This is a genomic window from Veronia pacifica, assembly GCF_001707825.1.
Taxonomy (GTDB): Bacteria; Pseudomonadota; Gammaproteobacteria; order Enterobacterales; family Vibrionaceae; genus Veronia; species Veronia pacifica.
Genome location: NZ_LYBM01000040.1, coordinates 1 through 45,006, shown reverse-complemented (window position 1 = coordinate 45,006; position 45,006 = coordinate 1). Strand labels below are relative to the sequence as shown.

The window sequence follows — 45,006 nt, the reverse complement described above, 5'->3', positions numbered from 1 at the left end:
AAATTTAACTTCCAAATAAGGAAGCGCGAACTGCAAGGAATCTTGCTAAGTTCGAAACGTACAAAATCTGGTGCATACCGGGTAAAAAATGCGACACTAGCTCAGCTGGTAGAGCGCGACCTTGCCAAGGTCGAGGTCACGAGTTCGAACCTCGTGTGTCGCTCCAAATTTTGTTTCCAGATAAGGAAGCGCGGTACGCAAGCAACCTTGTGAATCGTAGCAAGTCTATTTTTCGGTCAGTTATCCGCTCTTTGCGGACACTACCCGTTGCTCTTTCGCAGATTTCTCTGCCAATTACAAACATACATTAAAGTGAAGCTCTTGCTCACTGTGTGTGCTCTTTTAATGCTGTGAAGCATTATCTATGGAGTTATTTCTCGCTCCAAAAAATATGACTCATTTTACTTAGATGTTTTAGCGTATATCGTATTTAAACACCTATTTCCGGCTGTTTCTTAACAGACTTATCCACAATTTTTTACTTGTGGGTAAGGTAGTTGATGAATCTAAAAAATGAATAAGTTACCGCAGTATTTTAGGCTGTATGTTGATCAATAACTTGAAACTGTAAAAAACAAACACTCTTTATAAGTGTCTGTTATATATAAGATATGTGAAGATTGATCTCAGCTTTTAAAGCCTTTATCCCCAGCTTGTTCAACATTAGTGATTTGTTTCTCCTTTCACTCTCTAAATGTGTTTAACTATTTTGAGAGTCTCCTCAGGGTCAAATACTAAAAATGTTTTCCACATCAATACTTATAGTGTTATCGGCCTCTGTACGGCAAGGTAATTAATGCTGTGAGGTATGGTAGGTCGCTTCCTGCTAAGCTCATCAGGCATCTCGCGATAAGCCTTTTTCAACAATCCTTATTAAACGTTTAGTTGACGAGGGTAGAACATTAACTACGGCGTCATTTCGTTTCGAGATCTGCTGCTCGATCGCCCAGCTAATGTGTTCATCAAGCATAGCAGAACTTCCTTTGCTGTCAGTCAAAAGATCCAAAATAGTGGGATCGTAGGGGGCATTTCCCATTGCTACCGCAATGTTTCTCCGCCATTTTTCGTGGCCTATACGACGGATCGGGGATCCTTCTGTTTTTTTCAAAAACTCTTCTTCACTCCACGAAAATAAGGTTGTCAGAGACTGATTAACGAGCTGTGGGCGACCATGAAAGTCACTTTCATCGGTAATTTCAGATTCCCTGTTCCATGGACATACCAGCTGACAATCGTCGCAGCCATAAATTCGATTGCCTATCAACGACCTGAATTCAGTAGGAATGGTACCGTCTAGCTCTATGGTTAGATATGAAATACACTTTCGTGCATCAATGACGCCCTCTGCGACAATGGCGCCTGTCGGGCAGGAAGTCATACAAGCGACACATTTTCCGCATTGATTCTCTTTTGGACTATCCACAGGCAAAGGAAGATCGACCAGAAGTTCACCGAGGAAAAACCACGATCCTGCTTCTTGGTCGAGCAGAAGAGAATGTTTACCCGTCCATCCCAGGCCTGCTTTTTCGGCAAGTGGCCTCTCGAGAACAGGCGCGGAATCAACAAAAGGACGGTAACCATACACACCGACTTCATCTTCTATCCGTTTACCCAGTTGTTTGAGTCGGTTTCGAATCAATTTATGATAGTCACGCCCCAGCGCATAACGGCTTATATAGGCCTGTTCCGGCGCGTTCAATGAAGTGGCAAAACCGGCTTTTGGCGGCAGGTAATTCATTCTTACACTGATCACTCTGATGGTGCCCGGCACTAATTCTGCAGGCCGTGCTCGCATCATTCCATGTCTCTCCATCCAATCCATGTCACCGTGGTATCCGTGGTCCAGCCATTTCTGAAGCTGCGCCTCATGATCTGAAAGATCAATGTCAGTGATCCCAACGTGCTGAAATCCCAATTCCGCTCCCCATTTGCGGATCTTTTCGGCGAGTTGGTTAAAATCAGGAGTTATTTGGTAGTGCTGTAAAGACATGGTATCCAGGAGATGATCGTTGATAAGTCAAAGTTTACCATACTTGCTTTACACTGCGGATCAGGTTCGTTGTGGGGAGCAACAAATTGCTACAGAAAATCAGATTGATCTTTACGATCTGATGGAAAGTGCAGGCAAAGAGACGTTTGATATTCTTCGCCGTGACTGGGCTGATGCAGAAAAGATCGCGATCTTTTGCGGTAGCGGGAACAATGCAGGTGATGGCTATGTGGTTGCACGTCTGGCCCTCGAAGCTGGATTGCAGGTTAACCTCGTTGCAATCGGAGAGACTGACAGACTATCTGGTGATGCTCAACAGGCCTACGCTCAGTTTATTGCTGCTGGTGGTCGTACTGAAGATCGTGCTGATCTGAAAGAGTGCGATGTGATCGTGGATGCCTTGCTCGGTACGGGCAGCAATCGCCCTCTTGTCGATAATTATTTGGATGCAGTGAAGACAATTAATGTCAGTGAGCTTCCTGTGTTATCTATTGATTTGCCTTCTGGACTCAATGCAGACACAGGGAAGCCTCTCAATGAAGCCATTGTCGCAACATCGACAGTCAGCTTTATCGCATTAAAACAGGGAATGTTTACGGGAGATGCTAAGCACTATGTAGGCAAGCTGTATTTCGCAGGGCTTGGCGTGTCTGAGTGCTTTCAGAAAAGGTTTCCTTCATCGGTAATGCGGATTGCGCCCGGCTCAGGCTATCTTCACTATCCTGCCCGTAACGCTAGCGCACACAAAGGAGCATGTGGCCGGGTACTCTGTCTGGGAGGCCAACACGGAATGGGAGGAGCCATCATACTTGCCGGGCAGGCTGCTATTAGATCAGGTGCTGGTCTGGTCGCACTGTGTACGGTGCAGGACAATACTCAACCCGCTTTAATTCGTCAGCCTGAACTGATGGTATGGCCTTGGTCAGAAAACGACAGCATTGATGCTTTGCGCAAGTCCTTTGATTGGGCAACCGTGCTGGCAATTGGTCCTGGACTTGGACGATCCCGATGGGCGAGGGCCCTTTTTCGAGAGGCGCAAACCAGTAACTTACCTATGGTTGTTGATGCAGATGCACTCAATCTCCTCTCTGAACAAGTTTCATATAGAGAAAACTGGGTACTAACACCGCATCCGGGAGAGGCTGCACAATTACTGAATAAAACCGTCTCAGAGGTCGAACAGGATAGGTTTTCGTCGGTCAAAGAGTTACAAAGTCTTTTTGGCGGCGTTGTGGTGCTTAAAGGTGCTGGAACAATCGTTTATGATGGTCGCCAAATGTGTCTCATAGACGCGGGTAACCCGGGTATGGCAACTGCCGGTATGGGGGATGTGCTGACAGGCGTGATTGCTGCTTTCATAGCACAGTCTATGCCTCTCTTTGACGCCACGTGTATGGCAGCATATCTTCATAGTCGGTCGGCTGATTGCGCAGCTGTTAAAGGTGAGAGAGGCCTTGTTGCTAGTGATCTCATGCCATACCTTCGGCAAGATTTATTTGAGTAGTGATAAAACCATGACAGTTACTTTTGAGGCGATGTTGGCTGATGAGCAGGCCACCGTTGCTTTTGGTGCCGCAGTATCCAAAGCGTGCCGTCAACAAACAACATTCTATCTCCACGGCGATCTGGGGGCGGGTAAGACCACGTTTAGTCGAGGTTTTATCCAGTCATTAGGACACGATGGTAAAGTGAAAAGCCCAACCTATACTCTGGTAGAGCCATATGAGTTGCAGCAATGGCAGGTATATCATTTTGATTTATATCGGCTTGCTGACCCTGAAGAACTCGAATTTATGGGGATCCGGGATTATTTTACGCCAGATGCGCTGTGTTTGGTTGAGTGGCCGGAGAAGGGTGAAGGGTTATTACCTGAGCCAGATATCGATATCACGCTAACATATGTGGGTGAAAAACGTACTGTCAGTCTGACAGCGAATACGGACGCCGGAACAACATTGATAAACAGCTTGGAGTGGAACCAATAATAATGAAGTGGCAGGGAATTATCTTAGCCTTGTTGTGCTGGATTGGCGCAGTTTTTCCAGCGCTTGCCAATAAACTGGAAAATATTCGCGCATGGCCAGCACCGACTGAAACCCGAGTGGTCATGGATCTGGCTGATAAACCTGCTTACAGTTTTTTCACGCTAACATCGCCCAATCGGCTTGTCGTCGACCTAAAGCAAACTGGTCTGGGGATCTCCCTGCCGATGGCCGTCGAAAAGAGTAAAATCCTAAAGCGCATCCGAAAAAGTAACCCACCAGAGGCGGGGACTTATCGATTGGTGTTCGAGCTGTCCGGCAAGAGTAAACCGCGTTTGTTTACGCTTGCACCCGGTGGCGAATATGGTCACCGCTTAGTGATTGACCTGCCACATCCGGGAAATGACAACGATGTGGTGAAACCCGTCAAGCGCAGTTCAACCTCAGCGACAACCGCTTTACCCTTCGGCACAGATGATATCGTCATTGCAGTAGATGCCGGACACGGTGGTAATGATCCGGGGGCAATAGGCCCCAAGCGTAACTTTGAGAAACACGTTACTTTGGCGATCGCCAAGCAAGTTGCGGCAAAAATAAACAACGTACCCGGTATGCGGGCGGTACTGACCCGTACCGGAGACTACTTCGTTGATTTGAACAAGCGATCCAGAATTGCCCGTCAACACAAGGCGCATTTGTTGGTTTCGATTCATGCCGATGGTTTCCATAAACCTGATCCGAAAGGGGCATCTGTGTGGCTTCTCTCTCAACGTCGAGCCAATAACGAAATTGGTCGCTGGCTTGAGCAAACAGAAGAGCAATCTAACTTGCTGGGGGGCGGTTCTCTGCTCGGCGATGGAAATGAAGATGAGTATCTGAGTCGCGCCGTTTTGGACCTCCAGTTTGCCAATTCACAAAAAGAGGGATACGACGTAGCGGTGAGAGTGTTGAGTAAACTTGGCCGAATCACGTCGTTACACAAATCTAACCCTGAGCATGCCAGTCTTGCAGTACTGAAATCGCCAGATATTCCTTCCCTTTTGGTTGAAGCCGGGTTTATCACTAATCCCAAAGAAGAAAAACTACTTACGTCTAAAAGGCATCAATCGAGAGTCGCTGATGCGGTATCCGACGGCATTATTTCTTACTTTCAGCAGTTCCCACCTGATGGGACTTTGCTTGCCGTTAAGAAAAATGGTGTGAAACATACAGTAAAATCGGGAGAGTCGTTAAGTGTTATCGCCAAACGCTTTGGTACCACAGTTGCATCTATCCGTGCCGCGAACGGGCTGAAGTCGAGTACGCTGCGAATTGGCCAATTACTCACAGTTCCGGGAGTCAATGTTGATGCTCTGGTCAAAGCTGGAACTGCTGAGAAAAGAAGAACGACCACAGTGAGTGCCTCCAATACACGCACGACAACACTCACGCACACGGTACGTCAGGGAGAGTTTCTTGGCAAAATTGCAGCTAAATATGGAGTCACAGTGTCCAGTATCCGTAAGAACAATGCACTTAAGCGTGATGTTCTGTATGTTGGAAAGAAGCTGAAAATTGTTGGTGCAAAAGTCTCTTCGACAGCCACAAACCGTACCCGGCATAAGGTAAAACGTGGAGAGTATCTGGGCCAGATAGCGGCGAGCTACGGCGTGACCATTCAAAGTATCCGCAAGGCAAATAAGTTGCGTTCTGATGAGCTTGCTATCGGTCAAACGCTGATCATCCCCAGGAGTTAATCATGGCCATTCAAATATTGCCGGCCAGACTGGCTAATCAGATAGCCGCTGGAGAAGTGGTTGAACGTCCGGCATCTGTGGTGAAAGAACTGGTTGAAAACAGTGTTGATGCTGGTGCGACCCGGATTGATATCGACATTGAAAAAGGTGGCGCCAAGCTTATCCGTATTCGTGATAACGGTGCGGGTATTGCCAAAGACGAATTGCAATTGGCCTTAAGTCGACATGCTACCTCTAAAATTGCCTGTTTGGATGATCTGGAGGCGATCGTTAGCCTCGGTTTTCGTGGCGAAGCATTGGCCAGTATTAGCTCCGTATCCCGCCTGACTCTGACCTCACGGACTGTGACTCAGGCAGAGGCTTGGTCTGCGTATGCTGAGGGTCGCGATATGGAAGTCAAAATCAAGCCAGCAGCTCACCCGGTTGGGACAACCGTAGAAGTGGTGGATTTATTTTTCAATACGCCGGCTCGCCGCAAGTTTCTGCGCACAGATAAAACCGAATTTGGTCATATTGATGAGCTGATCAAACGCATTGCACTCAGTCGTTTCGATGTCGCTATTACGCTTCGGCACAATGGCACGATTGTCAGACAGTACCGCGCTGCATCGAACAGTGCTCAACAAGAACGAAGACTGGCTGCTATCTGCGGGTCGGCCTTTGTCCGTCATGCTGCGCAGGTTACGCTTGACCATCAAGGGTTGAAACTCTCTGGATGGATTTGTACGCCGGAGGGAGCGAGGAATCAAAATGATATCCAGCACTGCTTCGTTAATCGGCGGATGATGAAAGATAAGCTGATCAATCATGCTATCCGACAAGGCTATGAGGCCAGTCTGAACCCTGACCAGTTTGCTGCTTATGTACTGTTTATTGAAATTGACCCCTGTCAGGTGGACGTGAATGTCCATCCAGCTAAACACGAGGTTCGCTTTCAGCAGGCGAGGTTAGTTCACGACTTTATTTATCAGGCAGTTTCAGATGCACTGTTTCAGGTTACCAGTGAACAACAGCCCGAGCTGATGGAAAGTGAGCCAGTAAGCCATGTTGCTGAGGAAACGCAGGCGAAATCGTCTTATGACAGTGCTATTGACCGCAGCCCTGATTATCCGAATAAAGCAGAAGCCGCCGATTGGAGGCCCTCTGCTCGTGGCGCAGCCTCTGGCGGTGAATTCAGTGGGTCGAGCCATTCCTCACCACATGAGACAGATGATATGTCTTCTGAATCATCGGGTGAAAGCTTTGGAGACAATAGTAGTAGTGGGAGTCGTGATAGGTATTCTGATACTGCATCGTTTACGTCCAGCCATTCGGGGACGAATCATTCGCCATCTAAAGGCAGTTCCCCTGCAGGTAAAGGCCATTACGGAGCTCCAGCTCCGTCGCGAGCCAGTCAAAAAGCGTATCAAAAACTGATGACAACACCGGTGTTGGATGCTCCGTCTCCACCAGATTTAGCCTCCTCCTCACCGGACTCAGTAGTCCAAGATACTGTTTCTGAGAGAACACACCACCCGGTTTCAGCAGGGCATGCTGATGACGGATTGGGTAAGGCGCTGACGGTCATTAATGACTCGTATCTCTTGGTTGAGCAGAATACCGGGTTGTCTCTGATTGACCTCAAAGCGGCATCTTATCTAGCCACGCTTGGAAAACTTCAGGGTGCTGGAGAAGAGGATGGTCTGTCTGCCCAGCCCTTGCTTATTCCGCAGGCAATTCCGGCATCAATGGAAGAGCAGGCCAGTATCATGGAATATGAAAACCTGCTGACTTCCTTTGGGATCATCATCAGATCAAAATCGAAAACTCAGTTAATGGTCATGGCAGTATGCCAACTGCTTAGAAATCAAAACTTACAGAAGTTTGTTCCGTCGCTACTGGCATTCCTTCGCGACTTACCGCACACTGAACCAGACCAGCAACTTTCTGCAATGGCAGAGTGGCTTGCTGGTGGTGTCAGCGTGCCTGAATCTTTTGGTTTGTCTCAGGCTGTGACATTGCTCACCGATTTAGAATTATGCTGGCAGGGTTCGCTGGCTGAGTATTATCCTATGCTGCTGCGTCCGGTAGATGTCACGGCAGCATTAAAAGCGTTTCAGAATGAGTAACACATTACCTAAAGCCATTTTTCTGATGGGACCGACTGCCTCTGGCAAAACGGCTCTTGCTATTGCACTACGACAACAGTTTCCCGTTGAGATAATCAGCGTCGACTCTGCACTTATTTATCGTGGTATGGATATAGGCACCGCGAAGCCTGATGAACAAGAGTTGTCACTAGCGCCACATAGGTTGATTGACATCCGTGATCCGTCTGAGGCCTATTCTGCCGCTGACTTTCGTGCGGATGCCCTGCGGGAGATGGATGAGATCGTTGCGAGGGGGAATATTCCCTTGCTGGTTGGTGGTACTATGCTGTATTTCAAGGCGTTACTGGAAGGTTTGTCGCCGTTACCACCTGCAGATCCCGTTATTCGGGCTAAAATTGAGCAGGAAGCAGAAGAGCGAGGTTGGCAAGTTCTTCACGAAGAATTATGCCGAATTGATCCTGTCTCGGGCGCAAGGATTCATCCAAATGACCCTCAACGCCTGTCGCGGGCATTGGAAGTTTATAGAATTTCGGGTAAAACTCTGACAGAGTTAACCCAAGTTAAGGGTGAGCCTCTACCCTACGAGGTCCATCAGTATGCAATAGCTCCCAAGGAAAGGGAGGAGCTGCATCGACGTATCGAGCTGCGATTTGAAAAAATGGTGCATGCAGGGTTTAAAGATGAGGTGAAATGCCTTTTTGAGCGTGGAGATCTCAATCCTGATATGCCATCAATCCGCTGTGTCGGTTATCGTCAGATGTGGGACTATTTTTCGGGTGCATGTTCTCTCGACGATGCGATTTATCGTGGAGTTTGTGCGACCCGACAGTTAGCCAAACGTCAGATCACCTGGCTACGTAGCTGGGATCAGCTGACTTGGCTTGATAGTGATAACGTGCCTGGATCTTTGCAGACGGTTGCTAAGCATCTAACCTAAGCATTGGCGAAGGAGCGCAACTTTGATTGTCAGCGTTATCAATTTTTTGATGCTAAATACAAATACAAACCAATAAGGAAAAGAAAAATGGCTAAGGGGCAATCTCTACAAGACCCATTTCTGAACGCACTGCGTCGTGAACGTGTACCCGTCTCAATTTACTTAGTGAACGGTATTAAGCTTCAAGGACAGATTGAATCTTTCGACCAGTTTGTGATTCTGTTGAAAAATACAGTTAACCAAATGGTATACAAACACGCGATCTCTACCGTTGTCCCAGCGCGCCCGGTTAACCATCATCACAATGGTAACGAGCGTTCACAAAATGATTCGCGTTCCCAAGAAAAAACTGAGGAGTAAAATCCATTGGTGAGGAGTTGATCGCTTGTTTGACCGTTATGAAGCCGGTGAACAGGCTGTTTTAGTTCATATCAACTTCGCGCAAGAAAGTGACAGGGATGAATTGAGTGAGTTTGAAATGTTGGTGTCGTCTGCAGGCGTAAACTGCTTGCAGATCGTTACTGGCAGCAGACAGGCTCCCCATCCCAAATACTTTGTTGGTGAAGGTAAAGCGCAAGAAATTGCTGATGTAGTCCGCTCAACACATGCTGAAATTGTAATTTTTAATCATGCGCTCTCTCCAGCTCAGGAGCGAAACCTCGAACACTTGATGAAATGTCGGGTGTTGGATCGTACTGGGCTAATTCTTGATATTTTTGCACAGCGAGCCAGAACCCACGAGGGGAAGTTGCAGGTTGAGCTTGCTCAGTTGCGCCATCTCTCTACACGTCTTGTCCGTGGATGGACTCACCTTGAACGCCAAAAGGGCGGAATAGGTTTGAGAGGACCCGGTGAGACCCAGTTAGAGACAGACCGTCGCTTACTGCGTGATCGGGTGAAAGCTATCCTTCGTAGACTTGAGAAAGTTGCTAAGCAACGAGAACAGGGCCGAAGAGCAAGAAATCGAGCAGAAGTCCCAACCCTCTCTCTTGTTGGATACACCAACGCAGGAAAATCCACACTGTTCAATCGCGTGACAGAGGCGGGTGTTTATGCAGCAGACCAGTTGTTTGCGACGCTCGATCCGACACTTCGCAAGATTGAAGTTGAGGACGTCGGTGACGTTGTCCTTGCAGACACCGTCGGTTTCATCAGGCATCTGCCACACGATTTGGTTGCTGCCTTTAAGGCGACGCTTCAGGAAACACAAGAAGCGACCTTGTTGGTGCACGTTGTTGATGCTGGGGATGACAGGTATCGGGAAAACATTGATGCCGTCAATGAGGTACTTGAGGAGATTGATGCTCATGAAGTGCCGACCCTGCTGGTGATGAATAAAATTGATAGCCTAGATGATGCGACACCACGTATTGAACGTGATGACGAGGGGCAACCTCGCATTGTATGGGTATCTGCACTGGCAGATCTCGGCATGGATCTGCTTTTTGAGGCGCTGACAGAGCGGTTGTCGGGAACTATGGTAAGCTGTCGCTTACGTATTCCCCCTGCGGCAATTGGCAGGATGCACAGCAAGTTTTATCAGTTGCGTTGTATTACCCATGAAGAGTTTGAAGAAGATGGACATCTCTTAATTGATATCCGTTTACCACAAACTGACTGGTTGAGACTTAAAAAACGAGAAGGTAGTGCGTTAGGTGACTTTATCCTTGCCTGACAGACTGTTACAGTATAAAAAACTATCGTCATATCATATTGATGGAGTGCTCTAATGGCGTGGAATGAGCCAGGAAACAATGGCGGCCAGGACAAGGATCCCTGGGGGAACCGAGGCGGCCGCGATCAAGGTCCACCCGATCTTGATGAAATATTCGGCAAACTTGGGCGCAAGCTCAATGGTCTTTTTGGCGGCAGCGGTCCCTCCCTCGGGGGTGGCGGCAGTGCTGCTGGTTTAGGGGTAATAGCAGTAGTTGGTGCAGTTATCTGGGGTATCTCAGGTTTTTACACCATAGGTGAAGCTGAGCGTGGTGTTATTCTGCGTTTTGGTGAGTACAACCGTATCGAGCAGCCTGGTCTTAACTGGAAAGCAAACTTCATTGATGACGTAAGAACCGTTAATGTTGAAGCGATTCGTTCGCTGCGTGGCTCTGGCCTGATGCTGACCAAGGACGAGAACGTGGTCCGTGTTGAGATGGATGTACAGTATCGTGTTGCGGATCCGAAAAAGTATCTGTACGCAGTGACCAGTGCTGATGACAGTCTACGTCAGGCTACAGACTCAGCACTACGTGCTGTAATTGGTGACGCTGTCATGGATGAGATTCTGACCACAGGTCGTCAGGTCATTCGTGAGCGTACTCAGGTTGAAATAAACCGTATTATCGATCGTTACGATATGGGTATTCAGGTTGTTGATGTCAACTTCCAGACTGCACGACCACCTGAACAGGTGAAAGATGCATTCGATGATGCCATCGCGGCGCGAGAGGATGAGGAACGTTTCATCCGTGAAGCCGAGGCTTACCGTAACGACATTTTGCCGAAGGCAACAGGTCGAGCTGAGCGTCTTAAGAAAGAAGCGCTGGGTTACAAAGAGAAAACTGTCAATGAAGCACAGGGTGAAGTGGCACAGTTTGAAAAACTGCTCCCAGAATACGCTGCTGCGCCTGACGTAACCCGAAGCCGTCTATATCTAGAAGCGATGGAAAGCGTGTTTGAGAATACCAGTAAAGTATTGATCGACTCGAAATCTGGCGGCGGTAACTTGCTGTACTTGCCACTGGATAAGTTGATGAGCCAAAGACCACAACAATCTTCAGGCGCTCAGCCAGTGAGTCAGCCAAATGGTATTGAACTCGAGCGGAGCAGCACTGATACCCAGTCGCAGTCAGGACGTTCTAATTCGCGTCAGGGGAGGTTTTAATCATGCGTAAATTATTAATTCCTCTACTTATTGTCGCTATCATTTTACCTTTGATGTCGGTATTCGTTATCGATGAGGGTGATCGCGGTATTGTGATTCGTTTTGGTCGTGTATTAAAAGATGATACTGACATGGCACGTATCTATGAGCCGGGCTTACAATTCAAATGGCCGTTGGTTGACCGTGTTAGAACGCTAGATGCGCGTATCCAGACCATGGATGACCAGTCAGACCGCTTTGTAACGTCTGAGAAAAAAGACGTGATCATTGATTCGTATGTCAAGTGGCGAATCAAAGACTTCGGTCAGTACTACCTCTCTACGGGTGGCGGTAACCGTTTGACGGCAGAAGCCCTTCTGCAACGTAAGGTTGCCGATGGTCTGCGTGCTGAGATTGGTTCAAAGACCATCAAAGAGATCGTGTCTGAGAAACGTGAACAGGTCATGTCTGACGTTCTTGCTGAAGCACAGACCAGTGCTGGTGATATTGGTATTGAAGTGATTGACCTTCGTATCAAGAAAATCAACCTGCCAGAAGAGATCAGTGAGTCGATCTACAAGCGTATGCGTGCAGAGCGTGAAACGGTAGCTCGTCGTCACCGCTCACAAGGTCGTGAGAAAGCGGAGGTTATCCGTGCTCAGGCAGAGCTTGAAGTAGCGACAGTATTGGCTGAAGCAGAGAAAACTGCTCGTGTCACGCGCGGTGAAGCTGATGCAGAAGCGGCCAAAATCTTTGCCGATACCTTCTCTAAAGATCCTGACTTCTACAAGTTCCTTCGTTCGCTGCAGGCGTACAAGAAGAGCTTGAGCAACAAGGGTGATATTTTGGTTGTTGATCCGAACAGTGAGTTCTTCCAGTACATGAAAGAGCCGTCACTGAAACTCAACCAGTAACAGCAAAAATATATAGAAAGAAAGACAAGGCAATGCGCCTTGTCTTTTTTTATGGGACAAGGAAAAGATGATTGAATTGTGGATGGCGATAGGCATTGCTTTAATGTTTGAGGGACTAGGACCCTTGTTATTCCCTGAAAAGTGGCGAAAAATGATGATGGAAATGAGTCAATTACCCACCCCTTTATTGCGGCGAATAGGCGGTTGCTTAGTTGCAGCAGGGATAACTATCGCATATATGATGTGGACGTCTAAGTAAATGGATGCCAGGTGAAAATGTGATGCTATGAGACGTGTATTCTCGACGACGGTCAAAAAATGACTGCATGATTTTTTGTATGGTGCTAGAATCCCGTTTTAACTATCAACTGACTGGTAAAGATGGGTAATAACGTAGTTGTTCTCGGCACCCAATGGGGTGACGAAGGTAAGGGGAAGATCGTTGATCTTCTGACCGAAGACGCAAAATATGTGGTTCGCTACCAGGGCGGTCACAATGCAGGTCATACTCTTGTCATCGACGGTGAAAAAACCGTTCTACATTTGATTCCTTCTGGCATTCTGCGTGACAACGTGAAATGTATCATCGGTAATGGTGTTGTTCTGTCTCCAGACGCACTGATGAAAGAAATGGGTGGGCTGGAACAACGTGGTATCCCGGTTCGTGAACGCCTATTCCTGTCAGAGGCTTGTCCGCTAATTCTTCCTTATCACATCGCACTGGATGCTGCGCGCGAAAAAGCCCGTGGTAAGAAAGCGATTGGTACTACTGGTCGTGGTATCGGTCCTGCATACGAAGATAAAGTTGCCCGTCGTGGTCTTCGCGTGGGTGATCTGTTTGATAAAGAAGCCTTTGCCGAGAAGCTTAAAGAAGTCATGGCATTCCATAACTTCCAGCTTGAGCATTACTACAAGGTTGAGCCAGTAAGCTATGAAGAAACACTGGCAAAAATCATGGAGCAATCTGACATTCTGACCAGCATGGTTATGGATGTAACACAAGAGCTGGACGACGCACGTCAGCGCGGCGATAAGATCATGTTTGAAGGTGCGCAGGGAACACTGCTGGACATCGACCATGGTACTTATCCGTACGTTACCTCGTCTAACACGACTGCTGGTGGCGTAGCTGCAGGTTCTGGTTTTGGTCCTCGTCATCTTGGCTACATCTTGGGTATTGCGAAAGCATACTGTACCCGTGTAGGTGCAGGTCCATTCCCGACTGAGCTTTATGATGGTCAAGACAAGCAAGACCCAGTAGGTAAGCATTTGGGTGATGTTGGCCACGAATTCGGTGCGACAACTGGTCGTCTGCGTCGTACCGGCTGGTTTGATGCTGTCGCCATGCGTCGTGCTATTCAAATCAACTCAATCTCTGGTTTCTGCCTGACGAAACTGGATGTATTGGATGGTCTGAAAGAGATCAAGATTTGTACGGGCTACCAACTGGAGGACGGAACGGTACTAAACGTCTCTCCAATGGCCGCAGAAGCTTACGAAAACGTAACGCCAATTTACGAAACCGTACCTGGTTGGTCTGAAAATACCGTTGGTGCTAAGTCTCTGGACGCGCTGCCGCAAGCTGCTCTGGATTACATCAAACGTATTGAAGAGTTGACTGGTGTGCCAATCGATATCGTATCGACTGGCCCAGATCGTAACGAAACCATCATTAAGGTGCATCCTTTCGCATCGTAATGAGAAGGTCTCCTGAAAAAACCAGCCGATAGGCTGGTTTTTTTTCATTTGTCATTTCTTATGGACTACTATCTTCTCCTGTCGACACCCAATTATCATTTCAAATTGTTTATCTGTTACCAGTTTTTACTGGGCTTGTGGTTACTATGTGATGTGAACTACTCATGCCAATATCTGTCATGATTAGAAGGGTTTCATTGTGTATGGCACGTTATTTACTATGCTGTGTCTAAGCACCCTGACAGTCACTCAAACATAAAGACAACGCATTGGCTGTCGATATAATGAATGTAGCGTCTTTACTTTTGACACCGAGTAAACAGCGAATGAAACACATAACCACACGCTTTCTCTTTCTCTTAACGGTCTATTTTCCAGTAGGAGCCGTTTCTGCCGATATTGGGCCAGCATTGCCTGTCTATACAGAATCAGATCTGATGAAAATGTTTGAGACCAACACACATCTGAAAAAAGTGAAAGCAGATGATTGCCAGCTTTTACAGGATATTATTGCCAGAGCGACCAAAATTGACTTGCCAGCTTACCAGTTTCTCTACGGTGATATGATGGCATGGGGAGTCTGTGTTGATAGGGATGTGGAGTCCGGTATTGTGTATATGAAAAAAGCGGCTAAACAAGGGTTACCCGCTGCGCTAGAACAACTCGGCAGATATTACTCGAAAGGCACGTTAGTTCAGAGAGACGAAGAGAGAGCCGTTCGTTATTTCAAAGAAGCGGCGTCTCTTGGTTTCGTCAAAGCGAAGCTGAATCTTGCTGAATTACTGCTTAACGATCACGGAAGTCCACTTGACTATGAAGATGCCTACCGATGGCTCAGCCAAACTGCCACGGCTGACAAAGCCACGCATCGCAAAGTCGCTGAGCTTATGAAAGGTCTGGAAAACCGAATGCCTCGTAATATTATTGAACGCGCTAAATCAGCAAGTTACTAATTTCACTTACAACACCTTGTGAGGCCCAAAGCACTCGTAATGAATTCGGTCACTGCTCACGCCTGCCTGTGTCAGCTGCTTGGCGACACTTTGCATGAATCCGACAGGACCACACATGTAAAAAATCTGTTCAGGATCCTTGGTGATATGGTCAACACTGCTTAGGTCTATGATGCCTTTGTGATCAAAATGTTCACCCGGTAAGTCTCCCGCTTCGGGTGTCCGGTACCAGATATGACGCTCACCCTTTCTATGCTTTCCAATTAACTCCGTTGACTCTTCCGAGAAGGCATGTGTCCGGCCATTTTCCGCCGCATGCAGCCAGTTTATTCCTGCCTGATGCTTGCCGCTTAGGGTTTCAAGCATCGACATCATAGGCGTTAGACCAACACCTGCTGAAATTAATGTGACGGGGGTTTGGCTGCCTATATCGAGGAAAAAGTCACCACAGGGCGGTGTGAGTTCAACGCTATCACCGACATGAATTTCGTCATGGAGGAAATTAGATACTTTTCCACTGTCTTCCCGTTTTACGGCGATGCGATATTGATTCGCTGAAGGCGCAGCAGCCAGACTATATTGCCGGATTTCCTGATGTTCAAACTGATCCGACTGAATATGAATACCCAAATATTGCCCGGGTTTAAAATTGGCAATAGGCCCTCCATCTACAGGAGCAAACACGAAGCTGGTGATCACATCACTTCGCTTTTCTTTTTCAACAACTTTGAATGTCCGTGTGCCGCGCCAACCACCGACAGAGTCTTGTTGTGCTTGGTAGATCTCTTTCTCCCGATGAATAAAAACATCAGCGAGTACGCCGTAAGCTTCCGCCCAGGCATCTAAAACGGCTTGCCCCGGCGAGAAAAACGCGTCAATTGTGGCAAGAAGATTTTCGCCGACAATGGCATACATATCCGGTGAAATATTAAAACTTGTATGTTTTTGGGCAATTTTTTCAACAACGGGCAGTAATACCTCGAGATTGTCTATATTAGCTGCATAACCATGAACCGCATTGAATAGTGCCTGATGTTGAGCATGATTGAGTTGGTTACTCATATTGAAGATATCTTTCAATTCAGGATGGCGATTTAGCATTCGATCGTAGAAATGAGTTGTGATTTCCGGGCCGGTTTGTGCAAGGAGAGGGGCGGTAGACTTAACAATTTCAATCGTTTGTTGACTTAGCATGACATTACCCTTAAACATGTATCTAAAATGCATGTTATAAGTTGTATCTCAAAGGTATCTTTTAGTCAACGGGAAACTTACAATGACCACAAAGGAGACAAAACGTGCAATTAACCGCTTTCACTGATTTCGCCCTACGAGCATTAATGTTTCTCGCAAACCTTGAGCCTGGCCGGCTTACTAGTATCTCTGAAGTGACTGAAGAATATGGCGTATCGAGAAACCACATGGTGAAAATTATTCATCGTCTGAGCCAGTTAGGGTATGTGGAAACGGTACGCGGAAAAAATGGTGGAATACGTCTTGGAAGGCCTGCCTCTCAAATTATTATTGGTCAGCTAATCAGGGATATAGAGCCCTTACAGCTGGTAAATTGCAGCACTGACTTTTGCCATATATCTCCTGCCTGCAAACTTAAAGGAATTCTTTCAGATGCAATGACGAACTTCCTGCAGGAATTGGACAGATACACACTTCAGGATTTGACGGCTGACAATCAGCCGCTAGTCAACCTATTACATATCAATTATGCCAGCCAGTCAGTGAAATAAGGTGACTGGGGAGAAAATTCCCGCTAAAGCTTGGCCAATAATCATTTTGAACTAATTTCTGGCGATATACTGAAAAGCATATGTCGCCGTTAGAAAAAGAGACATCCATGGATAAACACTTGCATTCGAACGATCCACATTTGGATCGCGAAGCGGAAAAATATGAAAATCCGGTGCCCAGCAGAGAGCACCTTCTTGAGGTCATTAAAGGCTTTTCCACACCAGTAAGCCGCGATCAGTTATTTGAAGTACTGGGATTAAGCACTGAAGACCAATATGAGGGGCTACGTCGCCGACTGCGTGCAATGGAACGCGATGGCCAGCTGGTCTTCACTCGCAGACAATGTTACGCCTTGCCCGAGCGACTCGATCTGGTCAAAGGAACAGTAATTGGTCACCGTGACGGTTTTGGTTTCCTACGCCCAGAGGGTAAGGGCAACCGAGAAGACTGGCTGTTGCCACATCACCAGATGAAGAGTGTGATGCACGGTGACTTCATTCTGGTTCAGCCTGCGGGCACTGACAAGCGTGGTCGTAAAGAAGCCAGAGTGGTCAGGGTTCTGGAAGAGCGTAAAGGACAAATTGTCGGCCGCTATTTCGTTGAAAATGGCCAAGGCTTTGTTGTGCCAGATGATTCCCGACTGGGGCAGGATATTGTGATTCCCGATGATTCACGCAAAGGCGCGCGGATGGGGAACGTCGTTGTCGTAGAGATCTTTCAGCGTCCCACAAGACAGCATAACCCTGTTGGTCGTATCGTCGATGTACTGGGTGAGAACATGGCGCCGGGGATGGAAATTGAAATCGCCATGCGCACTCACAATATTCCGAATGAATGGCCAAAAGAAGTCGGTCAGCAAATCAAGCGCCTGACGGAAGAAGTGCCAGAAGAGGCGAAACAGGGTCGTGTTGACCTGCGTGACTTGCCGCTGGTAACCATCGACGGTGAAGATGCCCGAGACTTCGATGACGCGGTTTACTGTGAGAAAAAACGCTCTGGTGGCTGGCGACTATGGGTTGCGATTGCCGATGTGAGCTACTACGTGCGCCCAGACTCAGCACTCGACAAAGAAGCAATCAATCGCGGTAACTCAGTGTACTTCCCTTCTCAGGTTGTCCCAATGTTACCTGAGGTCCTGTCAAACGGACTGTGTTCACTCAATCCGCAGGTAGACCGCCTGTGTATGGTGTGTGAAATGACCGTATCTGCGGCGGGTAAGCTGTCAGGCTTTAAGCACTACGAAGCAGTCATGAACTCCCATGCTCGTCTGACCTATACCAAAGTGTCACAAATTCTTGATGGCGATAAAGAGCTGCGTGACCGTTACAACAATCTGGTACCGCATCTTGAGCAGCTCAACGCCATGTACAAGGCACTGAAAGGTGCCCGTGAACAGCGTGGTGCCATTGAGTTTGAAACCAGAGAGACTAAGTTCTTGTTTAACGCCATGCGCAAGATTGACCGCATAGTGCCCGTTGAACGCAATGACGCGCACAAGATCATCGAAGAATGCATGATTCTGGCAAACATTGCCTCAGCCCGCTTTGTTGAAAAAAACAAAGAGGCAGCACTTTATCGGGTGCACGAGGCCCCGGGTGAAGAGCGTCTTACAGGGTTTAAAGATTTTCTCAAAGAGCTTGGCCTCAGTCTGCATGGTGGACTCGATCCGTCACCGACTGATTATGCCCAGCTAGCGCATGCGATTCAGAACCGTCCGGATCAGGAGCTTATCCAGACCATGCTGCTGCGCTCAATGAAGCAGGCCGTTTATCAGGCAGATAATGCGGGTCACTTTGGTCTGGCGCTTAAGCAGTACGCGCACTTTACGTCGCCAATTCGCCGATATCCCGATCTGTTGCTGCATCGTGCCATTAAATATTTACTCGCCAAGCAGGAAGGTCACAATACCGACAAGTGGACACCCACTGGCGGCTACCACTACAGCCCGGACGATATGGATGTGATGGGTGAGCAGTGCTCAATGACTGAGCGTCGCGCCGATGACGCTACCCGCGATGTGTCCGATTGGCTCAAATGTGAGTACATGCAAGATCATGTTGGCGATATCATGGACGGGGTGATTGCTAACGTCACCGGATTTGGTTTCTTCGTCCGTCTTAACGAACTGCATATCGATGGTCTGGTTCATATTTCCAACCTTGATAATGATTACTACCGTTTCGATATGGTGGGTCAGAAGCTGGTGGGTGAGAGCTCAGGTCGCATATTCCGTCTTGGCGATGAAGTACAAGTCAAAGTATTATCCGTCAACCTTGATGAAAGGATGATCGATTTTGAGCTGGCTGGTTCAAAACGCCGGGCACGTGGTCAAGGTAAAACGGCTCGTAAGAACGCGCGCAGTCATTCCCGTGATGATAGCCGCAGTAGCAACACCCGCCGTAAAAAGGGCCGGGCCGAGTCAGGGAAAGATGCCGAAGCCAGTCGTGAGCGCATGTCTGTCCGACAGCAGCTTAAGAGTGGTGCAATCCCTCAGGTTGAGGGAGATAAAGCACCTGGTGGGAAAAAGGGCGGCCGTAAAGGTAAGAAAAAAGGCAAAGGTGGCAAACCGGGCGCGAAAAATACGGGTGTAGCGAAAGGTCCAAGCAACGCAAAGCAAAATGGAAACGCGAAGCCGACCGGCAACGCGAACGGAGCCAAGCAAAACGGCGGCGCGGACAAGCCTGCTGCCAGCGGCAATCCGGCAAGAAAGAAAACCAAGGCCGAAAAGGCGCGCAAGAAAAAAGCGCAGAAACGTAAACCTGCCCAGAGCGGCAACAAGAAGAAGTAAGCCATGAGTAATGAAATGATTTACGGCATTCACGCCGTAAAAGCTGTACTGGCAGCGGATCCTGCCCGTTTTATTGAGGTATTTGTCCTCAAAGGTCGCCAGGATGACCGCATGTTACCTGTTCTGAATGAACTGGCCTCTATGGGTGTCACTATTCAAGAGTCAGGTCGTAAAGCACTGGATGACAAAGCCAAGGGGGCTTCCCACCAAGGGATCATTGCGCGGGTAAAACCAGGGCGTCAATACAATGAGAATGACATCGACATCATTCTTGATGGTAAAGAAAACCCGCTGCTGCTCGTGCTTGATGGCGTGACTGACCCACATAACCTCGGCGCTTGCCTGCGTAATGCAGATGCTGCTGGTGCCTGTGCAGTGATTGTGCCGAAAGATAAATCCGCGCAGCTGAACGCTACGGCTCGTAAAGTGGCTGTCGGTGCCGCTGAGGTTGTGCCTTTGGTACGTGTGACCAATCTGGCCCGTACTATGCGCAAACTGCAGGAAAAGGGTGTGTGGTTTGTAGGCACAGCGGGTGAGGCGACCTACGATATTTACCAAAGCAAACTGACCGGGCCGTTAGCCATCGTGATGGGGGCTGAAGGTGACGGTATGCGTCGCCTGACCCGAGAAACCTGTGACGAGCTGATCAGCATTCCCATGTCAGGCAGTGTATCCAGCCTGAATGTGTCCGTCGCGACGGGTATTTGTCTGTTCGAAGCCGTCAGACAGCGTCAGGCCTGATAGACAACAACAAAAGAGCAGCCTGCATCGGCTGCTTTTTTATTTCTGCCCTCACCAACGCCAGTTTTGCTGTCCTTCCATCCAGTAACTTGGTCATCCACAAGAGAAATCCTTTCATTTTCAATTTTTTCTTGCCTGAACTGACGAATCTCTGTACTATTCCGCCTCCAAATTCCCGGTCTTTTAACTCAGTTCCTTGCTTCCGCTGGACGACCGGGCCAAGCGTGGAAGCTGAATAATCCGTAAGGAGCAACCAATGCGTCATTACGAAATCGTATTCATGGTGCACCCTGATCAAAGCGAGCAAGTTGCTGGCATGATCGAGCGTTACACTGGTTCTATCAAAGAGTCAGGTGGTGAGATCCACCGTCTGGAAGACTGGGGCCGTCGTCAACTGGCTTACCCAATCAACAAGCTGCACAAAGCACACTACGTTCTGATGAACGTTGAAGCTGAGCAAGCTGTGATTGATGAGCTGGAAACTGCGTTCCGCTTCAACGACGCTGTGATCCGTAACATGATCATGCGTACCAAAGGCGCTATCACTGAGCCATCTGTGATGATGAAGGCTAAAGAAGAGCGCGCCCCACGCCGTGAAGAGCGTGCAGAAGCTCCTGCAGCTGAAGCTCAACAAGGCGAAGCAGCAGCTGAGTAATTTGTGTTGAAGACCAATCGAATGGCGCTGGCTGGCGTTATCGCCAAAGGCCCGATTCGACGCCAGAGTCCTGCCGGTGTATCTCATTGTCACTTTGTGCTTGAGCATAAATCGGAACAACAGGAAGCTGCACTGCCAAGGCAGGTATATTGCCGGATCCCGGTGGTTATCAGTGGGCAGGGGTCGCAAACTCATACTCAACATTTAGCTTTAGGCAGTAACATTGAGGTCAGCGGGTTTCTCGCTTACCAAACCGGCCGAAACGGCGCAGGTAAATTAGTGTTACATGCCGACAAAATCATAGATATTTAGATCAGGAGATAAGCCCATGGCACGTTTCTTCCGTCGTCGTAAATTCTGCCGTTTCACTGCAGAAGGCGTACAAGAGATCGACTACAAAGATGTAGCGACTCTGAAAAACTACATCACTGAAGCTGGTAAAATCGTACCAAGCCGTATCACCGGTACCCGTGCTAAGTACCAGCGTCAGCTGGCTCGCGCTATCAAGCGTTCACGTTACCTAGCCCTGCTGCCGTACACTGACAAGCATCAGTAATCGGTACTTTTTAGTTAACAGAGGATTAGATAATGCAAGTTATTCTGCTTGATAAAATCGGTAACCTGGGTGGCCTGGGTGATCAGGTAACTGTTAAGTCTGGTTACGCGCGTAACTTCCTTATCCCACAAGGTAAGGCTGTTATGGCAACTAAAGCAAACGTTGAGCACTTTGAAGCTCGTCGTGCTGAGCTGGAAGCAAAAGTTGCTGAAGCTCTGACTGCTGCAGAAGCACGCGCTGAGAAAGTTAACGCTCTGGAAGCGGTTCAAATCGTTTCTAAAGCGGGTGACGAAGGCAAACTGTTCGGTTCTATCGGTACTCGTGACATCGCTGATGCAATTACTGCAGCTGGCGTTGAAGTAGCGAAGAGCGAAGTTCGCCTGCCAGAAGGTGCACTGCGTAACGTTGGTGAATACGAGATCAGCATCCAGCTGCACTCTGAAGTATTCGCAACGGCGAACGTTGCAGTTGTTGCTGAGTAATCAGTTACAACACGCTTCGGAAAAACCGGTCTTAATGGCCGGTTTTTTTGTATCTGGCGTGGGCCTATTTTCATTCCCCAGTCTGATGCTGTCTCACCGCACCGTCTGCGTGACACCTCAAATACAAAACTAAAGCGCTCAATTTATTGCCATTTCCCGTTGCAGGGAAAAAACTTAACTATGCCAGCGAAACACAGCGTTGTAAGCGCTATAATGGCGGGCGCAGTGACAAGGTAAGAACACTATGGCAGAACAACGCAGCAATAAACCGTTTAATTCCAATAACCGATCCAGAGATAAACAGCTCGACGCGCTGAAGGTGCCGCCTCATTCCCTAGAGGCAGAGCAGTCCGTGATTGGTGGCTTGATGTTGGACAATGAACGCTGGGACACAGTGGCTGAAAAAGTCATTGCCGGCGACTTTTACAGCGCCCACACCGTCTGATCTTCGAAAGTACCAAAACCATATTGGATGGCGGCTCGCCGCTGGATCTGATCACCCTATCTGAAAGCCTTGAAAAGCAGGGGCTTCTGGAAGAGGTGGGCGGTTTTGCCTATCTTGCTGAACTTGCCAAAAATACCCCGAGTGCCGCCAACATCTCTGCCTACGCAGAGATTGTGCGTGAGCGTGCAATGGTGCGAAACCTGATTGGTGTTGCTAACGAAATTGCCGACGCAGGTTATGAGCCAGAGGGCCGGACATCTGAAGATCTGTTGGACATGGCAGAGAGTAAAGTCTTTGCGATTGCAGAATCCAGAACCAGCGAAAGCGAAGGTCCACAGCACATCGATTCTGTACTGTCTAAAACCCTTGAGCGGATAGAAGTCCTGTTCAAGAGTCCACAGGATGGTGTTACGGGTGTATCCACCGGATTCTCTGACCTCAATAAGAAAACAGCAGGTCTTCAGGGGTCTGATCTGGTCATCGTTGCCGCCCGTCCATCGATGGGTAAAACCACGTTTGCGATGAACCTGTGTGAAAATGCCGCCATGGATCAGGAAAAGCCTGTCCTCATCTTCTCGCTCGAAATGCCTGCAGAACAGTTAATGATGCGTATGCTGGCCTCATTGTCCCGTGTTGATCAGACCAAGATACGTACTGGTCAGTTGGACGATGAAGACTGGGCAAGGATCTCCTCCACTATGGGGATCCTCATGCAGAAGAAAAACATGTATATTGATGACAGCTCTGGTTTGACGCCAACCGATGTGCGCTCTCGTGCCCGTCGTATTGCCCGTGAACATGGCGGTCTGTCAATGATCATGGTCGATTACCTTCAGCTGATGAGAGTACCTGCGCTGCAGGATAACCGGACACTGGAAATCGCAGAGATCAGTCGCTCGCTCAAAGCATTGGCAAAAGAGCTGAATGTACCTGTTGTCGCCCTGTCGCAGCTTAACCGCTCATTGGAGCAGCGCGCTGATAAACGCCCTGTTAACTCAGATCTTCGTGAATCTGGAGCAATTGAGCAGGATGCCGACCTTATTATGTTTATTTATCGTGATGAGGTGTACAACCCAGAGAGTCCACTGAAAGGGATAGCGGAAATCATCATTGGTAAGCAGCGTAATGGTCCTATCGGTTCCGTCAGGCTCACTTTCCAGGGACATTATTCCCGTTTTGATAACTATGCCGGTCCGGCCTTTGACGAAGAATAACGGGAATACCGCCAGATGATGAAAGCTGCGTACGCGCAAATTGACCTTGATGCATTGAGTCACAACCTCAGAGTCATAAAACAACACGCCCCAGACTCCAAGATGTTGGCAGTGGTCAAAGCCAATGGCTACGGCCATGGCCTGTTGCCCGTTGCGAATACACTGGAGGAGACCGCGGATGGCTTTGGTGTTGCCCGTATTGAAGAGGGGCTGACCCTAAGGGCTGGCGGTATCGTTAAGCCTATCCTGTTACTTGAAGGGTTTGTGGTCGCAGACGATCTTGCCAAGTTGGTGGCTAACAATTTTGAGACGGTCGTGCACTGTAAAGAGCAGTTGGACGCACTGGAAAACGCGCAGCTCGATCGTCCATTAAAAGTGTGGCTCAAGCTGGATACGGGCATGCATCGCCTTGGCGTACGAACCGAAGAGTTCAATGAGTTTGTCGAGCGCCTGTCAGCCTGTAAAAATGTGTCATCGCTGAATTTTATGACCCACTTTGGCTGTGCGGATGAGCTGGACAGCCCCATCACCCCCATGCAAATCAAGTGTTTCAACGATCTTGTGGGTGAACTGCCGGGAGAGCGTTCTTTGGCTGCGTCCTCAGCCTGCCTGTCATGGCCTGATAGCCATGCGGAGTGGGTGAGACCGGGTATTTCTCTCTATGGTGTATCACCGTTTTCTGAGCGGAAAGGCTTGGATTTTGATCTCAAACCAGCCATGACACTCACATCCAGCCTGATCGCGGTACGCAAGGTCACACCGGGCGAGTCAATTGGTTATGGTGGCACTTGGGTTTCAATGAACGAAACACGCGTGGGCGTGATTGCCATCGGCTATGGTGACGGCTATCCCCGCATGGCACCAAACGGCACACCAGTGCTGGTGAACGGCAGAAAAGTCCCGGTTGTTGGCCGTGTATCTATGGATATGTTGATGGTTGATCTGGGTCGCGATGCCGAAGATAAAGTTGGTGATGAAGCTATCTTGTGGGGACAAGGATTACCCGCTGAAGAAGTGGCTGCCCATATAGGTACTATTGCCTATGAGCTGCTGGTGAAGCTGACCTCCCGAGTGATCCTCAGGTATTCATAAAGCCAACAACTGAGCCTTGGGTCGTTTCTGCTTTCTCTGTTGCTCATGACCGCTCTATTCCTTAGTAAAAAGGACATCGCAAGTCTCAATGTCCTTTTTGTTATCACTCCCCCTGCAAAGTGATCACCACTGTTCGGCTTCCTCCGTGGTTTCTGTGTTCTCCCAGATATATGCCCTGCCAGATACCAAGATTTAGCTGACCGTCAGTGACGGGAACAGTGACACTTGAACCAAGGATACTGCTCTTGAAGTGTGCGGGTAAATCGTCACTTCCCTCATAAATATGCTGGTAGTAGGGTTCATTTTCAGGGACGGTATGATTAAAAAATTGCTCGAAATCAGCCCGAACGGTGGGATCGGCATTTTCATTGATCGTCAGCGACGCCGAGGTGTGTTTGACAAACACATGCAGCAAGCCAACGTTTACTCTATGCATCTCGCTAATGGCCTGCTCTATCTCCTCCGTGATGAGATGGAACCCCCGCTCCCGAGGCCGTAGCCGAATTTCTCTTTGCTCCCACATGCCAAATTCCTTACTTATTCAAAGTGACGATAAAAGTGTGTCTAATTTGCTATGTTCTGGTCGATGTGTGTTGCCACGTTTTGACGAAGTTCTTTCAAATGTTGTTTAATTTCATCATTGATGAGATGAAAGCCGCTTTCTCTAACTTTCAGTTAGATCTCTTTTTGAAACCGTATCAATTGCGCCGTATTATCGGTGAACCGTTTAATGGTGGCGATTTAAAGACGTAACTCCCTGTCGGTGAATGATTAAATCTATCGCAGGGATAGATAAAATAACGTTCACAATGTCACACTAGCTATGTAGGCTATGTTGTAAGATAACCAACATTTGAAATGTTCGCAGGCTGTTGAGCTTTAAAGAAAAAACAGAACTGCAGATTTTCTTGCTCTGCTGGGCCGGACTCCGCCTCATAAGGACTAATTAATTATGCTATCCAATATCAATCCGACGCAAACGGCAGCGTGGCAAGCGCTGACTGCTCATTTTGAAGATGCACAGGATTTGAACCTAGCGACTCTTTTTGCCAACGATCCTAACCGATTCAATAAGTTTTCTGCCCGTTTTGGTGAAGAGATTCTGTTAGATTACTCGAAAAACCTGATCAACGAGCAAACGCTGGATAAGCTATTCGCGCTGGCTGACGAGACAAAACTCAAGTCAGCGATTGCCGCGATGTTCAATGGCGACAAAATTAACCAGACCGAAGATCGTGCCGTATTGCACGTTGCGCTGCGCAACAGAAGCAACACGCCAGTCATGGTTGATGGTGAAGATGTGACGCCAAAGGTCAATGCGGTACTGGAAAAGATGAAAGGCTTCTCCGACCGTGTGATTGACGGTGAGTGGAAAGGCTTTACTGGTGAAGCGATCACCGACGTTGTGAACATTGGTATTGGTGGTTCTGATCTGGGTCCATACATGGTCAGTGAAGCGCTGGCCGCGTATAAAACCCGCCTTAACATGCATTTTGTATCTAATGTTGATGGCACTCATATCGCTGAGACATTGAAGGGACTTAACCCAGAAACCACACTGTTTCTGGTCGCGTCAAAAACCTTCACAACACAGGAAACTATGACCAACGCGCATTCTGCCCGTGACTGGTTCCTGGAAACGGCACAAGATCCGGCCCATGTCGCCAAGCACTTTGCTGCCTTGTCGACCAACAGCGGTGCGGTGGCTGAGTTCGGCATTGATACAGCAAACATGTTCGAGTTCTGGGACTGGGTCGCGGCCGCTATTCACTGTGGTCTGCAATTGGTCTGTCAATCTGTCTGGCGGTTGGTTACGACAACTTTGTTGATCTGCTGTCCGGCGCACATGACATGGACAATCATTTCAAAGATGCGCCACTGTCAGAAAACTTGCCAGTGATCCTTGCCTTGATTGGTATCTGGTACAACAACTTCTATGGCGCAGAATCAGAAGCGATTTTGCCTTACGACCAATACATGCATCGTTTTGCTGCGTATTTCCAGCAGGGCAACATGGAGTCGAACGGTAAGTACGTTGACCGTAATGGCAAGCCAGTTGATTACCAAACGGGTCCTGTGATCTGGGGTGAGCCTGGCACCAATGGCCAACACGCTTTTTATCAGTTGATTCATCAGGGAACCAAGCTGATCCCATGCGATTTTATCGCGCCGGCACTGAGCCATAATCCACTGAGTGACCACCATCCGAAACTGATGGCGAACTTTTTTGCCCAGACTGAAGCATTGGCATTCGGTAAAACCCGCGAGCAGGTAGTGGCAGAGTTTATTGCTGCAGGTAAGCCTGAAGCCGAAGTGGAAGCCTTGATTCCTTTTAAAGTGTTTGAGGGTAACCGTCCGACCAACTCCATTCTGGTGAAGCAAATTACACCGCATACACTGGGCGCGTTGATTGCGATGTATGAACACAAAATCTTTGCTCAGGGTGCTATCTGGAATATCTTCAGTTTTGATCAATGGGGTGTTGAGCTTGGCAAGCAACTGGCGAATCAAATCCTGCCTGAACTGAGAGACCAATCAGACGTGGATAGCCATGACAGTTCTACCAATGGATTGATCAATGCGTTCAAAGCGTGGCGTCAGTAATCTGAATTTTGCTCCAGAGATTCAGGGAGCGAGAGGCCAGAGGGAGAGTTTGACCTCGCTGGCGTAAACAAGAAAAGCCGCGATATATCGCGGCTTTTTTTATAAAGACAACCAGCAAATTACGATTGCCAGTTCACCGGAACAGATTAAATACCACGTTAAAAAGTGGAAGCACTGTCAGTTAACCGTCGAAACAAATTTCAATATGGGCAGAACCAAATTCAGATTTGAACGGCATGATAATGATGGGCCCTTCACCTTTGTGGGTGATGGTATGGTCTTTACCCGATACAACGATAGGCGTTGCCATATCAAAATCAAACCCTTTTTCTGCCAGCAGGCGCTTTGCACCACCTGTTACCATATTCGTGATTTCGCCGACCATGTCGGTCACTTCTTCATTTATCGAGCTTGGTTTTTCACCCAGCATTCGATTCATAATCTCTAAAGCGAGCTTCTCTTCAAAACTGACAGAGAATGAGCCTTTGGTCTGAGGGCCTACCATGCCAATCAAACCAGACACATCTCCTTTGGCTACCGAGCCTTTTTTTAGTTGCGGTTTTTCCGGTTCAATGTCTAACTGAGCCATAGTGGTTAATACATTGACCAGTGACGCTAAAAATGGATTAACAAATTCTACGCGCATAATTTTCGTTGACCGTCCTACTGCATTTTTTTCTGGGCCACATTACAGGCCTGACAGACACCATGAGTTTCAACAACGTGATGACTGACGCGGAAGCCAAGAACACTTGCCTTTTCCTGTAAAGCGGAAGACAGGTCGTCAGTATGGCATTCTTCGACTGCACTACAGACATCACAAATCAACAATTGGGAGCAATGTTGCTCATGCCCGGGTAAACAACAGGCGATAAAGCTATTCGCTGATTCCACTTTGTGAATGAAACCTTGTGCGAGCAAAAAATCCAATGCCCGATAAACAGTAGGCGGTTTGGCCTGTGGCTCAGTTTTCTTCAGCACATCCAGCAAATCGTAAGCACTGATCGCCCGCTTGCTGTTCACAATGATTTCATACACGCGTTCGCGCTGAGAAGTAAGACGAACACCTCGCTTCTCGCAAAGTTCGTGAGCCCGGCTGAGTAGCTGTGAAAGATTGGCCATGAAACCTCGACATTCAGTTTTAAGATCACATTCTATCACAGCAGATGACGGGTGCACTTCAGAACCCTACGCAAACACTTGTCTGGTTTAGTGTAGTTGACTATTGATCACAGACTGGCAGTGAGCGGAAAAATTATTTAGTCTCACACCATATATGTTTGATGGTAACACTATCATTTACCACAATTTTTCGACTGTTCAAAAAGTATGTAAAAAATTTATGTCAAACTCGCTCCTCATTGTCCCATTACCCTCACTGGTTCACCGCATAGGTGGTGAGGCAGTAAAGAAAGCGAGAGCGCTCGCGTCTCAGTATCAATGCCAGCTAAAACGGGTGCGCCGATCCCGTAACTGGCAGCTGAGTGGCGAAGCCATGCGCCTTGATGAACTATGCAATCAACTGGATAGAGAGAGCGAGCTGAAATACCTTAAACAGAAAACAGAACAAAAATTGCAGCTTCATCCTGAGCTGCTCGAAACAAAGGCGGCAAAACTGAGGCGGCTAATAGAGAATGACCCTACCATTACCCTCGCTGAATTGGTTGCACTCACACAATGTACTCTGTCAGAAGCCAGAGCCGCCCGCTTAAATGAAGACGATTTTTAACCTTGTACGGTGTTAGCGGGACACCACAGTCTGATCCTATGCCCATCGGGATCAGCAATGACAAAGGTCGAGCCGTACACGGCCTGCGTAATTGGCTGAGTAAGTTCTCCCCCTGCGGCAAGCCAACGTTTCAACATTCGCTTCAGACTGGCAACGTCACTGACTTTTAGTGATAGCTCTGAGAGAGTCAAAATCCGCCTTTCATCTCCATTTTCTATTTCCTTCAGCTCAATATTGAACGATGGACTGATAGGGAAAGAGACAAAAGTGGGTGATAAAGCCTGTTCCTCACAGGCAAGAATGTTGCGATAGAACAAAACACTTGTAGATAGGTTACTGACATAAAGCACCAGTGAGTCGAGTTCAAGCATGAAATGTTTCCTAGCGATAAAAAAGACGCTGAGAAGTTTAGTCACCAAGACTGACAGTTCATGTCAGGAGAGAAAAAAAGGAGAAACTCTGCGGGAAATATGAGATTTAAATTGACTACATAATTGAACACTTCAAGTGCTTAACGATGCGATTAAATGAAGTGTGTATCGATAAATAGCAATAAATTAAACGCCCTGTCTGAATTATTAGTTCGCATTAATTACGTATTAAACAGTCTCATATATAAGATTATTGAATTATATTTTCCGTAATTGAGCGATAACTTTATTGATTTTTTATAACAAGAAGAGAAAGTAAAACCATTTGCATATGATAAAAATATAATCATTACATAAGCATATAATTTTTTAATCATATATAAAAAGTAATTAAAAAAATAAACCTATTAATTTTTTGGCTTTTTTTATTTTTTGTAAATCTTGTCTACGCTGTATTAGCTGTTTTTATATAAAACGTGTTTTATACATCAGCAAATTTATTTTAGGGGTTTTAATAATAAAAACAATTACTTAAAAGTGTGGTTGAAACTACACAAAATAAGGATTATTAAATTATGATTAAGTCTATTGATAGGGCAACAACAAAAAGCGCATATAAATCAAAATCTTTTAAGAAAACAGACAATAGCGCTACAAATTCAGACGCTAAAATTAAAACAAAAAAAAGACCGAAAAGACATAACGTAAATAGCGAAGCGCTTGCGACGAAAGTAAAGCAAAACGAAAAAACATTCAGATCAAAAATACCAAAAGATATTGAGTCAAATCAGGTTCTTCTCAAAACTCTGCAAGAAAAGCCTTTCACCAAGAGCGAGGAGGGTAAAGCGCCCGGAACCGGGGATGACACTCGAATCCAATTATATAGCACTGAAGCATCTACAAACGGAAGAGAGAGGGGCTTGTTCAGTCGCTTTCTCGGAAAGATTGATGGTTTTTTAGGGTTTGATAAATCACCTGAGCGCCGTGCGCGTAAAGTTGTACCTCAAGGATGGACCCGTCGTTTATCAGGAGCAGTACAAATAAAAGGGGATCCCAATGTTAAAAATCAAAAGCACTACGAAGTTGATGGTGTGAAGGGAGAAATTACGCACAAGTCGCCCAGAGAAGGTGCTGGTCGAACGACATATCATAAAGACGATGTTTATGATGCATTGATGTTTTCTCACATAGCGTATGAAGATAACGTAACAAAAGCGACGAAAAAACATCTGGGTGACAGGAATCTGGACCTTGTAGAATTTGACGGCTTGCCCTCGACGTACAGCTACAAAAATGGTGTGTACACGTTAGACAGTAAAAGCAAACACGGCACTTTGGATGGACAGGCTTCCGTATGGCATGACAAGGACACAGGAAAACTGCACGTTTCGTTCCGTGGTACCGAGGGAAATAAATTTGCTAAAGATCCATTAGCACTTCTGAAGGACATTAAAACGGATGCGAATATGTTATTTTCGTTATCCGGCATCCCCACGGATGATTTTTTGCCTTTGATGGATGAAGTTAACAAATATGCGAAGGAACAGAACCTTGATGTTGTTGTGTCAGGCCACAGCCTTGGCGGATGGTATGTAAACAATATCGCGGAACTCGCAGATGAGAGATATAAAGGTGGACCTCTAGATGATGCCACCTATGTAGGCTTCTCTTCTCCATATTTTGCACGAAATGCAAACGTTTTGAATGTTGGCTTAGATGATGATCCTATATATGGCGCCGCATCGCCGTCGAGTTACCATACTTTTGGCGAGCCAAAGGCTCACAGAGAGGGGCCGCATGTTGGTCGATTCTTCTTCGGCGACTACACTCCCGCTGCGCATTTAAAATTATGGCCCAGTCATGAAAGAGGCGTTATCAGAGAGGTTGTCGACCAATTGTTCCGCTAATCAAGACAATGGGCGTTATCTGAAGAGCACAAGTGATTTACTCGTTACGACGGTTAATAGAAATATATTGATGTGCTTTTTCAAAAGTCGACGCTGAACTCCAATAATGCCCATTAACAGGCAAAGCAGAACGGTAACCTGCTTTGCCTTTTTTTATACCAGTAAATACAGCATCTTATTTCCGTTTTATAAACAGGCCTATTTCGTCAGTGTCTTCAAAGATGCTGGAACAATCAGCTTATGAATGGGGATGACAGGGAACATATATAGCCTGCCAAGCATGTTGTGAATGTGAACCACTGTGGTGGCGTGTATTGTCTCTTTATCGCCACTGACATCGCGCAGAATGGAGACACGAACATCCAGATGTTTATCGCTATCTTCGAAAATTGCCTCATCATCTGTGCTGCTTATTAATGTGAAAATACCGACCCTGTCGCCGGGTTTGTATGCGTTTGCTGTTTTACCGGGTTTAAGATCCTGAAACCTGCCAAGATTTTTTAAACCGAGTTTAGAAACGATTTGGTTTCGCCTATCCATCAGAAAAGATATCCAAGAGGGCATTTCTTGCGCCATCTCGATAAATATATCCAGAGCCACTTTATTCTTGCGGGCAGTGGTGACAGAGAAGCTGTCAGAAAAGTAAGCGCCTTTTGCGTATTCCCGAAGTGCTGATTGCTGGGGGATAGTCATGTAAACCTCCATATACTGAGCAAATACCTGATAATTCAACGACATTAACCTGACTGTTCTGCCCTTACTCTATCGCCATTTTTGTGCTATTAAAATTGTTTATAAACAGCGGGTTGAATTAAAATACCGGCTGAGTGGCGATGAGTCGAGAATTAAAAAAGATGCGATTGATTGGGCTGCTGAATCCGCCCGTGACCAGCCCCAGTTCAACGGCTCTTACATTGAAAGATAAGTGACAGGCTAAGTATTCGTTGCCTGACGTAGACATATTCCAGGGAAGTCAAAGCCGATTATTTTTACAGGGTTTTCATAGTAACCAGTGGGCGGAGGATTATCAGAGTATATCGATATTTCCGGATACTATTCGCATAAGACTTTTCTAATTAACTTGCTTATTTTTTATCGTCAACGTTAGTGAAAGAAATAAGGCCGGGACTCATTAGTTTACCGGTCAAACTCTATGGCCCCAGCCGTTATTACCAACAATCCTATCTGTTTTGAAACGCTATTTTTCGCGACCGGTATGTGCGAAATATTTAAAGGTAACGCTATTTTTAGTGAGGGGCATACAAGGGGTCAGCGTGAACCTGATTTCGGTCAATCTTTCTTACTCCACACGCTTCCTACACCACACGCTTCTTACACCAACGCTTGAGAAACCAAAAGACTGGCAGTTACGGCCGCTGATGCTGTTGGCCTCGACGTCCGTGAGCAATACTTTCACATCATTCTCGATGGCATCTTTTATTCGTGATGAAAGTAATGCGGTTTGACAACCTTTTCCACGATATTCCTCCTGTGTAAAGGCGTTGGCTAATATCGCGTAATCACCATCAATAAAGCTTGTTGCCCAGGCACACGGTTTACCGTCTATTAACGCCACATAGCAACGAAATGTATCGGTACAATAAAGCGAGCGCTTTTGCAGCCAAATATTATCTGAACATTGCAAGCCAGACGTTTTTAGCAAGGCTAAAAATGCATCAGCGTTACTTTCTTCCAACCGCTCAACCCTAATAGTATCTGCGGTGCTTTTTATATCGATTGCGCTTAGATTTTCTATCTGGAGAAATTCATGTTCAAAGGTTCGAATAAATCCATGATCTGTTAACCATGTATTGATTTCCGGCGAACTTGCTTTGGGTTCAACACAAATTTCTGGTGATAAGTTACTGTCGAATAACATTAGGCTGTTTGCCAAGATATCTTCGTCACAAATGTCTTTAATGATAATTTGATTATCATATCGACGTGTCTTGTCTATGTAGGTGGTAATACAAGGTGATTCTTTAATGACGAGCTCACTGAGTAAGTCAGTAGATAGAGTACGTTGGTTATTGAAAATAAAATAAGATTTGTATGCTTCTTGTACTTTTTTGTTCTGCATCGATCCCTCGATATAAATTGAAATAGCACTTTTTCGCCCCGATCTGCTTTTAACGTTAGGGGAAGATAGCGAAGAGAGGTATTGAAACGATAAATATTATTCCTGCGTTAAAACAGTCTCGACAAACGCCGATTTTTTAAGACGATACTTATCTTGAGGCCAGCCCTCGCAAGACACTTTAAGCGCGTTGTATTGTTGGACTAAAAATGGTTTTTCGCGGAGCTTATTTCTAAAACCGATAAAACATTCAAACTCCGCGCCATGAGCAACAACCTGAAAGGCGACATCTTCACCTGATGTACTTTCTAACATGCATAGCTCAGGTGTTCTCAGCGTATCGGACTTTTCCTTAAAGCCTAATGTTGTGAGAATTGTGACGGCATTCTCCAGATCCTTGCCGTTCACTCCAACAAGTATGTCCAAGTCACCTTTAGATATGGCCTCGGGAATAGAAGACGCCCCTATGTGTTCAATCACGGCGTCAGGAAGTAAAGCCTGTATCTCGTGCTGATACCTTTGATATAGGGCTTGGCAAGATGGCTGATATTCTTCGGCACTGTAAAACTGCATGTTATCTCCTAAAAGGAAAAATACTGACAGAAAAGCCTTTTGCTTTTAAGAAACGATATTCAAAGCCTTAATTCAAATGCATGGTGGTAATTTCAGGCACATCACGCAAACATCGATTATTAATTAAGAGCAATGCATATCAACGTTCATAGGACAGGGCGGGGGGCTTATATGTTTGCCAATCACCTTGTATAATCCCGCCCTTATTTTGAACATCTCTATTTACTTTGAAACGCCGTTTGCCGCGATTAGTCATGATGGCCTAAAATTCACAGCCTTAAAAATGGCGAATTCGTCGACACAGGGTTTGTGAACCTTGATATTGGGGCGCTGGATTTTTACGGGCTTACAGAGAGTAACGCCCTTATAGTAGAACAATCTGATAACCGTTATTTTATCGACCAGTCAGAAACCAAACCGACCAGCGGCAAATACCGGATCGACATTGAGGGCAGTTTGTCAGTAAACCAGATTCAACGTCTACCGGGTAAACTGGTGATTGATTTCAATGGCGAACGTTTAGAACTGGCCGAGAGCGATATCAAAGTTCTGGGTCGTGTCGCTATGACAATGAGTAAAGATTGATAAAAGAAAACCCCGTTAAGGGGTTTTTGGGTAACGCCTGCATCAGGTGCGCCGTAGGCGTCACCTGGATGCACTTGTTAGATTGAAATTACTCCGACTCGATTTTGATTAAGCTTTTAATATTAAAAGGAAATCTTTTTAGTTCATCACTAAAAAATAGAGCAAATAGAGTATTTATTTTATCAACGGTTTCTAGGTAATGTTTCTTCCATTTTCCAAATTCAGCGTCAGAAAACTCTTGATTAAACTCAGACTCCTTCTGAGTTTGGAAGTATTGAAGAGATTCAGCATGTATATGTTTCGAGAAAAATTTCCACTTGCTAGATATTTGTTCAACGAGCAATGAAATCTTATTTTTAGTTTCTCTATCTGAGAACCTAGGGTGTTCTTTTATATAATCTTTAAGTTTATCGTGTTTAATTACAAACTTTCCAGACTCCCACTTCTCTAATTCAACAGGGTGTTGGTAGAAGTATATACTTTGAAGAGAGAGTTCGATTAAACTTCTCAAATGCATATTTGACGTTCTATAAAGACCTATGCTTGACAAATAATATGAAGAATTAACATCTTGATGTAGTTCATCCATTAAATGGTTCAAGTTGTCTTCTTTAATTGAGTTAAGTCCTTCTTTCCAGTTTTTAAAGTACAGTGTTCTGAGGTAGCATTCATAGAACCCTACCTCTTTGTACTTGTCTAAAGTTTTATCTGAGAAACTTTTGAAGTGACAATCATATTTTGTGTAATCTTCTTGAGCATTAGACTCTATAATTTCTTTCACTAGTTATAAGTCCTTAAGTATCTCTACCCATTTGTTTAGCTCAATGGAGTTGCTTACTTTTCTTGATGAATGCGATTTAGTTTTTAGGGCATATCCAGCATCTTCAATAGCCCAAAGTAATGACCTCTTTAACTTACGCTTAACTTCAGGATCTTTTTCTACACGCTTAATTATTCGAGAAATTGTAGTGTCTCTTGAAGCATTTTGGGACTTAAATTCAACATCCATTTCTTCGTTGGCAAAGAATATAATGTCCTTAATATTTGGAAATATTGATCTATCAGACATTATCTCCCTAATGATTTCCAATTTATCTTCATAAGAGTAAGAAGAAATATCAGAACCTAGATTGTTGATGTCGATAAATACTTTGTATTGCTTAATAAAAGACTTAAGATATGAAGTGTCTAAACCCTTCTTTTCATAGTCTGATAAATCTTTTAATATTCTTTCAAGGTCATGGAGATGCTTAGCCATTAATTACCCTCCAGAGTCAATAACAACTCTTTAACCAGGTTGCCGTATGAAACCACACCAGATTCATTAGGATACTGAATTCTAGCAGGTGAGCTAGATGAGCTAGCTTCGCTCACTTTTATGTTTTTAGGAATTATAGTGTTGAAACTATGAATGCGTTCATTTTCACATACTTCTCTAATTTTTGGAATGAACTCAGAATGAAGGCTTGTATTTCGTTCAACTCTTGTGAACATACATCCTAAAAAGGTAACATCTATCTCCAACTCCTCTCTTAATTTCTTCACTCTGTTAATCAGTAAAGGTAGGCCCAAGAATGAATAAAAATCTGGTACTATTGGAGTTACTATATGGTTAGATGCAACAAGTGCATTTTGAGGTGCAAGAGTTAAGTTTGGTGGACAGTCTATGAGTACATAATCATATTCTTTATTTAGTTTCTTTATTTGCCTAGATAGTATTTTCTCTCTTCCTGCTTGAGAGCTTAAATCTAAATCGAGAAAGGTTAAACTCAGATGTGAAGATATTAAGTCTAGACCTGAGATTCCTGCGACATCTTCAATTACAGCATTATTTATGTCGTACTCATCACTTCTGCTAGATAAATTGTTATTTCTACCAAGAACATCTGCAATTGTATTATTTGATATGTTTTCACTCCAGTCATCATAACGGACGAATGAAAATGTCGCATTGGTCTGAGGATCAATATCAATAAGTAAGACTCTCTTGTTGTGATCAGTGGCCAATATTGTTGCCATTTCCACAACCGACGTTGTCTTTCCTACACCGCCTTTCATATTGATAAATGATATTACTTTCACAAACACTCCTTAAATGTGATTTGCTTCGATGTATATTTTCAATCTAACAGTGTTATATACCCCAAAGTGTCCAATATAATTCCTACGATTTGTCCAATATAATTCATGGGTAAAATCTGACATCGTCTGTACGCCTTGAGTCCACTCACATGCAGAGTCTTGTATCAAACAATGTGCGGGAAAAAACACCAAACTGGGGATATAAATTTTATTGGATGCAGCATACCAAACTGGGCATGAGGCGAGAACGCTGCCTAAGTGCGCTCGCTCGAAAAGCCATCATATTTTGTGAGGAAATTTGCAGCGTACAGCGAAGTGATTTCTATTCGCTTTTATCGGTTGCGAGTGTGTGAAAGGTTTGGGTGCAAAAGGCTATAAGAAGGTGGCCGAGAGCGATATCAAAGTTCTGGGCCACGTCGCTATGTCGATGAGTAAAGAGTGGTAAAAGAAAACCCCGCTAAGGGGTTTTTAGGTAATACACAATTAAGGTGTGAGCGGCGCAGCAACTGAACTAAACCACTGCGCCGTAAACACTTAACTCAACACGAAGTGAGAGCCCAAAGCGTTGCGAATCAATGTTGAGTTGTTTGTTAAATTTCTTTTAGGACGAATACTGGAATTTTTCCTTTCCATTCCGTGTCATCTCCCCACTCTAATTTGACATCAATTGACAACCTCGAATGCACCAATTGCATTGATTGAATAGAAACTTTAGCAATCCTTTTTATAAAAGGTAGTGACCTACTTTCACCAGATAAAATATGGTTTTTCATCGGAATCAACGACAGTCGAATGAACTCCATTTTTATCAAACGCGCCATAAGCTCAAATTTGTTATGATATTGATTGTAATATGAGCTTACTTTAGATCCCAACCAAGGAGATTCTTCAATTTCTCCCTTAATCACCCCCATAGATGTACTGAGACGCTGAATGGCAGCTTCTTTACCCGAAATACGTGTAATACCATTTTCGAAACATAAATCACCATCAGGTCCCAACCTAAGATCAGAGCCAATGTTATTTGGGTCTTCAACAGGCTGCTTATCCGCAACAGAGAGGTCAAGAAAGGTTCCGTTATCTTGTTTGAGCGAGATTGATAGCAGTTTTCGAGCATCACCTTGTGATTCAATAACAGCAAATTTTTCATGCTCATTCCGATTATTGAATTCCAATATATATTGATTAAGTTGACTGAACTCGCCAATAACCATACCTACCAATTCAAACACCCATTTATTCGAGTCAACGATGCTCCATCGAACATTGATCATTAAGTCGTCTCCCAGCTGCAAAAAAGTAGCACTTTGAGCTACTTTCTCCACACTAGGATCTCGAAGTGTTTCTGCTGCCTTATATTCAGCTTCTTGCTTCCACTGCCTTAGAGTATCGATGGAATAAATTGTATAATCTGAATCAATAAGAGTGCCGTGGTCCTTGCACATCCATATTCCGTTTGTAATCGATCGCCTTTCTTCTGTGGACATACGTTGGTCATATCGAGGTCCATTTGGAGCCGCCGCGCATATATGTGCTGCAGTTCCATTATTTATTCTTTTTTTAGGATCTGCCGAATCCGGACCTACTGTATTTTTACCACAGCCAGGAAAAGAACAACGCCAAGCAACTCTCTCAGCCATTGTTCTTTTTGTTGTTTCTGTAAACTCGTCTCTACTTTTGCTCACTTACAAACTCCAAATTAGAAACATAACAGTATCGTATACGCCAAAGTGTCCAATATAATTCATGGGTAAAACCTGACATCGTCTGTATGCCACGAATCCACTCATGTGTAGAGTCTTGTACCAAACTATGCGCGGGAAAAAACACCAAACTGGGGATATAAATTATATTGGCTAGAGCATACCAAACTGGGCATGAGGCGAGAATCTAACCGAAGTGTGTTCGCTCGAAAAGCCATCACCTTTTGAGAGAAAATTTGCAGCGTGCAGCGAGGTGATTTCTATTCGCTTTTATCGGTTGCGAGTGTGTGAAAGGTTTGGGTGCAAAGGGCTAAAAAAACGTAGCCCCCGTGGTGGCGTTTTATCATTCAACGAGTGTTTTTTCATGCAGCTTATGCGGGAATAGTTGGGTGTAAACCTGCCAAAGTATGTTTAGGTTTCTATGGCCTGTTACCTGCGCCACTTCTTCTATGCTGTAACCTGCCTCAAACAATCGGCTGGCACCTTCCCGGCGTAAATCGTGATAACGCAAATCTTCAATGCCCAGTGCATTGCGTACCCGCTGAAACCCTGCGGTCACACTGCGCGAATTGTAAGGGAATATGCGGTCACTGGTTTGCGGCTGTCGGCGGGCAATGGCAAAGGACTCACCCAGCAGGGGCACCTTCAATATGGCCTACACCATGCTTCTCTATTCCTGCCACCCGCTTTTTTGCACAAGACAGGGCATTGGCTTTTTGCTTATATGTTTGCCAATTACCTTGTATAATCCCGCCCTTATTTTGAACAACCCTATTTACTTTGAAACGCCGTTTGCCGCGACCAGTTTGCGCAATGTTATGGATAATGAGGCCATTTTGTCCTTATGGGTGAGGTGTACTAAAACTGTACCAGAGGCCAGAAATAAGCGAGTTCAAAGGATCAACAGGTAAAGTGAAGTTATGTCAAACCCATTGAAAACGCATCCAGACAGCAATTGTACTGAGTCCTTCCCCATGCAACGGTTCAGTGTTGCCCCAATGCTCGATTGGACTGATCGCCATTGCCGCTACTTCCACCGTATTTTGTCAAAAAATGCGCTGCTATATACCGAGATGGTGACTACTGGAGCCATTATTCACGGTAAAGCGGATTACCTGCGTTACAGCGACGAAGAGCATCCTATTGCGTTGCAACTCGGTGGCTCGAATCCGGCTGATCTGGCGCACTGTGCCAAGCTGGCGCAAGAGCGAGGCTACGATGAGGTTAACCTGAACGTCGGTTGTCCGTCTGATCGCGTGCAAAATGGTCGCTTTGGTGCGTGTTTGATGGCGGAGCCTTTGCTGGTTGCTGAATGCGTGGCGGCCATGCGTGAAGTGGTAGATATCCCGGTCACGGTGAAAACCCGAATTGGTATTGATGAGCAAGACAGCTATCAATTCTTGGTCGATTTTGTCGGCACAGTGAAAGAAAAGGGCGGTTGTGACGATTTCACAATCCATGCCCGCAAGGCGTGGTTATCTGGCCTGAGTCCGAAAGAAAACCGTGAGATCCCACCACTGGATTATCCGCGTGTTTATCAGCTGAAAAAAGACTTCCCTGATCTGACCATGGCAATCAATGGCGGTATTAAATCAATGGATGAAGCAGAGGAGCATCTGCAACACCTTGATGGTGTCATGATTGGCCGCGAAGCGTATCAAAGCCCGTATATTCTGGCTGAGGTCGATCATCGACTGTTTGGCTGTGAAAAGCCGATGCTGAAGCGTCGTGAAGTTGTTCATGCCATGTTCCCGTACATCGAGGAACAACTGTCCCAAGGGACTTACCTCAATCATATCAGCCGTCATATGCTGGGTTTATTCCAGAATATGCCAGGTGCCCGTCAGTGGCGACGTTATATCAGCGAAAATGCACACAAGAAGGGTTCTGGTATTGAAGTACTGGAACAGGCGCTGGCGAAGATCCCTGCAGAACTCGACGTGTAACGCGCATTTTTCCTTCACTATGGCGAATGCGGTAAATTTAACCAAAATAGTGGTTAATTTTACTGTTTCCTCAATGCAAAACACCACCGCAAGGTGGTGTTTTTGTTTTAACTCATTGATATATATTGATTATAAAAAGTTGGCCTGCTTTGTGCAATGTACCGAGCAGACGGTAGAGACAGTGTCATCAGACAAACAAAGCAATATGTATTGAGAAGAGGGAGACAGGTATGACTGAATTGCTATTTTTGATTGGATTTGGACTTGCATTAGTAATGACAGGAGTCAGTGCTATCGGTATTTTTGCAGCAATCGTAGTGGGCTTTGTGATCATGGCTTTTGCAGGCATGCTGGGCCTTCTGTTTAAAATGCTGCCATGGATCATTCTGATCGCAGCGGTTATCTGGTTATGCAGGGGAAAGGATAAGAGTGCCCGCCGTTGCCGCGATTATTGTTATGACCGTTCACGCAGCTACAGAAAACGTTACAGATAAACATACAGAACAACTGCCGCCCCGCTGGAATTTTTTTCCGCCGGGGCGGATTCTTTTTTAGGCATCTGATATAGTGCGGCGGACTTTATTCAATGAGATAGGCGGAGTCCTTGCCATGAAAAAAACAACCCTTTCTGTTTTAGCGCTTTCTGTCGCTGGTGTCCTGTCAATGCCTGCGCAGGCAGACATGCTTTTGGGTGGAAAAATTGGTTACGATGCATGGTATGCAAAGTCTGATGTTAGCCAACAAAAAGATGATGAGACCAAACTGCACAGCTCGTTTCAGGCATCTCTAGAACACTTTATCCCTCTGGTTCCGAACGTAAAAGTTCGTTTTACCAAAGTGGAATCAGACGAAGATGTTAATAAGGTAAAATTTGATCAGCTTGATCTGACTGCGTATTACGAGATCCTGGACAATGATCTGGTATCGGTTGATGCTGGTCTTACACTGCATAAGTTCGGTGGCGGTGAGGCGAAGCTGGCAGGTTTAAGTCAGACGTTCGACAACTATCAGCCAGCGGTTTATGGCGATGTTCGCGTCGGTATTCCAGCTACTCCTCTGTCTGTGTTCGCGACAGCAAATGTAGGTAGCTACGATGGTTCGAAAACGTTTGATGCAGAAGCTGGTGCCATTTACTCGCTGGGTCTGGTTGCTGCAGACCTAAACTTTAAAGCGGGCTATCGCATGATGGATCATGATTTGAATTTCTTCTCTGGCAAAGTCAGCACGTTGAAATACAAGCAATCAGGTCTGTTTGCTGGCGTAGAAATCGATTTCTAATCGAGCTTTCTGAAGAAAAGCCGTGCTCTGCGCGGCTTTTTTGTTTCTGCCTATCTCACCCTGTCGGGTTGAAAACCGACGACAGCCAGCACAACAAAAATCAGCGTACAGCTGAATACCACAATAAAAGCCTGAAGATTGAATTGCTGATACAGGGCAAATCGAATCAGCTCTACCCCGGATGTGAAGGGATTAAACCGACATAGCTGATAGAGCCAGATACTGGCTTCCTGCATTTTCCAGAGCGGGTAAAGCGCGGATGACATGAAGAACATTGGGAAGATGACAAAGTTCATGACTCCGGCAAAGTTTTCAAGCTGCCGTATCCTCGATGCGATAACAATTCCCAGTGCACTGAGCATCAGAGCTGTGATAAACAATGCAGGTATTGCCATCAAATATCCCTCCAGCATCAGTGGTCTGTCGTAACAGGCGGCAATGATCAGAAACGCCGCAACCTGAAGCAGAGAAACCGTCGCACTGGCGATTTGCTTACACAGTAGAAGGAAGGACCTCGGCAGAGGACTCGTCAACAGCACTTTTATGCTGCCCATTTCACGGTCATACACAATCGACAGCGAACTCTGCATCCCGTTAAACAACAGGATCATGGCACACAAACCGGGGAGGATATATTCCTCATAGTTAATGTAGGTCGCATAAGGTTCCATGATCGCCACCCCAAGCGCTGCCCTGAATCCCGCAGCAAAGACCACCAGCCATAACAAGGGGCGAACCAGACTGGCTGCAAACCGGGATCGTTGGCTAAAAAATCTCAGCCATTCTCGCTGACAGACCCCGATAAAGGCGTACCAGTATTTCATATGGCCTCTTTATCGCGATGCTGACGGATAAACCCACTGTTCAACATATCCCGGTTATCCCCTTTCTGTCGCTGTATCACTTCGGGTCAATAGGGCAAACACGTCTGAAAGGCTCCGCTGACCATGCTTTGTCGTCAATGCTTTCACTGTGCCCTGTGCCTGTAACTTACCTTGGTGAAGGATGAGTACATTGTCGTCATGACTGGCTTCATCAATCAGGTGGGTTGCCCACAACACGCAAAGGGGATGTTGACGACAAAGATCGCGCACGGCTTTTGTAAGATCCTGACGGGCTTTGGGATCGAGGCCGCTGCTGGGTTCATCTAGCAATAACACGCTGGGTGAATGCATTAATGCCCTGACCAGTTCAGTACGCCTGCGATGACCACCGTTAAGTTGCCTGACGGTATCGTTGAGACGTGATAGCAGTTCAAAGTGTTTGAGCAAAGGCGTTGCTTTTTCAAGGCTGTGTTTTTTACTGAAGCCATGCAATGCGCCGTAGTAACTGAGGTTCTGGACGACGGTCAAATCAAGATCCAAGGTGCTTTGCTGAAATACAATACCAAGCTCCGCCATTGTGTCGGAGCCCGGTGTTTTCCCCATCAACGTCAGGCTGCCCTGCTGGCGTTGGCTTAGGTTTGCCAGTAGTGAAAACAGGGTGCTTTTTCCTGCGCCATTCGGACCCAATAAGATATTCAATCCCGTATCAAGCCGAAAGCTGACGCGGTCGAGAGCTACCCGCTGACCATATCGAAAGGAAACCTCATTTACCTTTATCATCGGTTGGCAACCTGACGCACCGTGACTCCCCAAGGGTAACGACCCACTTTGACCGTTTTCTCGACCCGTAAAGAGGGCACATCAATGATAGAGACATCACCACTGACACCATTGGTGGTCAGCAACTTATCTTGAGCTGCGTTAAAGGCCATTTGCCAGACACGGCGACCCACCAGCAGATAATCTGTCACTTCGTGACTCTTTGCATTAACCACAGCAACGTGATTTGCCGGACCAAGCGCGACAAAAGCGTGCTTTCCGTCTTGGCTGAGTTTAACGCCAACTGGCTGTACCTTGTCTCTGTGAACACCTTTAGGCGCGAAGGTGATTTTTTTGATGATTTCTCGACTTGCCGTATCAATCACAGTAACCGTCCCCCCAATTTCGGCGCTGACCCAAAGCTCGCTGCCATCCGGGCTGAATTCTGCATATCTGGGTCTGGCATCAACCTGAGTGTTGTGAAACATGGTCTGGGTGGCAGTATCAATCCAGTGCGCCATGTTGGAGGTTTCTGACGTCATGATAGCGATTTTTCCGTCCGGGCTGACGGCGACACCTTCAGGTTCAACGCCAACTTCCACCTGCGCGACAACGTCTGAATCAGGAATATTGACCACAGTCATCAGTGCATCGTCTTCATTGGCAATGTACAGGTACTTCCCGTTGGGATGGAGAGCAAACAGCTCAGGATCCTCCCCTGACGGTAGCTCTCCGAGCACCTCGCCGCTGTCGGGATCGACGATCTGTACCGTGTCAGATTCACTGGCGCAGATATAAAGGTGCTGACGATCTTTGCTGATCTCTATCCCCCTTGGGCGATCCCCTACCGTAAAGGTATTGATCACCTCGTAGCTGTTCATATCGATCACGCTGACCGTGTTGTCCTTTTCATTAGTGACATAGGCCAGCTCTTTTGCCATACAAACAGGTGAGAGTAACAGGCTGGCGGCCACCAGCCATACGCTGCGACAGATATTCATAGTGAGTCCTTTTGTCTGAAAATCCTGCATTGGCTTTGGGGACGGTCAATGCCTAGTGTATCCAGCTCATTGTGGGGGTGAAGAAAGCCATCAAAAGGGGCACTGGTGACCAGTGCCTGATCGTGAAACAGAGGGACGGGCTGACGGAGCTGACCATTCCATGTCCGGTATGTCAGCTTGCGACCCTTGTAGCCGGCGAGCTGAAAGTCATTTGAAATAAGGTGGTTGCGAATAGTTGTGGTGTCGGCTTTACCCAGCTTGGTCACTGCCTCGCTGATAGAACGCACCGCTGCCCATGCTGCAAATCTTTGCTCGACATATAACGGTTATATTTTTTCCTAAACCGATTTTGCAGCTGTATCGCTCCCCACTGCTCAATGGTCGAATGCCAGCCGTTGCTGCGAAGACCATGGGTGCCAATCACAGGGCGTGGCAACCAGGTATTAAACGGCAGGTGCTGACCAAACAGCATGCTTGCATCGGCAACCCAGACGACATCGTAGTCGCTCGCCTGTGTGAACAGTGGCATCTCCTTCGATGCGCTACGGCGCAGGTCGGTCTCAAAATTCCATAATTTCTCGCTCACGATACGATGACCGAACTTGGCGATGCTGGCTCTGGCTGCATCCAGATAATCGTTATCTGGGTCATGAGACCCGGAGACCAGAAAAATCTTGCTGAGTTTCCG

The 45,006-nt window shown here is 46.4% G+C and carries 44 protein-coding genes, 1 tRNA gene and 3 pseudogenes; 29 read left to right on the top strand and 19 right to left on the bottom strand.

Annotated elements, in window-relative coordinates:
- Positions 1 to 90 precede the first annotated feature (90 nt).
- A tRNA-Gly gene (locus tag A8L45_RS18135) sits at positions 91 to 166 on the top strand.
- Positions 167 to 835: 669 nt separating this feature from the next.
- On the opposite strand, the gene queG is transcribed toward A8L45_RS18135, so the two are convergent.
- Positions 836 to 1,990: a tRNA epoxyqueuosine(34) reductase QueG gene (gene queG / locus A8L45_RS18130; protein WP_068904770.1), complete on the bottom strand. Its 1,155-nt coding sequence runs from the start codon at positions 1,988 to 1,990 to the stop codon at positions 836 to 838.
- A gap of 19 nt (positions 1,991 to 2,009) precedes the next feature.
- On the opposite strand from queG, the gene A8L45_RS18125 reads away from it, so the two are divergent.
- From A8L45_RS18125 to A8L45_RS18070, 12 genes are all read left to right on the top strand, one after another.
- Entirely contained in the window at positions 2,010 to 3,494 is a 1,485-nt protein-coding gene (locus A8L45_RS18125) for an NAD(P)H-hydrate dehydratase (RefSeq protein ID WP_245680761.1), read from the top strand.
- 10 nt (positions 3,495 to 3,504) lie between these two features.
- A complete protein-coding gene (gene tsaE, locus A8L45_RS18120; protein ID WP_068904769.1) occupies positions 3,505 to 3,975 on the top strand; it encodes a tRNA (adenosine(37)-N6)-threonylcarbamoyltransferase complex ATPase subunit type 1 TsaE in 471 nt (156 codons plus the stop codon).
- Between the two features lie 2 nt (positions 3,976 to 3,977).
- Complete coding sequence (locus A8L45_RS18115; RefSeq protein WP_068904768.1) at positions 3,978 to 5,708, top strand: LysM peptidoglycan-binding domain-containing protein; 1,731 nt, start codon at positions 3,978 to 3,980, stop codon at positions 5,706 to 5,708.
- Between the two features lie 2 nt (positions 5,709 to 5,710).
- Positions 5,711 to 7,816, top strand: coding sequence for a DNA mismatch repair endonuclease MutL (mutL, locus tag A8L45_RS18110; RefSeq protein WP_068904767.1), 2,106 nt, complete (start codon positions 5,711 to 5,713; stop codon positions 7,814 to 7,816).
- On the top strand, positions 7,809 to 8,735 hold the full coding sequence (gene miaA, locus A8L45_RS18105) for a tRNA (adenosine(37)-N6)-dimethylallyltransferase MiaA (RefSeq protein WP_068904766.1): 927 nt from the start codon (positions 7,809 to 7,811) through the stop codon (positions 8,733 to 8,735). Before mutL ends, miaA begins: the two co-directional genes overlap by 8 nt.
- Positions 8,736 to 8,822: 87 nt before the next feature.
- The gene (hfq, locus tag A8L45_RS18100; RefSeq protein ID WP_068904765.1) at positions 8,823 to 9,095 is read left to right on the top strand and encodes an RNA chaperone Hfq; all 273 of its coding nucleotides are present in this window, start codon (positions 8,823 to 8,825) and stop codon (positions 9,093 to 9,095) included.
- A 25-nt stretch (positions 9,096 to 9,120) separates the two neighbouring features.
- Positions 9,121 to 10,410 (top strand): ribosome rescue GTPase HflX, encoded by a 1,290-nt coding sequence (gene hflX / locus A8L45_RS18095; protein WP_068904764.1) that lies wholly within the window; start codon positions 9,121 to 9,123, stop codon positions 10,408 to 10,410.
- A 54-nt stretch (positions 10,411 to 10,464) separates the two neighbouring features.
- On the top strand, positions 10,465 to 11,616 hold the full coding sequence (gene hflK, locus A8L45_RS18090; protein WP_068904763.1) for an FtsH protease activity modulator HflK: 1,152 nt from the start codon (positions 10,465 to 10,467) through the stop codon (positions 11,614 to 11,616).
- A 2-nt stretch (positions 11,617 to 11,618) separates the two neighbouring features.
- Positions 11,619 to 12,509, top strand: a complete 891-nt coding sequence (hflC, locus tag A8L45_RS18085; RefSeq protein WP_068904762.1) for a protease modulator HflC — start codon at positions 11,619 to 11,621, stop codon at positions 12,507 to 12,509.
- 67 nt (positions 12,510 to 12,576) lie between these two features.
- Entirely contained in the window at positions 12,577 to 12,768 is a 192-nt protein-coding gene (locus tag A8L45_RS18080; protein ID WP_068904761.1) for a DUF2065 domain-containing protein, read from the top strand.
- 122 nt (positions 12,769 to 12,890) lie between these two features.
- Positions 12,891 to 14,207, top strand: a complete 1,317-nt coding sequence (locus tag A8L45_RS18075) for an adenylosuccinate synthase (protein WP_068904760.1) — start codon at positions 12,891 to 12,893, stop codon at positions 14,205 to 14,207.
- A gap of 326 nt (positions 14,208 to 14,533) precedes the next feature.
- Positions 14,534 to 15,160: a tetratricopeptide repeat protein gene (locus A8L45_RS18070; RefSeq protein WP_083228407.1), complete on the top strand. Its 627-nt coding sequence runs from the start codon at positions 14,534 to 14,536 to the stop codon at positions 15,158 to 15,160.
- Between the two features lie 6 nt (positions 15,161 to 15,166).
- Here the strand turns inward: A8L45_RS18070 and hmpA are convergent, their stop codons facing one another.
- Positions 15,167 to 16,354 (bottom strand): NO-inducible flavohemoprotein, encoded by a 1,188-nt coding sequence (gene hmpA / locus A8L45_RS18065; protein WP_068904759.1) that lies wholly within the window; start codon positions 16,352 to 16,354, stop codon positions 15,167 to 15,169.
- Positions 16,355 to 16,458: 104 nt separating this feature from the next.
- Here hmpA and nsrR point away from each other — a divergent pair, with 104 nt between their 5' ends.
- From nsrR to alr, 9 genes and pseudogenes are all read left to right on the top strand, one after another.
- The gene (nsrR, locus tag A8L45_RS18060) at positions 16,459 to 16,905 is read left to right on the top strand and encodes a nitric oxide-sensing transcriptional repressor NsrR (protein WP_068904758.1); all 447 of its coding nucleotides are present in this window, start codon (positions 16,459 to 16,461) and stop codon (positions 16,903 to 16,905) included.
- Between the two features lie 107 nt (positions 16,906 to 17,012).
- A complete protein-coding gene (rnr, locus tag A8L45_RS18055) occupies positions 17,013 to 19,694 on the top strand; it encodes a ribonuclease R (protein WP_139122412.1) in 2,682 nt (893 codons plus the stop codon).
- A gap of 3 nt (positions 19,695 to 19,697) precedes the next feature.
- A complete protein-coding gene (gene rlmB / locus A8L45_RS18050) occupies positions 19,698 to 20,435 on the top strand; it encodes a 23S rRNA (guanosine(2251)-2'-O)-methyltransferase RlmB (protein WP_068904756.1) in 738 nt (245 codons plus the stop codon).
- Between the two features lie 256 nt (positions 20,436 to 20,691).
- Positions 20,692 to 21,090 (top strand): 30S ribosomal protein S6, encoded by a 399-nt coding sequence (gene rpsF, locus A8L45_RS18040; protein ID WP_068904754.1) that lies wholly within the window; start codon positions 20,692 to 20,694, stop codon positions 21,088 to 21,090.
- A 21-nt stretch (positions 21,091 to 21,111) separates the two neighbouring features.
- The gene (priB, locus tag A8L45_RS18035) at positions 21,112 to 21,402 is read left to right on the top strand and encodes a primosomal replication protein N (protein WP_068904753.1); all 291 of its coding nucleotides are present in this window, start codon (positions 21,112 to 21,114) and stop codon (positions 21,400 to 21,402) included.
- 16 nt (positions 21,403 to 21,418) lie between these two features.
- Positions 21,419 to 21,646, top strand: coding sequence for a 30S ribosomal protein S18 (rpsR, locus tag A8L45_RS18030; protein ID WP_002539422.1), 228 nt, complete (start codon positions 21,419 to 21,421; stop codon positions 21,644 to 21,646).
- Between the two features lie 32 nt (positions 21,647 to 21,678).
- Entirely contained in the window at positions 21,679 to 22,128 is a 450-nt protein-coding gene (gene rplI, locus A8L45_RS18025) for a 50S ribosomal protein L9 (RefSeq protein WP_068904752.1), read from the top strand.
- A 244-nt stretch (positions 22,129 to 22,372) separates the two neighbouring features.
- A pseudogene (locus A8L45_RS18020) lies at positions 22,373 to 23,787 on the top strand (replicative DNA helicase).
- 18 nt (positions 23,788 to 23,805) lie between these two features.
- Complete coding sequence (gene alr, locus A8L45_RS18015) at positions 23,806 to 24,879, top strand: alanine racemase (protein WP_068904775.1); 1,074 nt, start codon at positions 23,806 to 23,808, stop codon at positions 24,877 to 24,879.
- A gap of 103 nt (positions 24,880 to 24,982) precedes the next feature.
- On the opposite strand, the gene A8L45_RS18010 is transcribed toward alr, so the two are convergent.
- Entirely contained in the window at positions 24,983 to 25,402 is a 420-nt protein-coding gene (locus A8L45_RS18010) for a secondary thiamine-phosphate synthase enzyme YjbQ (protein WP_068904751.1), read from the bottom strand.
- Positions 25,403 to 25,831: 429 nt separating this feature from the next.
- Between A8L45_RS18010 and pgi the strand changes: the two are divergent.
- Positions 25,832 to 27,483 (top strand): annotated as a pseudogene (gene pgi / locus A8L45_RS18005) (glucose-6-phosphate isomerase).
- Between the two features lie 181 nt (positions 27,484 to 27,664).
- Here the strand turns inward: pgi and A8L45_RS18000 are convergent.
- Both A8L45_RS18000 and zur read right to left on the bottom strand, forming a co-directional pair.
- The gene (locus A8L45_RS18000; RefSeq protein WP_068904750.1) at positions 27,665 to 28,129 is read right to left on the bottom strand and encodes a chemotaxis protein CheX; all 465 of its coding nucleotides are present in this window, start codon (positions 28,127 to 28,129) and stop codon (positions 27,665 to 27,667) included.
- Between the two features lie 17 nt (positions 28,130 to 28,146).
- The gene (gene zur / locus A8L45_RS17995; RefSeq protein ID WP_068904749.1) at positions 28,147 to 28,605 is read right to left on the bottom strand and encodes a zinc uptake transcriptional repressor Zur; all 459 of its coding nucleotides are present in this window, start codon (positions 28,603 to 28,605) and stop codon (positions 28,147 to 28,149) included.
- A 220-nt stretch (positions 28,606 to 28,825) separates the two neighbouring features.
- Here zur and A8L45_RS17990 point away from each other — a divergent pair, with 220 nt between their 5' ends.
- Positions 28,826 to 29,212, top strand: coding sequence for a ribosome recycling factor family protein (locus A8L45_RS17990; RefSeq protein ID WP_068904774.1), 387 nt, complete (start codon positions 28,826 to 28,828; stop codon positions 29,210 to 29,212).
- On the opposite strand, the gene A8L45_RS17985 is transcribed toward A8L45_RS17990, so the two are convergent.
- Positions 29,209 to 29,583 carry a VOC family protein gene (locus tag A8L45_RS17985; RefSeq protein WP_068904748.1) on the bottom strand — a complete coding sequence of 125 codons (375 nt, stop codon included), beginning with the start codon at positions 29,581 to 29,583 and terminating at the stop codon, positions 29,209 to 29,211. The two genes, A8L45_RS17990 and A8L45_RS17985, sit on opposite strands and share 4 nt — an antisense overlap.
- 575 nt (positions 29,584 to 30,158) lie before the next feature.
- On the opposite strand from A8L45_RS17985, the gene A8L45_RS17980 reads away from it, so the two are divergent.
- Entirely contained in the window at positions 30,159 to 31,490 is a 1,332-nt protein-coding gene (locus tag A8L45_RS17980; RefSeq protein WP_068904747.1) for an alpha/beta hydrolase family protein, read from the top strand.
- Between the two features lie 198 nt (positions 31,491 to 31,688).
- On the opposite strand, the gene A8L45_RS17975 is transcribed toward A8L45_RS17980, so the two are convergent.
- From A8L45_RS17975 to A8L45_RS17965, 3 genes are all read right to left on the bottom strand, one after another.
- Positions 31,689 to 32,183 (bottom strand): DUF2867 domain-containing protein, encoded by a 495-nt coding sequence (locus tag A8L45_RS17975; protein WP_068904746.1) that lies wholly within the window; start codon positions 32,181 to 32,183, stop codon positions 31,689 to 31,691.
- Between the two features lie 607 nt (positions 32,184 to 32,790).
- On the bottom strand, positions 32,791 to 33,570 hold the full coding sequence (locus A8L45_RS17970) for a GNAT family N-acetyltransferase (RefSeq protein ID WP_068904745.1): 780 nt from the start codon (positions 33,568 to 33,570) through the stop codon (positions 32,791 to 32,793).
- A gap of 96 nt (positions 33,571 to 33,666) precedes the next feature.
- Positions 33,667 to 34,140, bottom strand: a complete 474-nt coding sequence (locus A8L45_RS17965) for a GrpB family protein (RefSeq protein WP_068904744.1) — start codon at positions 34,138 to 34,140, stop codon at positions 33,667 to 33,669.
- Positions 34,141 to 34,407: 267 nt separating this feature from the next.
- Between A8L45_RS17965 and A8L45_RS17960 the strand changes: the two genes are divergently transcribed.
- Positions 34,408 to 34,725 (top strand): S24/S26 family peptidase, encoded by a 318-nt coding sequence (locus tag A8L45_RS17960; RefSeq protein ID WP_083228406.1) that lies wholly within the window; start codon positions 34,408 to 34,410, stop codon positions 34,723 to 34,725.
- Positions 34,726 to 34,813: 88 nt separating this feature from the next.
- Here the strand turns inward: A8L45_RS17960 and A8L45_RS17955 are convergent, their stop codons facing one another.
- From A8L45_RS17955 to A8L45_RS17935, 5 genes and pseudogenes are all read right to left on the bottom strand, one after another.
- The gene (locus tag A8L45_RS17955) at positions 34,814 to 35,506 is read right to left on the bottom strand and encodes a hypothetical protein (RefSeq protein ID WP_068904743.1); all 693 of its coding nucleotides are present in this window, start codon (positions 35,504 to 35,506) and stop codon (positions 34,814 to 34,816) included.
- Positions 35,507 to 35,509: 3 nt separating this feature from the next.
- Positions 35,510 to 35,983 (bottom strand): hypothetical protein, encoded by a 474-nt coding sequence (locus A8L45_RS17950; protein ID WP_068904742.1) that lies wholly within the window; start codon positions 35,981 to 35,983, stop codon positions 35,510 to 35,512.
- Entirely contained in the window at positions 35,983 to 36,807 is an 825-nt protein-coding gene (locus tag A8L45_RS17945; RefSeq protein ID WP_083228405.1) for a ParA family protein, read from the bottom strand. Before A8L45_RS17945 ends, A8L45_RS17950 begins: the two co-directional genes overlap by 1 nt.
- A 590-nt stretch (positions 36,808 to 37,397) precedes the next feature.
- Positions 37,398 to 38,492, bottom strand: a complete 1,095-nt coding sequence (locus A8L45_RS17940) for an HNH endonuclease (RefSeq protein ID WP_083228404.1) — start codon at positions 38,490 to 38,492, stop codon at positions 37,398 to 37,400.
- 361 nt (positions 38,493 to 38,853) lie between these two features.
- Positions 38,854 to 39,153, bottom strand: a pseudogene (locus A8L45_RS17935) (tyrosine-type recombinase/integrase); the annotation flags it as partial.
- Positions 39,154 to 39,430: 277 nt separating this feature from the next.
- Between A8L45_RS17935 and dusA the strand changes: the two are divergent.
- The 3 genes from dusA to A8L45_RS17920 all read left to right on the top strand — a co-directional run bounded on the left by dusA (position 39,431) and on the right by A8L45_RS17920 (position 41,734).
- Positions 39,431 to 40,456: a tRNA dihydrouridine(20/20a) synthase DusA gene (dusA, locus tag A8L45_RS17930; protein ID WP_068904740.1), complete on the top strand. Its 1,026-nt coding sequence runs from the start codon at positions 39,431 to 39,433 to the stop codon at positions 40,454 to 40,456.
- Positions 40,457 to 40,686: 230 nt separating this feature from the next.
- The gene (pspG, locus tag A8L45_RS17925; RefSeq protein WP_068904739.1) at positions 40,687 to 40,950 is read left to right on the top strand and encodes an envelope stress response protein PspG; all 264 of its coding nucleotides are present in this window, start codon (positions 40,687 to 40,689) and stop codon (positions 40,948 to 40,950) included.
- Between the two features lie 115 nt (positions 40,951 to 41,065).
- Positions 41,066 to 41,734 (top strand): TIGR04219 family outer membrane beta-barrel protein, encoded by a 669-nt coding sequence (locus A8L45_RS17920; protein WP_068904738.1) that lies wholly within the window; start codon positions 41,066 to 41,068, stop codon positions 41,732 to 41,734.
- A 50-nt stretch (positions 41,735 to 41,784) separates the two neighbouring features.
- Here A8L45_RS17920 and A8L45_RS17915 read toward each other — a convergent pair whose 3' ends face one another.
- The 5 genes from A8L45_RS17915 to A8L45_RS25050 form a co-directional block, all read right to left on the bottom strand.
- A complete protein-coding gene (locus tag A8L45_RS17915; protein ID WP_068904737.1) occupies positions 41,785 to 42,558 on the bottom strand; it encodes an ABC transporter permease in 774 nt (257 codons plus the stop codon).
- A gap of 54 nt (positions 42,559 to 42,612) precedes the next feature.
- On the bottom strand, positions 42,613 to 43,338 hold the full coding sequence (locus A8L45_RS17910; protein WP_068904736.1) for an ATP-binding cassette domain-containing protein: 726 nt from the start codon (positions 43,336 to 43,338) through the stop codon (positions 42,613 to 42,615).
- Positions 43,335 to 44,318, bottom strand: coding sequence for a YVTN family beta-propeller repeat protein (locus A8L45_RS17905; protein ID WP_068904735.1), 984 nt, complete (start codon positions 44,316 to 44,318; stop codon positions 43,335 to 43,337). Before A8L45_RS17905 ends, A8L45_RS17910 begins: the two co-directional genes overlap by 4 nt.
- Complete coding sequence (locus A8L45_RS17900; RefSeq protein WP_139122411.1) at positions 44,315 to 44,605, bottom strand: type 1 periplasmic-binding domain-containing protein; 291 nt, start codon at positions 44,603 to 44,605, stop codon at positions 44,315 to 44,317. The genes A8L45_RS17905 and A8L45_RS17900 overlap by 4 nt, the downstream gene beginning before the upstream one ends.
- Positions 44,581 to 45,006: type 1 periplasmic-binding domain-containing protein (locus tag A8L45_RS25050; protein ID WP_489886352.1), on the bottom strand; the 426-nt coding region annotated here is incomplete at its 5' end. The genes A8L45_RS25050 and A8L45_RS17900, both read right to left, overlap by 25 nt.

Bases quoted from the DNA above. Each gene is read 5' to 3' on its own strand.
- rpsF (WP_068904754.1), top strand. From the start codon at position 20,692: ATGCGTCATTACGAAATCGTATTCATGGTGCACCCTGATCAAAGCGAG.
- tsaE (WP_068904769.1), top strand. From the start codon at position 3,505: ATGACAGTTACTTTTGAGGCGATGTTGGCTGATGAGCAGGCCACCGTT.
- rpsR (WP_002539422.1), top strand. From the start codon at position 21,419: ATGGCACGTTTCTTCCGTCGTCGTAAATTCTGCCGTTTCACTGCAGAA.
- queG (WP_068904770.1), bottom strand. From the start codon at position 1,990: ATGTCTTTACAGCACTACCAAATAACTCCTGATTTTAACCAACTCGCC.
- A8L45_RS18115 (WP_068904768.1), top strand. From the start codon at position 3,978: ATGAAGTGGCAGGGAATTATCTTAGCCTTGTTGTGCTGGATTGGCGCA.
- zur (WP_068904749.1), bottom strand. From the start codon at position 28,605: ATGGCCAATCTTTCACAGCTACTCAGCCGGGCTCACGAACTTTGCGAG.
- hmpA (WP_068904759.1), bottom strand. From the start codon at position 16,354: ATGCTAAGTCAACAAACGATTGAAATTGTTAAGTCTACCGCCCCTCTC.
- hflK (WP_068904763.1), top strand. From the start codon at position 10,465: ATGGCGTGGAATGAGCCAGGAAACAATGGCGGCCAGGACAAGGATCCC.
- A8L45_RS17965 (WP_068904744.1), bottom strand. From the start codon at position 34,140: ATGCAGTTTTACAGTGCCGAAGAATATCAGCCATCTTGCCAAGCCCTA.
- miaA (WP_068904766.1), top strand. From the start codon at position 7,809: ATGAGTAACACATTACCTAAAGCCATTTTTCTGATGGGACCGACTGCC.
- rnr (WP_139122412.1), top strand. From the start codon at position 17,013: ATGGATAAACACTTGCATTCGAACGATCCACATTTGGATCGCGAAGCG.
- alr (WP_068904775.1), top strand. From the start codon at position 23,806: ATGAAAGCTGCGTACGCGCAAATTGACCTTGATGCATTGAGTCACAAC.
- A8L45_RS18070 (WP_083228407.1), top strand. From the start codon at position 14,534: ATGAAACACATAACCACACGCTTTCTCTTTCTCTTAACGGTCTATTTT.
- A8L45_RS18000 (WP_068904750.1), bottom strand. From the start codon at position 28,129: ATGCGCGTAGAATTTGTTAATCCATTTTTAGCGTCACTGGTCAATGTA.
- mutL (WP_068904767.1), top strand. From the start codon at position 5,711: ATGGCCATTCAAATATTGCCGGCCAGACTGGCTAATCAGATAGCCGCT.
- A8L45_RS17950 (WP_068904742.1), bottom strand. From the start codon at position 35,983: ATGGCTAAGCATCTCCATGACCTTGAAAGAATATTAAAAGATTTATCA.
- A8L45_RS18075 (WP_068904760.1), top strand. From the start codon at position 12,891: ATGGGTAATAACGTAGTTGTTCTCGGCACCCAATGGGGTGACGAAGGT.
- hfq (WP_068904765.1), top strand. From the start codon at position 8,823: ATGGCTAAGGGGCAATCTCTACAAGACCCATTTCTGAACGCACTGCGT.
- A8L45_RS17985 (WP_068904748.1), bottom strand. From the start codon at position 29,583: ATGCTTGAACTCGACTCACTGGTGCTTTATGTCAGTAACCTATCTACA.
- A8L45_RS17975 (WP_068904746.1), bottom strand. From the start codon at position 32,183: ATGACTATCCCCCAGCAATCAGCACTTCGGGAATACGCAAAAGGCGCT.
- A8L45_RS17990 (WP_068904774.1), top strand. From the start codon at position 28,826: ATGTCAAACTCGCTCCTCATTGTCCCATTACCCTCACTGGTTCACCGC.
- A8L45_RS18080 (WP_068904761.1), top strand. From the start codon at position 12,577: ATGATTGAATTGTGGATGGCGATAGGCATTGCTTTAATGTTTGAGGGA.
- dusA (WP_068904740.1), top strand. From the start codon at position 39,431: ATGTCAAACCCATTGAAAACGCATCCAGACAGCAATTGTACTGAGTCC.
- rplI (WP_068904752.1), top strand. From the start codon at position 21,679: ATGCAAGTTATTCTGCTTGATAAAATCGGTAACCTGGGTGGCCTGGGT.
- A8L45_RS17910 (WP_068904736.1), bottom strand. From the start codon at position 43,338: ATGATAAAGGTAAATGAGGTTTCCTTTCGATATGGTCAGCGGGTAGCT.
- A8L45_RS17970 (WP_068904745.1), bottom strand. From the start codon at position 33,570: ATGCAGAACAAAAAAGTACAAGAAGCATACAAATCTTATTTTATTTTC.
- A8L45_RS17980 (WP_068904747.1), top strand. From the start codon at position 30,159: ATGATTAAGTCTATTGATAGGGCAACAACAAAAAGCGCATATAAATCA.
- A8L45_RS17905 (WP_068904735.1), bottom strand. From the start codon at position 44,318: ATGAATATCTGTCGCAGCGTATGGCTGGTGGCCGCCAGCCTGTTACTC.
- A8L45_RS17920 (WP_068904738.1), top strand. From the start codon at position 41,066: ATGAAAAAAACAACCCTTTCTGTTTTAGCGCTTTCTGTCGCTGGTGTC.
- hflC (WP_068904762.1), top strand. From the start codon at position 11,619: ATGCGTAAATTATTAATTCCTCTACTTATTGTCGCTATCATTTTACCT.
- rlmB (WP_068904756.1), top strand. From the start codon at position 19,698: ATGAGTAATGAAATGATTTACGGCATTCACGCCGTAAAAGCTGTACTG.
- priB (WP_068904753.1), top strand. From the start codon at position 21,112: ATGGCGCTGGCTGGCGTTATCGCCAAAGGCCCGATTCGACGCCAGAGT.
- A8L45_RS18010 (WP_068904751.1), bottom strand. From the start codon at position 25,402: ATGTGGGAGCAAAGAGAAATTCGGCTACGGCCTCGGGAGCGGGGGTTC.
- pspG (WP_068904739.1), top strand. From the start codon at position 40,687: ATGACTGAATTGCTATTTTTGATTGGATTTGGACTTGCATTAGTAATG.
- A8L45_RS17915 (WP_068904737.1), bottom strand. From the start codon at position 42,558: ATGAAATACTGGTACGCCTTTATCGGGGTCTGTCAGCGAGAATGGCTG.